Genomic DNA, 54,808 nt, shown 5'->3' on the forward strand with positions numbered 1-54,808 from the left:
ACGCTGAGAGCGGGCAGCCGTCTCGGCGAGCAGGTCGAGGAGGCTGCGCGCCCCCGAGGTCGTACGTGCGTTGTGCCGTCGCGCCGCGACCATCGTCACCCGGGAGCGGTCCCCGGCGAGGGGACGTACGGTGATGTGCCCGCCCGTCTCGCGCGGGTCGCCGACGACGCTGTAGTCGGGCAGCAGGGTCAGCCCGAGGCCCTCGCCGACCATCATCTTGCCCATCTCGGCGCCGTCGGTGGCGTGCCAGTGGTGGGGGAGGTCGCGACCGAAGACGCGGTGGGCGAAGCGATACATCAGGTAGCCCGAGCGCATGCCGACGAACGGCTCCTCGCGGAGCTCCTCGACGGTGATCTCGTCGCGGGACGCGAGCGGGTGGCCGGCGGGCAGCACCACGATCGGCCGTCCGTGGAGAAGCACGGTGCCCTCGACCGTCGGCGGCAGGTCGTCGCCGTCGAGCAGGTTGACCAGGCCGATGTCGATGGTGCCCTCGGCGAGGGCGAGGTAGATGTCCTCCTGCACCATGGTGCGCACCTCGACGCTCGTCCGCGGGTGCTCGTCGGCGAATCTCCGCAACGTCGGTAGCAGCACGGTCGAGGTGCCGGCGTGAACCGTGCCGACCCGCACCGAGCTGACCCCGGCACTCTGGTCGCCGGCGGCCAGGCGGAGGCGATCGACGGCCTCCAGGACGTCGGACATGGAGTGCAGCAGCTCCTGGCCCTCGCGGCTGATCCGGGCCCCGGCGCGGCGTCGGTCGAGCAGGGTCACGCCGAGCTCGCGCTCGAGCTTGGTGATCGCCTCGCTCAGGGCGGGCTGGGAGATGTGGAGCTGCTCGCTCGCGCGGCGCAGCGAGCCGTACTGGGTCACGGCTGCGATGTACTCCAGCTGCTCGATCCTCACGCTGTCCTCTCGTCGGTCGGTGATCGGTCATCCCGAGCGGGTGATCGGTGATCGCTGGCGTCCAGCCTCTCTCACGCTGTCCATTCTCAAGTAACTTGGTCGATTAAAGACAGAAACATCCACGACGCAAGACTGAGAGGGCGCGATGACAACCGAAGCTGTACGTAACGCCGCGGAGTTCGGCGCGGCACCCACCACACCGGAGGGCTGGGTCGACCGTGCCCGCGAGGTGGCCACCAGGCTCTCCGTGGACGCGGTCGCCCGCGACCGGGCCAACCAGGTCCCGACGTACGAGGTGAACCTGCTCAAGGAGAGCGGCCTGGTCACCCTGCTCGGCCCCGCCGAGCACGGCGGTGCCGGCCAGGACTGGACGACCGCGCTGCGCGTGGTCCGGGCGGTCGCGGCGGGCGACGGGTCGATCGGGCAGCTGCTCGGCTACCACTACCTGTGGGCCTGGGCGGCGCGGCTGGTCGGCACCCCGGAGCAGATCGCCGCCGTCGAGCAGCTCTACACCGAGAACAACTTCTTCTTCGGCGGCGCGGTCAACCCGCGCGACGACGACCTGGTGATCAGGGTCGAGGGCGACGAGCTCGTCTTCACCGGCCGCAAGTCGTTCTCGACCGGCGGGCGGATCTCCGACCTGACCGTCCTCGAGGGGGTCATCGAAGGCACCGAGAAGCATGTCTTCGCGATCGTCCCGACCCAGCAGGAGGCGATCGTCTTCGCCGGCGACTGGGACAACCTGGGCCAGCGGCTCACCGAGTCCGGCGCCGTCGAGATCAATGGCGTGCGCGTCCCCTGGGAGTCGGCGGCCGGCTATGTGAAGCAGGAGGACGGGACGTACGAGTTCGTCCCGCGGGTCTACAACACGCTCAACGTGCCGATCATCCAGCTCATCTTCACCAACTTCTACCTCGGGATCGCGGAGGGCGCCCTGACGACCGCGGCGACCTACACCCGCGACACGACCCGCGCCTGGCCCTACGCCGGAGACGTCAAGGAGAAGGGGAGCGAGGAGTTCTACATCCAGGAGACGTACGGCGATCTGACCTCGAAGCTGTGGGCGGCCCAGGCGCTGGCCGAGCGGGCGGCCGGCCTGATCGAGGCCATCAATGCGCACGCCGACGAGGTCACCGAGCAGGAGCGCGGCGAGGCGGCGGTCGTGATCGCCGCGGCCAAGCAGGTCGCGATCGACGCCGGCCTGGAGATCGGCACCAAGGTCTACGACCTGACCGGTGCCCGGGCGACCTCCAACAAGGTCGGCCTGGACATCTTCTGGCGCAACATCCGCACCCATTCGCTGCACGACCCGGTTGCGCACAAGCGGGCCGAGGTGGGCCGCTACGCGCTGCTCGGCGAGATCCCCGCGCCGACCTGGTACACGTGAGCCGCCTGCGGTGATCAGCAGGGCCTCTCGCCCCGTCGCCGTCTGATAGGCGGCACCTATCACGGGATCGGGTCTTCCGGTGGTCCACATCGGGAGATCCGGTCCCGTCGCACGTTTAATCAGATAAGTTTAGTAGACATTAGCGATCCAAGGAGACCAGCATGACTTCACCGGCAACCGAGCCCCTGAAGTTCGCCTACTGGGTGCCCAACGTCAGCGGCGGCCTCGTGGTGAGCAAGATCGAGCAGCGCACCGACTGGAGCTACGACTACAACAAGAAGCTCGCGCAGCTGGCCGAGAACAACGGCTTCGAGTACGCCCTGTCCCAGGTGCGCTACATGGCCTCCTACGGTGCGGCCTACCAGCACGAGTCCACCTCGTTCTCCCTCGCGCTGCTGCTGGCCACCGAGCGGCTCAAGGTGATCGCCGCGGTCCACCCGGGGCTGTGGCAGCCCGGCGTACTCGCCAAGTTCCTGGCCACTGCCGACCACCTCTCCGGCGGCCGCGCGGCCGTCAACGTGGTCAGCGGCTGGTTCAAGAACGAGTTCACCCAGCTCGGCGAGCCGTGGCTCGAGCACGGCGAGCGCTACCGCCGCTCGGAGGAGTTCATCCGCTACCTCCGCGAGATCTGGACGAGTGAGGCCGCCGAGCTCAACGGCGACTTCTACCGGCTGCACGACTTCGACCTGAAGCCGAAGCCGCTGGCCAGCGAGGGCCGTCCGCACCCGGAGATCTTCCAGGGCGGCAACTCCTCCGACGCCAAGGCGATGGCCGGCCGCGTCTCGGACTGGTACTTCGCCAACGGCAACACCCCCGAGGGCCTCGCCGCGCAGATCGCCGACGTCAACGCGGTCGCCGGCCCGCTGGGGCGGCGGGTCCGGTTCGGGATCAACGGCTTCATCGTGGCCCGCGACACCGAGAAGGAGGCGCGCGACACTCTCCGGGAGATCATCGACAAGGCCGACCGCGAGGCCGTCGAGGGCTTCGGCTCGGCGGTCAAGCAGGCCGGGCAGTCCACCGGCGACAAGACCGGGATGTGGCAGGACTCGACCTTCGAGGACCTGGTGCAGTACAACGACGGCTTCCGGACCGGGCTGATCGGCACGCCGGAGCAGGTCGCCGAGCGGATCGTCGAGCTCAAGCGGGCCGGCGCCGACCTGATCCTCGGCGGCTTCCTGCACTACCTCGAGGACGTGGAGTACTTCGGTCAGCGCGTCCTGCCGATCGTGCGCGAGCTCGAGGCGCAGCAGCTGGAGCCTGTGGCTTGAGCACGACGGAGATCGCCCGGCTCGACGCCGAGACCGCGCCGCTGGTGGCGCGGCGGCTGGCCGACGAGCTCGCGCTCGGCGACGGCGGACGCGACCGGGTCAGGGCGCTGCCCTACGACCAGGTCAAGGCGTACGCCGCCGCCGGGCTCGGCGCGCTCACCGTCCCGCTCGAGTTCGGCGGTCCGGCGCTCCCGGCGACGACCGTGGCGGAGGTGTTCCGGCTGGTCTCGTGGGGTGATCCCAACGTCGGCCAGGTGCCGCACAGCCACTTCGTCTTCCTCAACCAGCTCCGGCTGAACGGCACCCGCGAGCAGCAGCAGCGGATCTACAGCGAGGTGCGGGCCGGGGCGCTGGTCGCCAACGCGCAGTCGGAGTTCGGGACCAAGCACGTGCGCGACATCCGGACGACCCTCACGCCTGCCCGGGACGAGGGCGAGTGGCTGCTGAACGGCGAGAAGTTCTACTGCACCGGCTCGCTCTTCGCCGACTATCTCGCCGTGCTCGCGCGGCGTGACGTCGACGGGCCGCTGCAGGTGGCCTGGGTCCGCACCGAGACTCCCGGCGTCGAGATCGTCGACGACTGGGACGCCGTCGGGCAGCGTACGACCGGGTCCGGCACGGTGCGCCTCACCGACGTCGCCGTGGCCGAGGAGTGGGTGACGCCGTTCTCGGTCACGTTCGACGTGCCGACGACCTACGGCGCCTTCGCCCAGCTGCTGCACGCGGCCGTCGACGCCGGGATCGCCCGGCGCGCGCTGGACGAGGCCTCCGAGTTCGTACGCACGAAGTCCCGCCCCTACGCCGACGCCGTCGCGCTCGCCGGCGCCGAGACGGCGGCGCAGGACCCGCTGGTCGTCCAGGCCTTCGGCGAGATGGAGCTGGCCGTACGCAGCGCCGAGGCGCTCCTCGCCGAGGCGGCGCGACGCGTGGACGAGGCCGACGCGGACCTCACCGAGCCGTCGGCCGCGGAGGCGAGCCTGGCCGTGGCGGCCGCCCGCGCGTCGACCGCGAAGGTGTCGGTCGACGTCACCAGCCGGCTGCTCGAGGTCTCTGGCACCCGGGCGGCTCTGACGTCGACCAACCTCGACCGCCACTGGCGCAACGCGCGCACCCACACGCTCCACGATCCGGCCGCCTGGAAGGTCCAGCACCTCGGGCGCTGGGCCGTCGACGGCACCCGGCCGCCGCGCCACGGACAGATCTGACATCCCCTACATCCCACTCGAAAGGCAGCAGCAATGAGCGAGCGTCAGCGAACGACCATAGATATCACTACGACACCGCGCCCGTACGATGGCGCTTGCGCGACGGGGGTGGTGTCGTGAGCACCCTCAAGTTCCACTGGTTCCTCCCGACCAACGGCGGCGACGGCCGTCACGTGATCGGCGGCGGTCACGGCGTCAGCGCGCTGGCGTCGGGCCGTCCGGCGACGGTGCCCTACCTCGGCCAGATCGCCCGCAGCGCCGAGCAGCTCGGCTTCGAGGCGGCACTGACGCCGACCGGTGCGTGGTGCGAGGACGCCTGGGTGACGACCGCGATGCTCAGCTCCCTCTCGGAGCGGCTGAAGTTCCTGGTCGCCTTCCGGCCCGACTCGGTCTCGCCCTACCTGGCCGCACAGATGGCCGGCACCTTCCAGAACCTGTCCGGGCAGCGGCTGCTCCTCAACGTCGTCACCGGAGGTGAGGACCACGAGCAGCGGATGTACGGCGACTTCCTGGCCAAGGACGAGCGGTACGAGCGGTGCGGGGAGTTCCTGCACATCGTCCGCCGGCTGTGGGCGGGGGAGACGGTGACCTTCTCCGGGAAGCATCTCTCGGTGGAGAACGCCCGGCTCGAGCAGCGGCCGACGCCGGTCCCGGACGTCTACTTCGGCGGCTCTTCGCCTGCGGCCCTGGATGTCGCCGCCGAGCACGCCGACGTCTACCTGACCTGGGGTGAGCCGCCGGCCGCGGTCGCGGAGAAGATCGGACGGGTGCAGAAGCTGGCCGCCGACCGCGGCCGCGAACTCCGCTTCGGGATCCGGCTGCACTCGATCGCCCGCGAGACCTCGTCTGCCGCGTGGGCCGAGGCGGACCGGCTGCTGGAGAACATCTCGGACGAGGACATCGCGCGGGTCCAGGCGGGCCTCTCCCGCAGCGTCTCGGAGGGTCAGCGGCGGATGCTGGAGCTCAACCAGGGCTCGCGCGACGGGCTCGAGGTCTACCCCAACCTGTGGGCGGGCGTCGGGCTGGTCCGTGGTGGTGCCGGAACCGCACTGGTCGGCTCCTACACCGAGATCGCCGACCTGATCGAGGCCTACCACTCCGTCGGGATCTCTGAGTTCGTGCTCTCCGGATACCCGCACCTGGAGGAGTCCTACTGGTTCGGCGAGGGCGTCCTGCCCGAGCTCGCCCGCCGGGGACTGTGGTCCCACCCCGCTCCTGTCGCCGGCCGAGGGGCAGCGGTGCCGTTCGGTGCCGCGGCGCAGTAGGGGGTCGGCATGTCTGCAGCGACAGCCAACCCGAAGCGGGTGGCGCTGGCGGCCTCGGTCGGCGCCACCATCGAGTGGTACGACTTCTTCCTCTACGGCACCGCCGCCGGCCTCGTCTTCGACAAGCTCTACTTCAACGGGCTCAGCGGCACCGCGGCGACCTTCGCCTCCTTCGGCACCTTCGCCGTGGGGTTCCTGGCCCGCCCCGTCGGAGGCCTGATCTTCGGCCACTTCGGCGACCGGATCGGCCGTAAGACCATGCTGATCTGGACGCTCGTGATCATGGGAGTGGGCACCTCGCTGGTCGGGCTGCTCCCGACGTACGACTCCATCGGGGTGCTCGCTCCGATCGCGCTCGTGGTGCTCCGGATCCTGCAGGGGATCGGCGTGGGCGGAGAGTACGGCGGCGCGGTGCTGCTGGCCACCGAGTACGCACCGGCCGGGCGCCGCGGGCTCTACGGCAGCTTCGCGCACATCGGCGTCCCGGGTGGGCTGGTGCTCGCCTCCGGGGCGTTCGCGGTGGCGTCGCAGCTGCCCGACGCGGCCTTCTTGGCGTGGGGATGGCGGGTCTGCTTCCTGATCTCGATCGTGCTGCTCGCCATCGGTGCCTGGATCCGGCTCTCGATCATGGAGACGCCTTCGTTTCAGGAGGTGCAGGCCGAGAAGAAGGTCTCCAAGCTGCCGGTCGGGGAGCTCTTCCGGCGTCAGCCGCGCACGCTGCTGCTCGGGATGGGGACGCGGTTCGTGGAGGGGTTCACCTACAACCTCTACTCGGTCTTCCTGCTCTCCTACGCGGTGGCTGATGCGGGGCTGAGCCGGTCGGTGGTGCTCAACGCGATCATGGCCGGCGCACTGCTGGGGGTGGTCATGACCGTCCTCTCCGGTGCGCTGAGCGACCGGTTCGGACGGCGGCCGGTCTACACGGTCGGGGCCGTTCTGGGGCTGGTGATCGCCTTCCCGGTCGCGGCCGCGGTGCAGTCCGGCGCGGTGGTGCCGTCGGTGGCGGCCTTCGTCGGCGGCCTGGGTCTGGTCTACGGCACCGTCTACGGTCCGCTGGCGGCGTTCTGGAGCGAGCTGTTCGACACCCGCTACCGGTTCTCCGCGCTGAATGCGCTCTACCAGATCTCAGGAGTGGTGGCCTCCGGGCTGACGCCGCTGATCGCGGCCGCCCTGGTGGCGCTCTCCGACGACCGCTCGCTGTGGTGGGTGGCCGGCTACAACGTCGTGGTCGCCGTGGTCAGTCTGACCTGCATGTGGCTGCTGCCGGAGACCCGTGGCGAGAGGCTGCGGGACACGGCGGTGGACGAGGCGCGGGCAGTGCCTGCGAGAGAGGTGGTGGCGTGATGACGAGTCCGCTGCGTACGAATCAGGATCTCGACCCGGCCGCGTTGCGGCAGGCCTTCGGAGTCTTCCCCAGCGGGGTGGTGGCCGTCGCCGCGGTGGTCGACGGCCGTCCCGTCGGCCTGGCCGCGTCGTCGTTCACCTCGGTGTCCCTGGACCCGCCCCTGGTCTCCTTCTCCGTGGCTCGGACCTCGAAGACGTGGCCCGACCTACGGCGCTCCTCGCACCTGGGCGTCACCGTCCTCGCCGAGCACCACGGCGAGGTCTGCCGCCAGCTCGCCGGCCCCGTCGACTCCCGCTTCGACGGCCTCGTGGTCAGCTCGTCCCTCGACGGAGCCCTCACCCTCGACGAGGGCCTCGCGCAGTTCGACTGCACGATCTACCGCGAGGTCGAGGCCGGCGACCACATCGTCGTACTCCTCCAGCTCCACGCCGCCGACCACGGTGCCGGCCAACCCCTCGTCTTCCACCGCTCCAACTTCGGAAAGCTGGCCAGCTGACCCAACCCGCCGAGGCGTCAGCTACGTCGGCCGAGACGGCACTTACGTCGGCCGATTGGGCACTTCGGTGCCGTCTCGGCCGACCGGGGTGACGCCTCGGCACTAGGGGCGACCACGGGGATGGGAGACTGCTGCTGTGCGTGTCATCGTCGTCGGAGCAGGGATCGCCGGGCTGACCGCGGCCCGCGATCTGTCCCTGAAGGGCCACCGGGTCACCGTGCTGGAGGCATCCGACCGGGTCGGCGGAAAGATCCGCGGGGAGTCCGTGGCCGGGCAGACGGTCGACGTCGGCGCCGAGGCGATGCTCAACCGCCGGCCGGAAGGCGTGTCCCTGGCTCGTGAGGTCGGCCTCGACGTGGTCCACCCGACCGAGGCGAAGTCGTCGATCTGGTCCCGCGGCGCGCTGCGGCCGATCCCGCGGTCGATCATGGGCGTGCCCCTCGACCTGGCCGCGCTGGAGTCCTCGGGTCTTCTCTCGGAGGATACCCTGGAGGTCGTACGCCGCGAACCCACGCTCCCGCCTGCGAAGACGGACGAGGACATCTCGGTCGGTGACTTCATCGCGGCCCGTTTCGGGGACGAGACGGCCGACCGGCTGGCGGAGCCGTTGCTCGCGGGGGTCTACGCCGGCCATGCCCGCGCGATCTCGGTGAAGGCGGCTGCGCCGCAGCTGTTCATGCTGGCCGAGAAGGGGTCGCTGCTGGAGGCCGCGGCCGCGCTCCCGAACTCGACGGTCCCGGTCTTCGCCGGGATCGACGGCGGGATGTCCCGGTTGCCCGCGACCCTCGCCGAGGGCCTCGACATCCGGCTCGACACCCAGGTCGACACCGTCACCCGGACTCCGCAGGGCTTCCTGATCGAGACCGGCGACGAGGTGGAGGCCGCCGATGCCGTGGTGGTCGCGACCCCCGCTCCGGTCGCCGCCAAGCTGCTCCGCTCGACCGCCCCGGCGGTCGCGCGCGAGCTGTCCGGGATCGAGACCGCGAGCGTCGCCGTGATCACCTTCGCCTTCCCCGAGCTCCCGGCGGAGCTGGCCGGCAGGTCCGGATTCCTCGTCCCGCCCGTCGAAGACTGCGCGATCAAGGCCTCCACCTTCTCTTTCGCCAAGTGGGCCTGGGTGGGGGAGCGCGGCAACTACCTGCGTACGTCCATCGGACGCCACGGCGAGCCACCCTCGGACGACGACGACCGGCTCGTCGCCGACTCGCTGGCGGCCCTGGAGCAGATCGCCGGCATCACCGCGAAGCCGTCCGACGTGCACGTCCAGCGTTGGACCGACGCGCTCCCGCAGTATCCCGTCGGCCACCTCGACCGGGTCGCCCGGATCCGGCAAGGACTCCGCGGCGTCCCCGGACTTGCCCTCGCCGGGGCCTCCTACGACGGCGTCGGCATCCCGGCCACGATCGCCTCGGCGCACCGCGCCGCTGCGGACGTCAGCTGAACCTCAGGCCGGCACCCACCGCAGCGTCGAGACACAGACGTCCAGAGCCAGCTTCCACGCCAGGAACTTCTCGTCGGTCGCGGCCATGTCCATCGGCCGGGCGATCGTCGCGGTCAGCTGGAGCCCCCGGCGTCGCTTCGAGCCGGGGACGGGCGTCATGTAGACGATCGTCGTCGCAACCACCGGCTCGTCGCCCTGGGCGGTCTTGGTCGACTCGCGCTCGTACCTGATGAACCGCTTGTCGCCGAACAACGGCTTGGCGCCGTGGTCGCGGATGATCGCGGCGACGTGGGTGTCGAGGGTCCCTCCGTTGTGGGCGTGGAACGTCGTCGCGACGATCGCGCCGGGGATGATGGCGAGGCTGTCGGTCTCGGCGGTGGCGGCGAAGTAGGCCTTGACCTGATGCTGCTTCATGAGCGCGTACGCCTGATCGAGCTGCACCCGCATGGAGGCGTGGAGCTCGGGCCTGTTGATGCTCATGAAGCGCTTCTTCAACGCCGCGTCCATCGCGGCCCGGTCTGCCTCGCCCGGGGAGTGTCGTTCCCAGCCGGGCAGGAGCCTCAGCTCGAACTCCGGCTCCTTGGTGCCGCCGAGCAGCTCGCGTAGCGAGGACTGCGGGGCGGGTGCTGCCTCAGACAAAGGACGAGTCCTCCCAGACGTCGAACGGGTCGCTCAGCATGCCGGGGACCGGCTCTGCCGAGAACGGGGTGCCATCGGGGCGTACGACCTCGAGCTCGGCGAGGAAGAGCGGCATGTCCGCGATGGTGAGACCGAAGATCTCGGGTGCGCCTGCCTCGACCACGACCATCACGCTGATCTCCTGCGTCGAGAAGACGAAGATGCCGGTGAGGAACTCGACGGTCTCACCGTCGATCTCTCCGGTCCTGGACGCGAGGCATCTCAGTCCGGGACCGAGAGCGGCCCCGGCGTACTCATCGACGTCGAAGCCCTGCTGCCGCCACTCCTCGGGCGAGGTCGGCTCGCCGCCCCCGAGTACGACCCGCACCCGGCTGACGACGGGCGCGGGCAGCGGCCAGTGGAGCATCGCGGCCAGCGTCCCGGGGTGGAGGTCGCCGGCGAGGTGGTGGGCGAGCAGGGCACGCGCGCCGGGGTCGACCTCGTCGGTCCACTCGCCGTCCCAGGTGTCGCGGAGCGAGGCGAGCACGTCCTCGACCCACGTCTCCGCACCCGAGGTGTCGAGCTCGCCCGCGTTCGGGACCCAGATCCATCGCTCCGATGGCTGGGCGATCTCAGCTTCCCATGTCTCCGGCATCATCCCTCCGAGGGCTGTGCGCTCTGCTGGTCATTGGTGCGCCGCTCGTTCAGCGCCTGGCTCGTCGAGGTGGTGCCGTACCACTCGCCTGCCCACTTCCCCAGGCCGCTGAGCCCGTCGAAGCCAGCCCCGACCTTCTGGCCCCAGGTCCCTGTGCGTATCCCCCCGTAGATGGCCATCCCGGTAGCGATGTCGGAGCCACTCATGATGCCCACGGGAATGTCCTTGGGGGGCTTGAACGGGTTGGCCATCCAAGCGGCCCTGGTCCGGGGGACCTCCCTGAAGCCGGTGGAGATGGAGAGTGCGGTCTTGAACTTGGCGCCGAACGTGACGTTCACGGGAGGTGGGTTCAGCGGCGCCGCTCGTTTCAGAGCAAAGTTTCCGTAGCCTCGTCCGGCCGCGCCGGCGGTTTTCCCGCCGGAGGCGGCACCCTTCCCCATCGCTGTCCAGGCCTTCCCGATCTGACCGAGCTTTCCGAAGGGGAGCACCGCGAGAACCGCCAAGAGCACGTCCGTCACCTCGCATTTGCCGGCTGACGCCTGGACGATCTTGCCGATCAGCACCAAGGCGCCGAGGGCGAATCCGATGACGGCGACGATGCCCCCGAGGAAGAGCCCGGCGATCATGAAGACCATGGCGATGGCCTCGAGAATGTTGATGAGGAAGCCGAAGATCTCCCAGAAGCCGTCCTTGATGCTGCCGGCCATCTCGTTGCCGATGCCGTTGACCGCGAGGTCATAGGCGTCTTCCCAGGTGTCGTACTGGGCGTCCCAGCTCTCCGCGTCGTCTTGCCATTCGTCGTACGCGGCCTTCTTCGCCTGCCCCTCGGCGTCGTCCTCCTCGCGGTCTCCCGGAAGCCCCTCGTAGGTGGTCCACTTGTCCGTGCAGGACTCGACCAGCGGCCCCATCTTGGCCTGGACCTCGCCGAGACTCTTGCCGTACGCCGCGATCAGCGGTCCGACGGGCGTGTACAGCTCGCTGGCCTCCCGCAACGTCTCGTAGGAGGAACCGATCTTGTCCTGAAGCTCAGCGACGGCCTTTCCCTGCATCTGGCCGTCGGCCAGCTCTCCGGTGGCGATCTGCTCGAGCACGGTGGCCGCCTCGGACATCTGCTCGCCGAGCTCTTCGATCTTGTTGCCGCGAGCGACGATCACCGCCGAGTCGCCGGTGACGGGTTGGATCTCCCGCCCCTTGGGTGACTGATCCATGACTCACTCCATCTATTTCTGCTGGAACAGGAGAGCCGTCTCGCTGTCCCAGTTCTGGAAGCCCTCGACGACGCCCTTGATGTGGTCCCGCACGTCGGACAGCTCGTCCTTGAGATCGTTGCGCTTCATGTCCCAGCGCTGTTCGAAGTCGTCGGCCTGACCGCGTAGCTCGCCGCGCCGGAACGGGTTCCCGATGGCGCCTTCGAGCGCGTCGGCATTGCCGACCGCGTGGTCGAACTCATCGATGATCGAATCCAGCTTCTTGACCGTCTGATCAAGAGTCTCGATCTTGATGGAGACGTCTGGCATGTCGCTACGCCTTTCCGGTACGCGCAGGGCTCGCCGAGGACTCGCGAAAGCGCTCTCAGTCGCAGGCGAATGGGGGGATCCAGGTGGCGCACAACCCGAGACAACCTGGCGACGGACACCTGGGTGGAACGTTACAACACGGCCCGGCGCCGAGGGTTAACAAACTCCTAAGCGAATGTAGAAAACTCCTGATGATCTCACCGCAGGAACGCGACGATCCCGTCGAGAGCCTTCCGGGCCGCCGGGGCAACCCCGGGAAGCGACATGAACCCGTGGAACGCGGTGTCGTAGTCCACGAGCGAGACCGGCGTCCCGGCCGCACGGAGGACCTCCGCGTACCGCGTGCCGTGGTCGCGGATCGGGTCGTGCAGCGCGGTGATGATGTGGGCAGGCGGCAGGTCGGCGTGCGACGCAGCACGCAGGGGAGAGGCCTGCCAGGACTCGTCCCCGTAGCGCTCGCCCATGTAGAGGTGGCCGAAGGTGCTCATCTGCGTCGAGGTGAGCACCGGCCCGTTGGCGTTGGCCGCCTCGGAGGGGAACTTCTCGTACATCTCCACCGCCGGGTAGATCAGCACCTGAGCCCGCACCGACGGCCCACCCGCATCACGAGCCATCAAGGACACCACTGCTGCCAGGTTGCCGCCGGCGCTGTCGCCCATCACCGCGATCCGCGACGGGTCCCCACCCAGATCGGCGGCGTTCTTGGAGACCCATTCCAAGGCGGCCCAGGCATCCTCGACGGCAGCCGGGAACGGATGCTCCGGCGCCAGCCGGTAGGACGGCGCGACCACGATCGAGCCGGTCTCCGCGGCCACGTGCGACGACACCCAGGCGCTCTGCTCGTGCGTCCCAAGACACCAGCCGCCGCCGTGGTAGTTGATGACCACCGGTGCGCCCTCGCTGACGCCCGGAGGCGTGTAGATCGCGAACCGGCGCCCGTCGACGTACGTCTCCTTGATCTCGACCTCCGCGGGACGGCCGAAGAGGAACGCGGTGACCGGCCCGGTGCGGAGCCCCTCGCGCTGGGCGCGCAGGGCGATCATCTCCTCGGCGTTCAGCGGTGTCTTGACCAGGCGCTCCTGGAGGAAGGCGAAGATGCGGGTACGCAGCGGCAGCATGCCCACACCCTAGAGGCCGGAGGATGGAGCCCGGCGCGGATCGGCGACCGGCGGTAGCGCAAAATAGGGGGCATGACCGACCCGCAGGCCGACATCAAGTCCAACGCAGCCAAGATCAACGAGCTCAACGACACGATCCGCTACACGATGTGGTCGGTCTTCTCCCTCGAGGAGACCCTCGGCGACGCCGACCGCAAGGCCGAGGCGGTCGAGGTCGAGGAGCTCTTCGCCGCATTCGCGGGCGAGGACATCGTGGTGCGTGGCACCTATGACGTGGCCGGCCTGCGCGCCGACGCCGACGTGATGTTCTGGCTGCACGCCGACTCCTCCGACAAGCTGCAGTCGGCCTACCACCGCCTGCGCCGCACCGCCTTCGGTGGCCGGCTCGTGCCGGTCTGGTCGCAGATGGCGCTGCACCGCCCGGCCGAGTTCAACCGGAGCCATCTGCCCGCGTTCCTCGCCGACGAGCGCACTCACGACTACGTCGCGGTCTACCCGTTCATCCGCTCCTACGAGTGGTATCTCCTCGACGACAAGGAGCGCCGCCGCCTGCTCGCCGAGCACGGCCAGATGGCCCGCGACTACCCGGACGTCCGGGCCAACACCGTCCCGTCCTTCGCCCTCGGTGACTACGAGTGGATGCTGGCCTTCGAGGCCGACGACCTCTCCCGCATCGTCGACCTGATGCGTCACCTGCGCGGCTCCGAGACCCGCCGTCACGTACGCGAGGAGGTGCCGTTCTACACCGGTGCCCGCGTCGAGATCGGCGACCTCCTGGAGCGCCTTCCCTGACGCATCCGTGACGGGTCGGAAGATCTCGGAAATTCCCTGTCCGGCCTCGTGAGTCTCCACTAACCTCATCTGTCGCGGTGGCTCCTGCTCGGGTTCGTGTGCCGATCCCGTCATGGGCTTATGACATGTCCGCAGGACGACGGGGAGGGCTGAGACGTGGGGATGACCATCCCTGGGGAGCTGGATTTCGTACTCGACCTGCTCGGGTACGAGTGGCCGAACGTCAACGAAGACGCGGTCCGCGATGCCGCACAGCTGCTGCGAGGTCTGGAGTCAGACCTGCGCGGCACGCTCGATGAGCTGGAGATCCGGATCAACGAACTCGGTGACGGGGCCACGGCACAGTCGGTGAACGCGCTGATCAGGGCGTGGACCGATAACCGGACGGCCAACATGGACGGGTTGCTCGACGCACTGCCCGGGGTCGCAACGGGTATCGATGTCGCCGCTGATGCGATCGTTGCGCTGAAGATGAAGGTCGTTGCCGAGCTGACGATCACGGCGGCACAGATCGCTGCAGCCGCCGCGACCGCTGTGGTCACTGGAGGCCTGAGTGTGGTCGGCAACGCAGCGATCATCGCCGCTCGGAAGAAGGCGCTCGACATCGCCACCGACATAGCGATGGAAGGGGTGATGGGTGAGGTCGCAAGCATGGTGACCGAGCCACTGACAGGAACGATCACCGAGCTCGCGATGTCGATCGCGGAGGCTCCGATCGTGACCGACGGCGAGGCGACTGCGGCGACCAAGCTCAGCTACGACCTGATGGAGCAGATCGCAACGGCGCTCAGCGACTGTGGCGCCGACCAGTACGACCTTTGCGCCACGTTCGCAGCTGAAGTGTCCGCCCTGCCCTTCTTCGATTCCTAGGAGAACGTCCATGGCCAGAAAGATGGATGACGTCGTCGAGGAGCTCCGGGAAGCGGCGACCAAGGCTCTCAGCGACGTCGGACAGTCCTTGAAGAAGAACGCTGACGACGTCGCCGACGGGATTCGGAAGCACGCGGAGGCGCGTCGCGACCTGGACAGCGACATGGCGAGATCCGGCTCCGACAAGCCCGGCCGGACCGACAGCCTGCCCTCGGACAAGGGCGGTACGGACAAGGACGGAAGTCGTGACCAGCAGGGTTGTGGTGACCCGGTCGATGTGGCCACGGGCGCGGTCTTCCTGCAGCAGACCGACCTGACGCTGCCGGGTGACCTCCCGTTGGTCCTGAGTCGGAAGCACTCGAGCGACTGGACCTACGGTCATTGGTTCGGCCTCTCGTGGTCCTCGACGTTCGACGAGCGGATCGATGTCCACACCGATCTGGTCGGACGACGTTCAGCGGTCGTGGTGGCCGCCGACACCAGGGCGCATGTCTTCAAGAACCTCACGGTCGGCGAGGACGCCCGGCCGGTCGCTGGCGGGCCGCTCCGGCTGCAGGCCACCGAGGATGGTGGCTATCGCGTGCTGGACACGGCGACCGGGGAGACCCGTCATTTCGGCGCCGCCGTGGGCGGGACTGCCTGGCTGTCGTCGATCTCGAACCCGTCCGGCGACTGGATCCGGTTCACCCGTGACGAGCAGGGCGCACCCGCGGAGGTGACCCACAGTGCGGGGTATCGGGTTCAGGTGGTGACCACCGGAAACCGGGTCACCGGGTTGTCTGTGACCCGTCCTGACGGTGCCGACGCCGTACAGGTGACGGGCTACCGCTACGACGACCATGGCGATCTGGTCGGAGTCGTCAACGGCTCCGGCGAGGAGCTGGAGTTCGCCTATACCCAGCACCGTGTGACCCGCTGGGTCGACCGCAACGGCACCCTCTACGACTACGTCTACGACACCCAGGGCCGCTGTGTCAGCCAGGGTGGCTCCGACGGCGTCATGCGGAACACGTTCGAGTACGGCGAGCCCAACGCCAGCGGCCTGCGTGAGACCAGGGTCACCGACTCCCGTGAACTCACCACGACGTTCAAGATCAACTCCCGCTTCCAGGTCGTCGCCAGAATCGACCCGCTCGGTGGTGCCGCCAGCTCGGAGTGGAGCGGGCAGAACCAGCTGCTCGCGCGCACCGACCCGCTCGGCCGCCGCACGACGTTCGCCTACGACGCAGCCGGCAACCTCATGGAGGTCACTCGACCGGACGGTAGCCAGATCACGATGGAGTGGGTCGACACCGTAGCGGGGCCGCGACCGGCCAGCTACGTGCTTCCCGACGGGTCCGTGACGACGTTGAGCTACGACGAGGCCGGGCGGCGCACCTCGTCCACCGACGCCAACGGTGCGACCACCGAGTTCGGCTACGACGAGCACGGTCACCTGGCCTCGGTCACCGACCCACTCGGTCGAGTCCGCACCATCGAGACCGATGCCGCCGGTCTGCCGCGGCGGGTCGTCGGGCCGGACGGGCGCTGGGCCGAGTTCGAGCGGGACCACTTCGGCCGAGTCGTCGCCAGCACCGACGCCCTGGGCGCCCGCACCGCCTACTCCTGGACCGTCGACGGTCAGCTCGCTTCTCGGGTCCTGCCGGACGGTTCGAGGGAGGCCTGGACGTACGACGGCGAGGGCAACCCGGTCTCTTACACCGATCCTGCTGGTCGTACCACCATGACCAGATTCACCCACTTCGACATGCCCGCCGAGGTGATGACGCCCGACGGCGCGACCACGCGCTACGCCTATGACCCCGAGCTGCGGCTCACCAGCGTCACCAGTCCTCAGGGTGCGACATGGAGCTACGACTACGACGAGGTTGGACGTCTTGCAGCCGAGACCGACTACAACGGCCGGACGCTGACCTACGCTTACGACGCCGCCGGCCAGATGGTCGAGCAGGTCAACGGCGCAGGTCAGCGGCTGGCCTACGACTACGACGCTCTCGGCAACGTGGTCACCGAGCAGGCCGGCGACCAGACCACGACGATGGCGTACGACCCGCTCGGTCGTCTCCTGCGCGCGACCTCTCCAGGCGTCGATCTGGTCATCGAGCGTGATCCGCTCGGCGGGGTGCTGGCGGAGTCGGTCAACGGTCGGCGCGTGGCCAAGACGTACGACGCCCTCGGTCGACCGACCCGTCGCTTGACGCCCGCGGGCGTCGAGACCGAGTGGTCATACGGCCTCGGCCTCGCCCCAGAGCGGATGACCGTCGCCGGCCAGGAGATCGCCTTCGAGCACGACCTGTCCGGCCGCGAGACCCGCCGCACCACCGGCGATCTAGTCCTGGAGCAGACCTGGGACCTCCTCGGTCAGCCCCTGACCCAGCGCCTCCAGCGGGAGACCACTTCGACGCCGGGTGATGTGCTCCAGGAGCGCACCTACGCGTACGAGTCCGCCGGTCGTCTGATCGGAGTCGAGGACCGCCTCACCGGCGCCCGCCGCTTCGAGCTCGACCTCGCCGATCGGATCACCTCGGTCGCCCTCGACGACTCCGTGTCCGAGGTGTACTCCTACGACCCGCTCGGCAACATCACCCGCTCCGCCGCCGGCGGCGGCGACACCGAGCGTCGCGACTACGAAGGCACCCTCCTCACTCGCGCCGGCCGCAGCCGCTACGCCTACGACGCCCAAGGCCGACTGGTTCGCCAAACTCGAACCCGGCTCTCCGAGAGACCGGACACGTGGCTCTACGAGTGGGACGCCAACGACCGCCTCACTGCCGTGCGCACTCCCGACGGCACCCGTTGGACCTACCTCTACGACGCCCTCGGCCGCCGCGTCGCCAAGCGCCGCCACGCTGAGTCCGGCGAGGTGGTCGAGGAGACCCTCTTCGCCTGGGACGGCCCCGTCCTCATCGAGCAGACCGATGAAAGCGGCGACACCCTCTCATGGGTGCACCAGGGTTACCGGCCCCTCGCTCAGGTTGAGCTCACCCAGGACGAGGTCGACGCCCGCTTCTATTCGATCGTGACCGATCTAGCCGGAGCACCTTCTGAGCTGGTGACCCCCGACGGAGAACTCGCCTGGCATGCCCGCCGGACGGTCTGGGGTGTGTCTCCCGAGTCGTCGGCGACCCCGCTCCGCTTCGCCGGCCAGTACGCCGACGACGAGACGGGCCTCTTCTACAACCACCAGCGCTACTACGACCCGGCGACGGCGCGCTATCTCAGCCAGGACCCGCTGGGGCTCGCGCCCGCGCTCAACCCGAACACCTACGTCCACAACCCGACGACCTGGAACGACCCGCTCGGCCTCTCGCCGTGCCGCGACGACATCAGGGACCGGCTCCAGGCATATGTCGATGAAGCGGTCAGAAAGTTCGACGCAGGGGAGATCACTCTCACGCCGGCGCAGCGACACCTGGCCGACCAGGAAGGCAACGAGTTCTTCGAAGCCATATTCCGCGGCGAGCGGATCGACAACTGGGTGAAACAGCAGGTCGAGGCCGACCCCAACATCAACGTGGGCGTCACTCCACGGTTCAGATACGGCCCGGACTTCTACTCGATCGACGGTGGCCCGAACGCTTGGTGGGACATCACCACGCGAGGAGAGATGAGAGCCCACGAGCGCGACTACAACGCCGACTGGGGACAGGGCCACGGACTCTTCACGAACTAGTGGGACGCGCGCGGGAGCGTCGTCGGCTGGCAGTCGGCCCTCTCAGCAATGTCCTAAGGTAGTGGCGCGTCTCCGACACACACGACTAGGAACGAGTTCAACGTGAGCAAGAAGGATGTCACGCAGCGTTGGAGGGATCAGCCAGGGCTGGCGGCGGCCGCTGCGCGCTGGCTGTCGGACACGGCAGCGCCGCTGCCGGAAGGCATCGGGACGTTCGACGGGCGCGTCGATCTACGTGGCCTGCCGACGTTTCCTGCGGGTGACGTGCGCGAGCTGCGGGGCGTGCGCTGGAGCGGTATCGACCTGACGTACGCAGATCTTTCGGGTCTATGGTTCTTCGACGTCGTGATCGAGGACTGCATCCTCGATCAGGCGAGCCTGAAGAACTCCCGCTTGCTGGGAGTCGAGGGCAGTCGGACGAGCCTCGTCGGTGCTGATCTGCAACAGGCCACCGTGGGCGGAGCGACGGCCGACTCGTGGCCGACGTGGATCGACGTGGACTTCAGCAAGGCCAAGCTCGGTCGTCGGATGTGGTCCGGGGTCACGATCACCAGGTGTACCTTCACCGACACCAAGATGAAGGGCACCGAGTTCTATCGTTGCTCGATCAGCGACACGATGTTCGCCACCGACCTGAGCGAGGTGATCTTCGACGGCAAGCGCTCGGGCCTGGCGCGCGACCTGCCGTTCCCCGAGCAGGAGTCGGTCGTGATGCGGCGGGTGGACCTCTCGCGGAGCAAGCTGATGTTCACCGGCTTCCGCACGTGCACGATGGAGGGCGTGTCGTGGCCAGAGGATCCGAAGGTTCGGGTGATCTTGGAGCCGGCGGACGTGGTCGAGAAGGCAGCCGGATGGCTGGAGGCCCAAGACGGCCGCGGCAACAGCGGCGCCGCGAAGGGGCTCCGTCGGCTGTTGGACGAGGTGAACGTGCTGCTACCCGACGGGACACCGTTCGTCGTCGTCAATCTTGCCGAGTGGGAGCAACCGGCGTACGCCGTCGACATGGAGGCCGCGCTCTTCGGCGAGGGCCAGAGGGATCATTGACCCGGCTCGAGGGCGTAGGGCTCGGAGCGGTCGGACAGTCTGAGCTGATCCGATCAGCATCTGATCGAGGAAACGCGTGGAGATGGACGAACTGATCGCGCGGGGATTCTGGGGTCCGAGGCAGGAGTCACCGGTTCAGATCGCTGACAAGCTGGTCGCGTTCCTCGCGGCTCTGGACGACGTGGTCGGTGAGGCCCTTCGGTGGTCGTCGCCCCATCTCGCGGACGCGCTGATCGCAGATCCTGCGTACGCCCTGCAGATGATGGAGGAGGCGTTCCGTCGCAACGTCGACGCACCGCATCTCGGGGTGACCCAGGCGTACGATGCGCGCGGAGAGAGGACCGAGGACTCCTCGATCACGATGAGTGTGGGCGGGTATTCCGAGGCCCCGAACGTACGTAACGCCTTTGTGCTCACATGGCGCGGAGAGGACGCGGGGGTGTTCGCGGACCCCATCTTGCGCCAGCTCATCTCCGTGTGGGAGCCGGACTGGGCCGCTGTGGGCCCGAGGTCCTTCATGCGCGCTCTCTCCGAAGTGCAGCCGGTCGGAACGCCTGAACCGAAGATCGGATGCCTGACCTACCTCTCCGTGGGGAGGACGCAGGCGCTACCGGGTGGCATCGACAAGTACGTCGAGAGGCTCGATGACGGCGGTGTCGTCCTCGGGTCGGGTGAGGGTGACGGCTTCCTGTCCGTGGACGAGGCCACCGAGCTCGCCAAGATGCTTCGGCTCAGCGCTGCGTTCTCACCGACGTCCACCTCGCGCCGCAGGTTATGAGCCAGGACGACGGCCGCGGACCTTCGCCAGCGCGCTCATCCCGTGGTAGATCACGACCGCGGCGATGGTGCCCAGCGCGATGCCGGTGAAGGTGAGGTCGCCGAAGGTCAGGGTGAGGTTGCCGATCCCGATGACCAGGGCGACGGCGGCGGTGAACTGGTTGACCGGGTCGGCGAAGTCGACCCGGTTGTCCAGCCAGATCCGGATGCCGATCAGGCCGATCAGGCCATAGAGCGCGACGGTGATCCCGCCGAGCACGCCGGCAGGGATGGTGTTCAGGAGCGCCCCGAACTTCGGAGACAGCGACAGCAGGATCGCCACCACGCCGGCGATCCAGTAGGCGGCGGTCGAGAAGACCCGGGTCGCGGTCATGACGCCGATGTTCTCGCCGTACGTCGTGGTCGCCGAGCCGCCGAAGCCACCGGCGATGGTGGTGGCGAGGCCGTCGGCGAACAGGGCCCGGCCCGTCTCGCGGTTGATGGTGTCGTCACCGGCGAGGTGGGCGACGCTGCGTACGTGGCCGACGTTCTCGGCGACGAGGACGAGCACGACCGGCAGGAACATGGGCACCACTGACCAGGACACGGTCGGGCTGGAGAAGTCAGGCAGCCCGAACCACGCGGCCTCCTGGAACGCCGAGGTGTCGATCTGGCCCATGACCAGCGCAGCGAGGTAGCCCACGACGACACCGACCAGGATGGAGAGCCGAGCGATCAGGCCGCGGAAGGCGACGGCGACGACCAGCACGGTCGCCAGGGTGATCGCGGCGACCAGCACGGCGCCGTTGTCGGGGTTGGCCGGGTCACCACCGACCACGTTGTTGGTCGCGGCCGAGGCCAGGTTGAGACCGATCAGCGCGACGATCGCCCCGGTCACCACCGGCGGCATCAGCGCCTCGATCCAGCCGGTGCCGGTGACCATCACGATCACGCCGACCAGCGCCAGCAGCGCACCGGTGACAAGGATGCCGAAGAGCGCCGATCCCATCCCGCCGCCGCCCATCGCGGCCCCGATCGGCGCGATGAAGGCGAACGAGGAGCCGAGGTAGCTGGGCAGCCGGTTGCGCGTGATCAGCAGGAACAGCAGGGTGCCGAGGCCGGAGAAGAACAGCGTCGTGGTCGGCGGGAAGCCGGTCAGCAACGGCACCAGGAACGTGGCGCCGAACATCGCGACCACGTGCTGGCCGCCGAAGCCGATCGTCCGGGGCCAGCTCAACCGCTCCCCGGGCTTGACGATCGCCCCTTCGCGTACGTTCTTGCCGTCATCGTGCAGATCCCAGCCGAGTCGCATCTCGCACCCTCTTCAGCTCTCGTACGGCGCGATTCGCCGCCCGCCGAACGATAGGGCCGATTCGCGCGGGGACGGAAGCCAGGCGCTCCGTAGGGTTGGACACATGACGATCCGAATCGGAGTCCAGATCCAGCCCCAGCACGCCGACTACGCCCAGATCCGCGAGGCCGCCCGCCGCGCGGAGGAGATCGGCGTCGACATCCTCTTCAACTGGGACCACTTCTACCCGCTCTACGGCGAGCCCGACGGCAAGCACTTCGAGGCCTGGACCATGCTCGCGGCATGGGCCGAGCAGACCACGCGCGCCGAGATCGGCTGCCTGGTGACCTGCAACTCCTACCGCAACCCTGAGCTGCTCGCCGACATGGCCCGCACCGTCGACCACATCTCCGATGGCCGGCTGGTCTTCGGGATCGGCTCGGGCTGGTTCGAGAGGGACTACACCGAGTACGGCTACGACTTCGGCACCGCCGGGTCGCGCCTCGACGCGCTCGGCGAGGCGCTCCCGCGCATCGAGAAGCGCTGGTCCGAGCTCAACCCCGCACCCGTCCGGAAGATCCCGGTCATGATCGGTGGCGGCGGGGAGAAGAAGACCTTGAAGTACGTCGCGAAGCATGCCGACATCTGGCACTCCTTCTCCGACGTGGAGACCCTGGAGCGCAAGCGCGGTGTGCTCGCCGGCCACTGCGAGGCGATCGGCCGCGACGTGAACGAGATCGAGATCTCGACCGCGGCCAACAGCGCCGAGGCCGCGAAGCCGCTCTACGACGCCGGTGCCCGGCTCTTCACCTACGGAGTCGGCGGTCCCGACTACGACCTCAAGCCGCTGGAGGACCTCGTCGCCTGGCGTGACAGCCAGTCGAGTGCAACTTAAGCCTCGCCTCGGCTGTCTACAGGTCATGTGGCGATATGGGTGGGTGCTGCTCCTCGCGGCGGCGAGCGCATGTGGGAACGACCAGGTGCTCGACCCTGCCGCGGGGAGCGGCACCGTCCGCTCCACGGGCACCGTGACGGTGCTCGACGACGGCGGTGGGCCGCAGCTGTGCCTCGGGGCTGTCGCGGAGTCGATGCCGCCACAGTGCGAGGGGCTCGAGGTGACCGGCTGGGACTGGGCCGACCATCCCGAGCACGAGGAGGCCGGAGGCACCCGCTGGGGCGAATTCCAGGTCACCGGCACCCTCGATGACACGACGTTCGCCGTGACCGACGCGGTGCCGGCCGACGACGTGTCGGCTCCGCCGGAGGAGGTGGTCGACTTCAGCAGCCCGTGCCCCGAGCCCGAGGGTGGCTGGAAGGTGATCGATCCCGAGCGGACCACGTTCGAGACCCAGGAGGCGACCGTCTCCGCCGCCCACCGGCTGCCGGGCTACAGCGACCTGTGGCTCGACCAGACCCGCGTGGCGCGTCCGATGAACGACCCGCGCAAGCTCATCCTCAACGTACGCGTCACCGGTGACCCCGCCGCGGCCGAGAAGGAGCTGCGCAAGACCTGGGGTGGGATGCTCTGCGTCTCGCGCGCGACCGTGTCGCAGGAGGAGCTCGGTGACATCCAGGAGGAGCTCGCGGACCAGCCGCACTACGTCGGCAGCGGTCTGTCCCGTGGTGCCGTCCACCTGCGTGTGCTGCTCGACGACGGCAGTCTCCAGCAGCGCCTCGACAAGACGTACGGCAAGGGCACGGTCATTCTCGAGAGCGCCCTTTTCGAGCGGGTCGGGTGAGGCGTCAGGCGACGACCGTCCCCGTCGTCGCCTTCAGGTCCGCGTACGCCTTCGAGAGCTGCTGCGTCATCGGTCCGCGCTCGATCGGCCGGCCGTCGAGGGAGACCACCGGGGTGAGCCCGCCCATCGTGCCGGTGACGAAGGCCTCGTCGGCCGTGTGGGCATCGGTGAGCGAGAAGTCGCCGACGTCCACCGGCAGGCCCAGCTCGGCGGCGAGGTCGAGGACGGTGGCGCGGGTGATCCCCTCGGGGCACGCACGGGTCGTCGAGGTGCGCAGCACGCCGTCGCGTACGTGGAAGAAGTGGGTGGCGTTGGTCTCGGCGATGAAGCCGGCGTCGTCCAGCATCAGCGCGTCGTCGGCGCCCGCGTTGGTGGCCTCGACCTTGGCCAGGATCGAGGGGATCAGGTTGTTGTGATGGATCTTCGGGTCGAGCATGTCGGCGCGCGGGCGGCGCTGGGCCGCGGTGATCAGCGTGATCCCCGAGTCGTCGTAGACCGGTGACTTGAACTCGGCCAGCACGATCATCGTCGGACCCGACTGGTTGAGCCGCGGGTCCATGCCGGAGGTCACCTTGACGCCGCGCGAGAGCGTCAGCCGGATGTGGACGTCGTCGTGCATCTCGTTGGCCGCCAGGCACTCGCGGATCGCCTCGGTCATGAACGCGTCGGAGGGGATGTCCGAGAAGGCGAGAGCCCGCGCCGAGCGCCGCAGCCGCTGCAGGTGCTCGTCGAGCTTGAAGATGCGTCCGCGGGTGAGCCGCAGCCCCTCCCAGACGCCGTCGCCGCCTTGGGCGAGCGAGTCGAACGGCGAGATCCGCGCCTCCAGGCGGTGGCTGAGCTCACCGTTGATCCAGACCTGGAGGTGGTCGTTGCGGGGGTCATAGGTCTGCAGCATCAGTCGCCGTTCTTGATATCGGGGGCCATGACATAGGGGGCGAGGCGATCGTAGTAGGGCAGGCAGCGCTCCAGCAGCGGCTCCAGGCGCGCGGGCAGCGGGTCGGCGGCGCCGGGGGAGGAGGCGGCGAATCCGGTCGAGGCCCACACCCCGGAATACCAGTGCGGGGCCCACACCCCGTCGGAGTTGCGGCGGCCGGCCGGCCACGACAGCATCGCCTCGTCGAAGCCGATCCCCAGCGCCTCGCACAGCCCGACGAGAGCCGCCCGCGGCGAAGCCAGGATCGAGGCGGCATCGACCACCGGCCCGCCGAACTCCTCGAAGAGCGCCACCTGCTGCGGCAGCCCGAGGTCCTCGAGCGTCGGCTCCTCGCGGACCTTGGCGTACGAGGTCAGCACCCGCTCCGGGTCCCGGACCAGGAACGCGTGCGAGAGTCCGGCGAAGGCGCCGTGGTCCATCTCCGGGAGCAGGTGATGGGTCATGTGCTTCTGGTACTGCACCGCCGACCTGACCGGCCCGGACGTGATCTCCTCGGCCACGACCCGCCAGTCGTTCGGCTGGGAGGCGAGGACGTCATCACGGCCCGGGTGATCGAGGCCTGTGGCCGCGAGGTAGGCGGCGTACAGCGGCTCGTCGAGGACCGTGCAGTCCGGCCGGTTCTCGAACGAGCGCATCAACGCCGTGGATAGGTTTCTCGGTCCTGACCACATCGCGATCCGCACAGTCACGGCGCAACGCTAGCCGGGTCAGGCCTGGTCGGCAGGCTCCAGCGAGATCGAGATCGAGTTGATGCAGAACCGGTCGCCGGTCGGGGTGCCGTAGCCGTCGGGGAAGACGTGGCCGAGGTGGGAGCCGCAGTTGGCGCAGCGGACCTCCACCCGGTCCATCCCGTGCGACTTGTCCTCGATGTACTCGATCGTGTCGCTGATCGGCTGGTAGAACGACGGCCAGCCGCAGCCGGAGTGGAACTTGGTGTCCGACTCGAACAGCTTGGCCTTGCAGGCCTTGCACGAGTAGACGCCCTTGGTCTCGGTGTCGGTGTATTCACCCGTGAACGCCCGCTCGGTGCCCGCCTGGCGCAGCACCGCGTACTCCTCCGGCGACAGCTCTGCGCGCCACTCCTCGTCGGACTTCTCCACGTTGTAACCCATGGCTCAAATGGTACGTCTGGGGTGGGAGCACAACTCCATTGCCAAAGTCGAGTCATCTACTATACTTAAACCCACGACGCTTCTGGAGGAGGCCACCTTGACCGCACTAGCCATGCAGCCCCTGCTGGACGCCATCCGCACCTACGCCGACGACGACCTGGTCGCGCGGGTGCAGGCGCCCGAGTCCGGGCGCGAGTTCCACCTGCTCCACCGCGACGACAAGGTCGAGGTCTGGCTGATCGCCTGGTCGCCGGGCGCCAGCACCGGCTTCCACGACCACGGCACCGCGACCACCGCCTTCACCGTGCTCGCCGGCAGCCTGGTCGAGCACAACTGGCTCGGTGGCCTGCAGATCGCCGATGTCGGCCCCGGCGACGCCCGGGCGCACGACGCCGGCCACGTCCATGACGTACGCAACGTCGGCTCGCACCCGGCGATCAGCCTGCACGCGTACGCACCGAGGCTGGACGCGATGCACCACTACCACTTTCGCGGCGACCGGATCAGCCTGATCGGCGCCGAGCCCGGACGCCCCTGACCCTCAGAAGCCGGTGATGCAGTAGGGCAGCGGGCCGCCGTCGGCCATCGCCGCCCAGGTTTCGATCGCCTCGGGCGAGCCCGTGATCCGGCCGGCGGCAGCCAGGGTGCGTACGTCGACACCGCCGAGGTAGAGGGCGCCGAGGGTGTCCGCGGCGAGCTCCACCGTCGGGGCGGCGTCGGTCCGGGTGACCTCGGCCTTGCCGTCCGCGACCGCGACCCGCCAGGCACCGGCAGCGTGTCCGAGCTGGTCGTCGACACCGAGGACGACCTCGCCGGCGGCGTACCAGGGTCGTGCCTGCAGTGCCACCGGCACGTCGAGCACGCGCAGCCACAGCATGTCGTCGAGCTCGGCGCTCTTGACCGCGAACGGCTCGGCGAGCGCCCAGTAGAGCGGGTCCTGCAGCGGCGCCCGGCGCCAGCCGACCCGCTCGACGAGGTCGATGTCGGCGAGGAACCGCCACAGCCGCAGGTAGGCCGCAGGGGTCAGCGCCGCCAGGTCGACGACCCGCGCCATCCGCAGACCGGCGTCGTTGCGCTCGTCGGCGGTCTTGTAGATCGCGTAGCCGTCGGGCGTGCCGGCGGCGTCCAGGTGCAGCACGGTGCGCTGCTTCGACTCGCCCTTCGAGTCGCCGCCGAAGTCGTAGGCGCTGGAGAGCCACGGCTCGTAGAACTGCGGCCGGGTGACCGATCCGCGGGTGCGCTCCTGGAATGTGCCGTAGATCTCGGCGACCGTCTTCCAGGCGTCGGCCGGCTCGACCAGCGTCACCGAGCCGTCGTCTTCAGGCACCTCGGGGCGGTAGCGGAACTTCGCGGTGACGTCGACCTCGACCTGGCGCAGATGGGTGGCCGTGCCGAACCCGAAGCGGCCGTAGATCGACCCCTCCGAGACGGTCAGCGCCGCCAGCGGCACGCCGGCCGCGACCGCGTCGGCCAGCGAGACCGTCATCAGCTTGCGCAGCAGGCCCTGGCGCCGGTGGGTCGGGGAGACGGTCACGTCGCTGATCAGCAGCGTCGGCAGGCTGACGCCGCCGCCCACGTTGACCGGTGAGGTCCAGGACGAGAACGTCGCGACCGGGATCGTGGCCGAGGAGAACTCCGAGTTCTCCGTCCACGCCCCCAGCAGCGTCACCGAGTCGGAGCGGGTGTGGTCGCGCCAGACCTGGATGCCGTCGTCGTTGCCTCGGGACTGGTGGAAGCCACGCCGCGTGCCTTCGTACCACCCCTTCAACAGGGCCTCGTCCCCGTCGAAGGGGTCGAGGCTGCGGAAGACGAGGCCGGGGTGCTCGAGCGCGCTCATGGTCAGAACGTACGCCGCCGAGCACCCCGATCTCGACTGGTTATTCCTCCGCCGGGCCGGTGGCCGGCACAGTGGCCGGCACTGTCGCGACCACCTGCTTGCGGCGTCGGGAGAGGAGCCAGACGGGCGCGATGAGGAGCAGGAGTACCGGAGTCCACGGGATGATGGCGCCGAGCGCGACCGCGAGGATACGGGCCGAGTCGCCCAGCGCTTCCCAGCCGGCGCTCAGCCCGGCCAGGAAGCCGGGGTCGTCGTCGGAGGAGCCGCCGGGACCGGCACGGTCGATGTTGACCGTGATGGTCGACAGCGACGTCTGGTTCTCGAGGGCCGCCTGCTGGGCGAGCAGCGAGTTGAGGTCGGCCTCGCGACGGGCGAGCTCGGACTCGATCGCGATGACATCACCGATCCTCTCGGCGCGGGAGAGGAGCGTACGGATCCTCTCGATGCTCGTCCGGGCGTTCTTCACCCGCACCTCGGTGTCGACGACCTCGGTGGTGACGTCGGTGGTCGTGGTGTTGGAGTCGACCAGGGTGGCAGTGTCCTCGAGGTCTGCCATCGCGTCGTCGAACGACTTCGACGGGATCCGGAGGACCATCCGGGCATGGCTCGGTCCGTCGTCGTCGCTGTCGCTGGTCTCCTGCTCGGTGACCTGGCCGGCGTACCTGTCGGAGATCTGCTGCACCTGCGTACGCGTCTTGCCGACGTCCTTCGCGTCGAGCGAGACCGAGCCGGTGGAGATGATCGATGGTTGCGTGACGGCCTGCTTCGGTGCCGCCGCGTCCGCATCCTGCGCGGCCATCTCCGGGCCGGCCGCCTTTCCGGCGGATGAATCGGCCAGCGACTCGACCGAGCCGGAGTCGGCGGAGGACCCGCCCGATCCGTCCGACCCGCCGCATGCGCCGAGGGCGAAGATGCTGACAATCACAAGGGCCGCACCCGAGATAGGCCTGACCTTTGCTGTTTTCATGCCCTCAGTACGCCCGGGGGCATGAAAACGGTGCGGGAGACGGCTAGTTCCTTTGTGCCATTTCTTTCGGGGCATCTCCGGATCAGCTCGTCGCCGCAGCCGCCACGAGATCGAGGGTCTGGGCCACGATTTCCGCCCGCATGTCGGCCAGCGGTTCGCCGCCGGCGTCCCCGTCGAGGACGGGTACGTGGATGTGACCCTGCTTGGTGTCGGCCTGGAGCGCGTCGCGGAGGGCGGTGGTGCGGTAGGCCGACTCGTTGGACAGGTAGTCACCGCCGCCACCGGCGACCGCCGTGGAGCCCGGTGTCGGGTCCTCCCGGGTGACCGGCGCGGTCGATCCGGCCGGGATCTCGGTGATGATCCGGTTGATGTTCACCGGGAAGGTGCCGGGCACGGCCGCCTTCATCGCCTCGACCGGCAGCGTGGTCCGGGTCCACTGCGGCTGCGGGTCGGCATGAGGTACGTCCTCGGGAATCGGGATCGTCTCGTTGACGCTGACGCGGTCGTTGTCGGGGAAGGTGCCGCGATGGGCGCCGTTCCAGACCTCCAGGTCGAAACGGCCCGCGCGGCCCTGGCTGATGGTGATGGCGGTGTCCACGTCGCGCTTGCCGGGGACCAGGTGCGGCAGGAACGCGCGCTCGACGCTGCCCTGCGCGAACGGCTCCCACAGCACCGGGAACACCACGGTCTGGATCTCGACGGGACCCTTCGCCGTCTGGACGACGCGCCCGTCCATCGCCAGCGCCGTCGCCCCGGACGGGTTCGACTGGCGGATGTTGCGATCGAGGGTGAACGGGTCGAAACCGGAGGCCAGCACCTGCCGTGACCGGCCGGCCTCGCCGCGGGCGAAGGCGGTCGACTCGATCCCGCGCGAGCTCCGGTCGAAGGCCGCCAGCACCTTTGCCCGGGCGTCCTCGGACCAGGTCCGGTACGCAGGAGCGACTCGCGCGATCTCCAGCTCGGCCGCGAGCCGGGCCCAGTAGAGCGGCCGGTCGTCGCTGCGAGGCAGGTCGCCACCTGCGTCGCCTCGGCCCTGCACGCGGTCGACCGCGCGCTGCCACAGCGCCTGGCCGGCGAGCCGTGCCGCAGCGGTGGCGGCCCTGCTGCTGCCGGCCTCGCAGACGACCGTCCTCACCGCGCCGGCGACGTCGTCGAACCCGGAGCGGGCCAGGATGTCGCTCACCGTCGGGTCGGTGAGCCGGGTGTGCTCCACCCGGGTGTCGGGCGAGGCGACGGTCCCGCAGGCCGGGTTGGTGCTCGCGGTCGCGGGAGCGCCGGTGAGGCCGAGGGTGATGGCGGCGGCCAGTGCCGCCGTGGCGGCGGTCAGTGCCGTGGTTCGAGTCGACATGTGGGGGTCCTCCGAGATCGTGGCGGTCGCCGTACGTTGGAGCGGATCATGCCGGTCTCGAGACGTACTGGCCAGTGAGTTGCCGATGTCGTCCGGGCGATTTCACTGGGTGAGGGGCGTGGAGCGGGCTAGGTTGGCGCCATGGCGAAGACACCGGCGGCACACGTGCAGGCAGGCGAGCGCGAGGTGCGGATCTCCAGCCCCGACCGGGTGATCTACGAGGCGACCGACCGCACCCCCGAGGTCACCAAGCTGATGGTCGCGGAGTTCTTCGCGACCGTCGGCGACCCGCTGATGCGAGCGCTGCGGGATCGCCCGACGGCTCTGGAGCGCTGGCCCGACGGCTGGCGCGAGGGCATGAAGCTGGCCACCGGTCCGACCGACAAGGAGGGTGACGGCTTCTACCAGAAGCGCACGCCCAAGGGTGCCCCCGACTACCTCGAGGAGGTCGAGATCACCTTCCCGAGCGGGCGTAAGGCGCGAGAGATCTGCCCCACCGAGCCTGCTGTCCCGGTCTGGTGCGCCCAGATGGGTGCGCTCACCTTCCACCCCTGGCCCGTTCGCAGCGCTGACGTCGATCACCCCGACGAGCTGCGCATCGACCTCGACCCCCAGCCGGGCACCGACTTCGCCGACGCCGTGCGGGTCGCCGGGGTCGCCCGGGAGACCCTCGAGGAACTCGGCCTGCGCGGTTTCGCGAAGACCAGCGGCAACCGCGGCGTACACATCTACGTACGCATCCGGCCGGAGTGGACCTTCGAGGACCTGCGTCACGCCGCGATCGGGTTCGGCCGTGAGCTGGAGCGTCGCGACGGGGGAGTGACCACCGCGTGGTGGAAGGAGGAGCGCGGGGAGCGCATCTTCGTCGACTTCAACCAGAACAACCGAGATCGGACCATCGCGAGCGCCTACTCGCTGCGTCCCAAGCCCGGCGCCCCGGTCTCCACGCCGCTCACCTGGGACGAGCTGGCCGACCTGAAGGACCCGCGCGAGCTCAACCTCTTCACCGTCCCCGACTTCCTCGCCGACGGCGACCGCTGGGCGGAGATCGACGACGAGGCGTACGACCTCACGCCGCTGCTCGAGCTCTGGGAGAAGCTGCCCGGCGGCGAGCTCAACTTCCCGCCGGACTACCCGAAGATGCCGGGAGAGCCGCCGCGGGTGCAGCCGAGCAAGAAGGTTGCGTCCCACTGGGACGAGGAGGGCAACCGGATCGAGTGATCGGACTCTCGCCGACTCGTTGACAGGCTCATCACAGGTTCGGCACAGCCCGAAGACATGAATGACCGGTGAACTCCCGGGGTCGCATAAGTGACTCTCCCGGGAGGAAGAACTGAATGGGTTGGTTGAGCCGACGCCGAGGCGTCACCCACGATGAGATGGAAGCCGAGGATGCTCCGACGCAGCCCACCGGCTATGCGGAGACCGCGAGCCGGTTGCACGCCTTCAACCGCTACGAGATCAAGTACCTGATCGACGAGTTGAAGGTCGCCCAGCTGCGTGAGGAGCTCGAGGCCCGGATGGAGGCCGACCCGTACTCGCCACTGGGCGGCTATCCGGTGACGTCGGTCTACTACGACACCCCGGATCTGCGGTTCTACTGGGAGAAGATCGAGGGGCTCCGGTTCCGCCGCAAGCTCCGGATGCGGCTCTATGGGCAGCCGGCGGACTGCGTCGAGGACACCCCGGTCCACGTCGAGATCAAGCAGCGCGTGAACCGGGTGACCCAGAAGCGCCGCCTCTCGCTGCCCTACCAACAGGCGCGGCGCTGGCTCGACCAGCGCGAGGAGCTCGAACTCGACGTCAGCGGCACCTCGCGAGGCTTCGTCAACGAGGTGACCTCGCTGGTCGGCAACCTCGACCTGCGTCCCATCGTCACCACCGGCTACCAGCGTGAGGCGTTCATCGGGCGCGAGGCCGACCTCGGCCTGCGCGTCACCATCGACCACCGCGTGCACGGCCGCGACCGCGACTTCCACTTCGCCTCCAGCGCGGAGAACCGGTTCCTCATCCCGCCGAAGCTGGCGATCGTCGAGCTCAAGGCCAACGAGCGGGTGCCCTACTGGGCGACCGACCTGACCGCGCGGCTCGACATGTCGGTGGTCCGGATCTCGAAGTACTGCCAGTCCGTCGAGGCCTTCTCGCTCGCCCCGAGCTCACGCTACGGCGCGTCCGAGAACGTCCCCGCCCCGTCCAACGACCTCATCACCTCTCGCTGATCCTTTCGGCGATCACCGCACAGGAAGCTCTCATGAATCTCGATTTCCAAGATCTCAGCTCCACGTTCACCGTCTTCGACATCGTGGCGTCGCTGACGCTGTCGTTCGTGCTGTCGGCGATCATTGGCTACGTCTACCGAGCCACCCACAAGAACGTCTCCTACAGCCAGTCGTACGTCCAGACGCTGGTGCTCGCGGGCATGGTCGTCTCGCTCATCATGCTCGTCGTCGGTTCCAACATCGCCCGGGCGTTCGCGCTGGTGGGGGCGCTGTCGGTGATCCGGTTCCGCAACGCCGTGAAGGAGACCCGCGACGTCGGCTTCATCTTCCTGGTGATGGCGATCGGGATGACGACCGGCACCCGGTTCTACCTGCTTGCGATCGCGGCCACGGTGATGATCTGCCTCGTGCTCGTCCTGATGAACAAGTTCAACTGGTTCAAGCTCGACGTGCAGCGTCAGGTCGTCAAGGTCCAGGTGCCACCCGAGCCGGAGTACACCGCGGTCGTCGAGGACCTGATGATCCAGCACTGCTCCGACTTCGAGCTGGTCTCGACCGAGTCCGTACGCGCCGGGGCGCTGATCGAGCTCTACTACACCGCGCAGCTGAAGAAGGGCAGCAGCTCGCGTGAGCTGCTGCAGGCACTCTCCGCGGTCAACAGCGGCCAGCGCGTCACCGTGCTGACGGGCTACGACCAGACCGATCTGTGATGGCCGAACCCAACAACATCGCGCCGCAGCCGGTGCCGCGCAAGCGCCTCCGGCACCGGCTGCCGCGTTCCTGGCGCCAGCACTGGAAGCTCGTCGCCGTCCTGGGTGTCTTCTCCCTCGCGCTGCTGGTCACGCTCAAGGATGTGGGCATCAAGCCCTACATCACCGGCGACGTCGAGATCGCCGCCGCCGACATCACCGAGGACCTCGCCGGCACCGTCGACCTCTTCGATACCTCGGTCGACCACGAGGTCTCCATCGACATCACCGATGTCGAGTACGACGACATGGTCGAGAGCTACCAGAAGGACGGCGAGAAGAAGTGGGTCACCGCCACGGTGACCATCGACGGGACCGTCATCAACGACGTCGCGGTGCGGCTCAAGGGAAACTCGACCCTGATGGGCCTGCGCGGCGCCAGTGGAGGCGGTGGCGAGGGTCGTCCCGGCCGGGGCGGAATGCAGCCTCCCGAAGGGATGGAGCTCCCGGACGGCATGGAGCTCCCCGAAGGCATGGAGCTGCCCGAGGGTATGCAGATGCCGGAGGGGATGGAGCCGCCTGAGGGTATGGAGATGCCCGAAGGCGGGATGGTCGGAGGGCCGGGCGGTGGCGGGATGGGCGCGATGTCCCAGGCCTCTGCCGACGACCCGACCTCGCTCCCGCTGCTGCTCAGCTTCAACGAGAACGTCGAGGGCCGTGCCTACCAGGGCATGACCGAGATCTCCGTACGCCCCGGCAGCCCGGTCATCAATGAGGCGATGGCCCTCTCGCTGACCAAGGCGGCCGACCTGCCGACCCAGGACTACGGGTATGCGGTCTACTCGGTCAACGGCAGCGACACGACGACCCGTCTGCTGCTCGCCCACCCGGACGAGAACATGGCGAACAACTTGTTCGACTCGCCCGGCTACCTCTACAAGGCCGACGCCTCCTCCCAGCTGGCCTACGTCGACGACGACCAGTCGTCCTACAGCGACCAGTTCAAGCAGGTCAACGCCAGTGACGACGGCACCCTGCAGCCGATCATCGACTTCCTGAAGTGGATGGACGAGGCCGACGACGAGGAGTTCGCCGCCGACCTCGACGAGTGGGTCGACGTGGACTCGCTGGCGAGCTACCTGGCGATGCAGAACTTGATCGTCAACGGAGACGACATGGGCGGTCCGGGCCAGAACTACTACCTCTGGTACGACCTGGAGTCCGAGAAGCTATCGGTGATCTCCTGGGACCTCAACCTCGCCATGCAGGGTGACGCCACGCTCGGCCCCGACGACGAGACCGGCATGGGCGCAGGCATGGGTGGTGGCATGTTCGGGGGCGGGAATCGTGCGGGCGAGGACCAGGGCGGTGCGCAGGAAGGCATGGCCCCGGAACGTACGCAGCAGGCCGGTGGCATCCGCGGTGGGAACGCGCTCAAGGAGCGGTTCCTGGCGTCCGAGGATCTGAAGACCGTCTACACCGAGGCGTACTGGGAACTTTTCGACAAGGTGTACGCGGACGGCACGGCCGCCGACATTCTCGCCGGGCTCGCGGAGTCGGTGCCGACCAGCGACTCGCTGAGCGCCGAGGATCTCGAGACAGCGATCAACACGATGTCGGAATGGGTGAACCAGCGCACCAGCACCTTGAAGAAGGCACGGAAGGAGTGAGTGGATAGCAGAAGTGCCCGCTCAGCGCGGATCCCCCGATCGCACGAGCAGGCACTTCCTCGTCGCTGGATCCCCCCGGAACAGCGAACCCCAAGATACTAGGGGAGCGCGAGCCACAACTGCCACGTGAAGCCGGTAACAGAGCGGTAACCTTTGGTGTGTTACCTGTCACTTCTGAGGTTTTCGGTTGTCACGCGGACGAAACGGCTCACATGCCGGTGATTCCTTCGCCCTCGCCGGCCTGCTCGTCGAAGTTCTCGTGTTCGATCAGGTGCAGCACCGGGACGTGGAGGTGGCGGCGGGCCTGGTGGGTCCAGTCGACGTGGAAGAACTCGGCGACCACGTGCGGACGGGTCATGATGATCGCCTCGCGACCGTCGACCGCAGCGACCTTGGCGCGCAGCGCCTTGACCGGGTCCTGGACGAGCTCGCCGTGGGCGGACGCGCCGGAGGTCTTCAGGACCTTCAGGGTCTGCTCGAGCGCCTTCTCGGCCTCCTCCTTGGCCTCCTCGCGCACCGCGTCGAGGTCGATCTCGTTCATCATCATCGCCGAGCCGAGGTATTCGGCCGCGCTGAGCGTGCCCATCGCCGACTCGATCCGGGCAGCAGCGTCCTCCAAGGGCAGCAGCACGTGGTAGACCGGGTCCTCGACTCCCTCGTGGAGGGAGTGGACTCGGGTCGCGTCGTCGAGGGTGATTGCCTGCTCGACCAGGAGAACGACGTCGTAGCTCATGGCTCCGACACTAGCCGGATTTAGACGCACCTCCGAGCACTTCGGACAGCTCGTACGCCACGGGTTCCTCGAGCTGCTCGTAGCCGCACGACTCCGGGTCGCGGTCGGGGCGCCAGCGCTTGAACTGAGCGGTGTGCCGGAACCGGCGTCCCTCCATGTGGTCGTAGCCCACCTCGAGCACCCGCTCCGGGCGCAGCGGGGTGAAGGACAGGTCCTTCCCCTGCGACCAACGGCTCTGGGTGCCGGGGACCCGGTCGGGGTTGGCGGTGAGGAACTCCTGCCAGCGGCCCCAGGGATGGTCCTCGATCGGGACAACCAGCTCCTGCAACTCCTGCCACAGCTCGGCGCGTCGCGCGGCGGTGAAGGACGCCGAGACTCCGATGTGCTGCAGCTCCGGCTGACCGTCCTCCCCGGGGGCGTACAGACCCAGCAGCAGGCTCCCGAGCAGCGGATTCTCCGGCGTGGAGGTCTTGTGCTCGCGGTAGCCGGCGACGACCACGTCAGCCGTACGCGAGTGCTTGATCTTCAGCATCGTCCGCTTGTCGGGGACATAAGGGGCATCGAGCGGCTTCGCCATCACTCCGTCCAGCCCGGCGCCCTCGAACCGGGTGAACCAGTCCTGGGCGACTTCGGGGTCCGTCGTCGTGGTGCACATGTGGACGTTGTCCGAGCTCACCTCTGCGAAGACTGCCTCCAGTGCCACCCGCCGTTCCGTCAGCGGCTCGTCGAGGAACGACCTCTCGCCCAGCGCGAGCAGATCGAAGGCCGCGTACGCAGCAGGCGTCTCCTCCGCCAACAGGTTGATCCGCGACGCCGCCGGGTGGATGCGCTGCTGCAGCACCTCGAACTCCAGCCGGTCCCCGATCGCCACGAAGATCTCCCCGTCGAGCACGATCTTCTCCGGCAGCACCTTCCGCAGCGCCTCGGCCACCTCGGGGAAGTAGCGGGTCAGCGGCTTGGTGTTGCGCGAGGCCAGCTCCACCTCGTCCCCGTCCTTGAACACGATGCACCGGAACCCGTCCCACTTCGGCTCGAACGCGTAGCCACCGTCCGTCGGCACGCCCTTCGCGGGCTTCGCGAGCATCGGCAGGATCGGCGGCATCACAGGAAGGTCCACGTCGCTCAGCCTAAGGGCGCCGCGCGAATTTCGGATGAGGCAGAAGAAGTTGTCGATCCATCCGTCGGGGCCGTCCGGTCAGGTCGTCGCGGCGGCGTAGCGCTGCAGGAAAAGCGCCTCGGTCAGTGCCATGGTGGAGATCTCGCGCGGGTCCACGCTCTCGTTGGGCGCATGGATCAACGCCTGCGGCTCCTCCACGCCCATCAGGATGATCTCGGCGTCGGGGTAGGTGTCGGTGAACACGTTGCACAGCGGTATCGAGCCGCCCTGCCCGAGGGTCGCCATCGGCTTGTCGTAGGCCTCCATCATCGCCTTGCCCATCGCCTGGTAGGCCGGCCCGTCGATCGTTGCCCGGAACGGCGAGCCGGTGGCCTCCACCTCGATGGTGACGTGGACACCCCAGGGCGCGGCCCGGTGAAGGTGTGCCTCGAGCGCCTCCTTCGCGACGTCCGGCGCGAGCCCGGGTGGGATGCGGAGGTTCAGCCGAGCCGCGGCCTTGGGCACGATCGCCGCCGCCGAGCCGACCACGGGTGGGCAGTCGATGCCGAGCACCGTGACCGCCGGCCGCGCCCACAGCATGTCCGACACCGAGCCGTCCCCGAGCAGCTGGACTCCGTCCAGCAGTCCGGCGTCGCTGCGGAACTGCTCGGGCGGGTACGGCTGGCCCTCCCAGCGGCGGGTGCTGTCGAGCCCCTCGATGGTGGTGTTGCCGGCCGAGTCCCGCAGGCCGGCCAGCATCGCGATCAGGGCTGCGAGGGCGTCCGGGGCCGCACCGCCGAACATGCCGGAGTGCACCTCCGAGGTCAGGGCCTCGACGGTGACGACCACGTTGACCATGCCACGCAGGCTGACGGTTGCCGCCGGCTGGCCGACGGCCGCGTTACCGGTGTCGCAGACCAGGATCGTGTCGGCGCGGAGCAGATCCGCGTTGTCGACCACGAACGCCTCCAGGCCCCCCGTGCCCTGCTCCTCGGACCCCTCCACGACCAGCTTGAGGTTCACCGGCACGTCATCGCCCAAGGCGCGGAGTGCCAGGAGGTGCATGAGGATGTTGCCCTTGCAGTCAGCCGTCCCGCGGCCGTACCAGCGCCCGTCCTTCTCGACCAGCTCGAACGGCGGTGTCTGCCAGGCGACGTCGTCGAGCGGCGGCTGCACGTCGTAATGGGCGTACAGCAGCACCGTGGGCGCATCGGGTCGTGGGCACGGTCGAGAGCCCAGGACGGCGTTGCTGCCGTCCGGGGTCTCCGCCAGCCGGGCATCGTCGAATCCGAGGGCTGCGAAGTGGTCGAGCACCCACTGCGCGGCACGGCTGCACTCCTCGGGTGGGAACTGGCGCGGGTCGGCGACCGACTTGATGGCGACCAGCTCGGCCAGCTCCTCCCGCGCCTGGGGCATGAGGTCAGCGATGCGGCCCCTCAGATCCATGTCTCACTCACCCCGCCACGTCATCGGTCTCGAGGTCGTCGACGAACTCGTTGAAGTCGTCCAGCTCGTCGGGGCAGTAGATCTCGATGATCAGCTTCTGGCCCTGGAAGACCCGGCTGTCGGCGACCACCGGGCGCGCCCCGGGGCCGGTCGCCCCGTTCGAGAGCTGCGACAGCAGGATGGCGCGACTCAGTGCGTCGTTCGGGTCCTCGCAGGTCGCCCCACCGTCCTCACCCAGGACCCGCACGATCTGGTCCCTGTCCGGGGTGCGAGCGCCCGCGTCCTCGAGGGCCGCGATCAGCTCGTCGGCCTTCTCCTCGGCGTTGCGGGTCTCCCGGGCTGAGTTGAACGCGATCAGTCCGACGACGACGAGGACGCCGAGGACGACCAGGGCGGTGATGTAGATCCAGCTGCGTTCGCGCTTGCTCTGCGTTTCCATCGGGGTGCTCATGACGGGGTCACCTCCTGCGGCTCAGGCTGCTTCCAGGACGGCTTGCGGAACCGGTAGAACAGGAACGGCACGAGGAGCCCGAGCCCGAGTGCGCCGCCGCCGACGATGGCGAAGTAGAGACCGGAGCTTCCGGACGCGAACTGCGACGGCGGGATGAAGCCGACGAGGAGGGCGGCCAGGGATGCCGCGAAGCCGATGCCGCACATCCCCACGAGCATGGGTGCGCGGTAGCCGCGCGGATGGTCGGGATGCTTACGGCGTAGCTGGATCGCGGCCACGAACATCAGCAGGTACATGATCAGGTAGACCTGCGTGGTGATGACGGAGAAGATCCAGTAAGCGCTGGACACGTCCGGGATCAACGCGTACGCCAGGCCGATCACGGTGGTGATCAGCCCCTGGACGACCAGGATGTTCTGCTGGACACCGTTCTTGTTGAGCTGCTGCAGGAAGGGTGGAAGGTAGCCCTCCTGGCGCGAGATCAGCAGCAGGCCCTTCGATGGCCCGGCCAGCCAGGTCAGCATGCCGCCGAGGGAGGCGGTGACCAGCATGATGCCCACGATCGGGGTCAGCCACTGCCAGCCGAAGTTCGCGAAGACCGCGTCGAAAGCCTGCATCACGCCGGCAGTGAGGGACAGCTCCTCAGCAGGTACGACCCAGCTGATCGCCAGCGCCGGGAGGATGAAGATCGCCAGGACCAGGCCCATGGCCAGGAACATCGACTTCGGGAACTCCTTGCCCGGGTCCTTCAGGGAGGACACGTGGACCGCGTTCATCTCCATGCCCGAGTAGGAGAGGAAGTTGTTGACGATGAGCACGAGGCTCGCGAGCCCGGCCCACACCGGGAAGATGTTCTCGGAGGTCATCGGCGCCGCGGACTCGTTGCCCTGCCCGAGGAAGACGATGCCGAGAAGGACCAGTACGACGCCGGGGATCAGGGTTCCGATGATCAGGCCGCCGCTGGCGAGACCCGCGACTCCCTTGGTGCCTCGTGCGGAGATCCAGACACCGGACCAGTACACGACGATGATCACGCACGCGGTCCACACCCCGCTGCTGGCCAGCTCCGGATTGAACACGTACGCGAGGGTGCTCGCCACGAACCCCAGCAGACTCGGGTAGTAGAAGATCGTCATGGCGAACTGGCACCAGACCGCCAGAAAGCCCATCGGCTTGGAGATTCCCTCCGAGACCCACTTGTAGATGCCGCCTTCCCATCCCGACGCCAGCTCCGCGGAGACCAGTGAGGTCGGCAGCAGGAACACGATGGCCGGGAGCAGGTACAAGAACACGCAGGCCAGGCCGTAGACCGCCATCGTCGGCGCTGCCCGCAGGCTGGCGACCGAGCTCGTGGTCATCATCGCCAGCGCCACCCACGAGATCCAGGCGGTGGGCGGGATCTTGGCGCGCGTCGCCAGGTCCGCTGCTGCGTCCCCCGCGCTCACGTCGACCACCGCAACGGGGCGGGGGTTATGCACCATCCGAACATCCTCATCACTCCTTGCGAAAGCGACGCCAGTTGATGGCTCAGGGTAGGAACGACACTCGCGCGGGCGGATCATCCTCAACGGATGATTCGTGCCTGGCCCCCTGTGGTTATCGTCCGTGCCAGGAGGACACGATGACCATGACGCAGTCACCAGTGCCGATCACGGACGAGGACTACACGGCTCGGATGAGCCGTGCGGTGGCCGACGCGACTGATGTGGGGCTGGACGGGCTCCTCGTCACGCCCGGTCCTGACCTGATCTGGCTCACCGGCTATCAGCCCACGGCCATCACCGAGAGGTTGACGGTGCTCGTCCTCACTCCCGGTCAGCAGCCGACGCTGCTGGTGCCGACCCTGGAGCGGCCGGATGCCGAGAGTGCCGTGGGTGCACCGGGCCTCCAGATCGTCGACTGGGCGGACGGTGAGGATCCGTTCGCGCGCGCCAGCACCTTGATTCCCTCGCACGCGACGATGGGAATCGCCGACTCCGCCTGGGCGATGCACCTGCTCGGGCTGCAGAGCGCGTTGCCCGCATCCTCCTACCGGTCGCTGACGCAGGCCCTCCCCATGCTGCGGGCGGTCAAGGACGCCAACGAGCTCGCCCGGCTGGCAGCCGCCGGGGCCGCCGCGGACGCGGTCTACGAGCAGATCCTCGGAGTCCGGTTCGCCGGCCGGAAGGAGACGGAGGTGGCTGCCGACCTGGCCCGCCTGCTGCGGGAGTCCGGTCACGAGCAGGTCGATTTCACGGTGGTCGGCTCGGGTCCGAACGGCGCCAACCCTCACCACGAGGCCGGCGACCGCACCGTCGAGGTCGGCGATGCGGTCGTCCTCGACTTCGGTGGGCTGATGTACGGCTACGGCTCGGACACCAGCCGTACGGTGTGCGTGGGCGAACCTTCCGCTCTGATCCGCGAGGTCCACGAAGTTGTCCGCGCAGCGCAGCAGGCAGGCTTCGAAGCGGTCCGCCCAGGCGTCGCCTGCCAGGAGATCGACCGGGCCGCTCGACAGGTGATCACCGACGCCGGGTACGGCGAGCGGTTCATCCACCGCACCGGCCACGGCATCGGCACCACGACCCATGAACCGCCGTACATGATCGAGGGCGAAGAGCAGCCGCTGGTGCCGGGGATGTGCTTCTCGGTCGAGCCCGGCATCTACCTCCCCGGAGAGTTCGGGGTCCGCATCGAGGACATCGTCACGGTCACCGAGGAGGGCGGCAGACGTCTGAACAACACCGAGCGTGACCTGAAGGTCGTCGGCTGAGGCTCAGGATCTTCGTTGACGAGTGCGATCGCGGCGTAGCACCCCATCGTGTCGTTGGGACGTACGGCGCTACTCGGTCGGCAGGAGCACCGTGGACAGCATCACGCGCTGCTTCCCGGTCGTCTCGCCGACGTATGGGGCGATGAGATCGTTGAATCCTTGCTGGATCCGCACGAGGTCCTCCTCGTCGACGTAGAGCGCGCCCGTGCCGAACCCGAGGTGGCTGCGGGTCACCTCGCCGAGAGCGAGTGAACCCTCGAACGTACGAAGCAGCTCGCCGATGAAGGCGAGGAAGCCCGCTTGGATCTGCTCGTCGGAGAGCGTCGCCAGCTCGGCTTTCTCGACGTGAGCCATCCGCTCGCCCAGCGTGTAGGTGCGCTCGACCGTGCCGCGCACTCGCCGCTCCGACGCCACGGCGAGGAAGCCGGCCTCGACGAGCGTGGCGATGTGTCGATACAGCGTTGCCTGGGGGACATCTGTCAGCAGGTCCCGGAGCTGGGCGGTGGTCAGATCGCGACCCCCCACCGCCTGCAGGACCCGCAGTCGTACGGGGTGGGCAACGACCTCAGAGATATTGCCTTGCGGAGGCATCTGACTCCCATTATTCTCATTCTTAGAATGTTCCTGATCTGAGTATATTCTAGGAGATGAGATGACCATCCTCAATGTCCGGGACAGCGTGCTGACGCTGACCTTTCCGGGCTGGGAGCGGCTGATGGCCGGCCGCGCGGACTACTCCGTCGCGGTCGGCGCCGTCGAGTCGGTGGAGGTGCTGTCGGGATGGAGTTCTGAGGTTCTGGGCTGGCGCACGGGTCTGGTCATCTCGGGGTTCCGCAAGCTGGGCACCTTTCGGCATCCCGATGGCACCCGCAGGCTGGTCTCGATGACGCGTGGGCTGCCCCTGCTGCGGATCCGGTTGCGCGACAGGGAAGTCGGTGCCGGCTTCGACGAGCTGCTGGTCAGCACTCCGGAGGCCGCTGGGCTGGCCGCAGAGCTCGACACTCTGGCTCGGTCATGAGTGCCGCTGTGGCCCCGGGTGTCGCGGCGAAGGGGAGCGGGGTGCTGTCCGGCCCCACGCTGCGGGCCGAAGGTCTGGCCAAGTCCTTCGGGCCGGTGCCGGCGCTGACCAGGGTCGACCTGGTCGCCCGGCCGGGGCGGGTGACCGGCTTCATCGGGCAGAACGGCGCGGGCAAGAGCACGACCTTGCGCATCCTCACCGGACTCGCCCGTGCGGATCAGGGCACCTCGACGATCGATGGGGTGCCCTACGGCGCGTTGAGCTCTCCGTCCCGGGTTCTGGGCGTCGTCGGCGATCTGGCCGGGGCCCATCCGGGGATGACCGCTCGCGGGCACCTGCAGACTCAGGCCGCACTGATCGGTGTGCCCGGCGCTCGGATCGAGCAAGTGCTCGAGGAGACCGGCCTGAGCTCGGTGTCGCGCCGACGAGTCCGCGGCTTCTCGACCGGGATGCGCCAGCGGCTGGCGTTGGCGACGGCTCTGTTGGGCCGACCGTCCGGGCTGATCCTCGATGAGCCGACCAACGGCCTGGACCCCTCGGGCATCGTGTGGCTGCGCCGTCTGCTGCGAGCCTTCGCCGATGCCGGCGGGACGGTGCTGGTGTCCAGTCATGTGCTCACCGAACTGCAACAGGTCATCGACGATCTGGTGCTCGTCGAGGGCGGCCGCACGCGCTGGTCCGGTTCCCTGAGCGACTTCACCGGTGAACACGCCTCACTCGAGGAGGCCTACCTGAGCATGATCGAGGAGGAGATGGAATGCGACAGCTGAAGGACGCGATCCGAGGTGAGGTGGTCCGGCTGACCAGGACCCGGCTGCCCCTGTGGACGCTGGCGGCCGCGGTGGCGTGCGGTGGCCTGCTCACCAGTCTCGTCGCCCTGACCGGTCCGGAGAACACCACCCCGCCGATGCCTGGGCTGGACACGGTCGACGGCGTCTCCGGCGTCTTGGGCCTTCTCGGCGTCGCCCTCTTTGTACCTGCGCTGATCGGTACCGTGGCGATCACCGGCGAATACCGGCATCGCACCGTAGCCACCACCTTCCTCGCGGTCCCGAATCGAGGCCGGGTGCTGGTGGCCAAGCTGATCGCCTACGGGGGCCTCGGCCTGGCGTACGGGCTGGTCCTGGCGTTCTCCGCGGTCGCCGGGATCTATGCAGGGACCTTCGCGTACGGGATCGAGCCGGGGCTCGGGCTCGGTGTCATTCTCGGCACCGCAGCGAGGTACGGCGCCGCCGCAGCCATCTACATGCTGCTGGGTGTCGGCATCGGAGCTGTCGCGCGGCACCAGCTGCTCGCGATCGGGATCACCTTGGGGTACTTCTATCTCGTGGACAACCTGATGATGATTCTCCCGGGAGCCAACATCGTCTATCCGTTCCTTCCGGGTGGAGCCACGTCCGCGCTCACCGGGTCGACCGCGCTCTTGGAGATGATCGCGGCCGAGGCCGGTGTGAATGGCCCCGTCGTCCAGGCGCCGCTGGTAGGTGCGCTCGTGCTTCTCGGCTACGCCCTGGCCTCCTCGGCCCTGGCTGCGGCCGTGTCCCTGCGCCGCGACGTCGCCTGATCGCCGGAGGCGGACGCTCCGCCGCCCGGCGTTCAGGCGTGGGCGCCCTGGATCTCCTTGGCTGCGGCCTTGATGTCCTCTGCCTCGACCTTCGCGACGGTGGACTCGACGATGGTCTCCGCCCGCTCGAGGGCCTTGCGGATCTTGACCTCGCCGGGGTCCGAGACCAGGGCGAGCAGGCCGGAGTGTCCTGGCGTGATCGCATTCTCGAGCTTCTGCTCGAGCTCGTGGTTGTGGTGGCGCTGCCGCAGCTTTCCGACGAAGGCTCCGGCGCCGCCGGCCACGGCCGCGCTGCCGAGGATCGACGGCGGGAAGATCACGCCGAGCGCGACGCCGCCGACGACGCCCCACTTGAGTCCTGACTTCGTGCTGTGGTCGGTTGCCTTCTGGATCTCCAGCTTGCCCTCGGCCGATCGCCTGACCACGATGACGCCCTCGATCTCGACGGTGCGGCCGTTCTCGGCCGACTTGAGGGCCTCATACGCCTCCCACGCCATGTCGGTGTCGCTGAAGTCCGCGATGATGAGGGTGTAGGCGCCGTCCGACACGGAGGCCGCGCTCACCTCGACATCGGGCGTGTTGGTCTCGTCTGACATGACATCCGCTCCTTGGTGGTTGAGCTTCCACTCTCGAACGGTCATGGCTCGGCGGCATCACCCGTAGCGGGTGGCGTGGGCGCGCTGCTCGGAGGATCCGATGATCACTGGCTCTGACGCGACCGGCGCCAGAACCCCCACGCCCACGTGAGAAGCAGGGCTCCAAGGAACGACCCGACCAACCCGGTCGGGTGGAGATCCAGGCCGTTGCCGGTCGCGAGGCTGAGCCCCAGGCCACCGACGAAGGAGCCCAGCAGGCCCGTCACCGCCGCCGTGGTCCAATCGATCTCCTTCATCGACCGACCGAGAACGAGCTGTGCCAGGCCGCCTGCCACGATGCCGAACAGGATGATCGCGATGATGAGCATATTGGCAACCTACCGCATCCAAACGCTCTCTATCCGGCGTTGAAGACACTGCTCGACGGGTCAGGCAGGGCGGGTCAGGCGGTGCGGGTCTGGAGCCACATGCGGTAGCGGCGCAGGGCGCGGCGTTGGAGGAAGGTCTCCTTGGCAAGGGCGAGCTTGGGGTCCATGCCGGGGCGGGTGCGGCGGCCGGCGCCGAGACGGCGCAGCTGCTGGCGTACGCGGGCCATGCTCGCGGCCGAGGCGACGGCCTTGTCCTCGATCCGGACCGGCGCCAGGTCGACGCGTGCCTCGGCGTCGTGGCGCCACGTGTTCGGCAGGTCGGGGTCGACCGCCAGGGCGCTGCCCATGCCGACCAGGTCGACGCCGCCGGCGAGGACCTCCTCGGCGACGGGACGCCGGACGATGCCACCGGTGAGCATCAGAGGCAGCGGGCTGGTCCGGGCCAGTTCCTCGGCGAGGGTCAGGAAGTACGCTTCGCGGGCCTGGGTGCGCTCGTCCTTGGTCTGCCCGGTCATGGCCGGGGCCTCGTAGCTGCCGCCGGAGAGCTCCACGATGTCGACGCCGAGCGGCGCCAGCATCTCGATGACCGCCTTGGCGTCCTCGGCGTCGAATCCGCCGCGCTGGAAGTCGGCGGAGTTGAGCTTGACCGCGACGGCGAAGCCTGGGGAGACCACGGCGCGTACGGCCCGAACGATGTCGAGCAGGAGGCGGGCCCGGTTGGCCAGGTCGACGCCCCACCGGTCGGTGCGCTGGTTGGCCAGGGGTGAGAGGAACTGGGAGAGCAGGTAGCCGTGGGCGGCATGGATCTCGACGCCGTCGAACCCGGCCTCCTCGGCCCGGTGGGCGGTCTCGGCGAACCGCGCAACGGTCTCCTCGATCTGCGTCGTGGTCATCTCGACGGGCTGGGCGAACCGCTTGGTGTTCTTGCCGAGGTCTACGCGTACGGCCGAGGGACCCCAGGCGACGCCGGGCATGTTCGCGCCCACCTGGCGCCCGGGGTGGTTGATCTGCATCCACACCTGCGAACCCCCGCTCTTCGCGGCAGTCGCCCACTCCCGGAACGGGGCCAGCGGCGACTCCGCGTCGAGAACGACACCCCCGGGTCCGGTGAGCGCCTCCGCGTGGACCATCACGTTGCCGGTGATGATCAGACCGACCCCGCCCCGGCTCCAGCGGCGGTAGAGCCGGACGAGAGAGGCGTCCGGGAGTTGACCGGCCGCGGCCATGTTCTCCTCCATGGCGGCCTTGGCCAGCCGGTTCGGGAGCACGGAGCCGTTGGGAAGGGCGAACTGCTCGAATACGGATGACATGAACTGCTCCTGAGTGCGGTATGTTTACGGTGCTCACATGAGCGTAGAAAGGAATGTAAGCAGTGTCAACTTCTGAGAAGAGTGGCTACCATCACGGCGATCTCCGGGCCTCGCTCCTGACGGCTGCGATGCGGATGCTCGAGGACGGCGAGCCGTTCTCGCTGCGCGCGCTCGCGCGCGAGGCGGGGGTCTCGCCGACGGCGCCCTATCGCCACTTCAAGGACCGTGACGCCCTGGAGTCCGCGCTGGCGGCCCAGGGGCTGCGCGACCTGAAGGTCGATCTGACTCAGGGCCGTGAGCTCCCGGCCTCTGCTGCTGATCTGGGCGAGCTCGCCGTCGCGTACGTCGAGTTCGCTCTGCGTCGTCCGGCGCTGTTCCGGGTGATGTTCGGCAACGCGTGCGATACGGGGAGTGCGGAGCGGGTCGAGGCTGCTGCCGAGATCCACGACCTGCTTGCAGTGGCCATGACGCGGGTCTTCCCGGATGTCGATGCCGATGCGCTCGCTTCGGCCGGCTGGGCGCTGGCGCACGGGATGGCCTACCTCTACATGGACGGCAAGCTCCAGGCGGAGTCGACCGAGGAGATCGGGGAGCGGGTGCGGGCTGCGTTTGCCGCGATCCTCGCCGCGCGCGCCGACTAGCGGGGAGTGGCGGCCGCCACTCCGGCCAGTGTTGACGGTGCTTACATTGCTGCGTAGGCTCTTCATGTAAGCATTGCTAACATTGAGGAGATCCTGATGGCTGCCACCGAACAACAGCCCGAACAACAGCCCGGACAGCAGACCGGACAGCAGACCGGACAGCAGACCGTGACCGCGCAGCTGGGCGAGCGCACGGTCGAGGTGCCCCGCGGTGGGCTCTACGACCGCTACCGGATGAACCCCGATCTCGACGAGATCGCCCGCGACCCACGGGTCAGCGGCGTCGACTTCTTCCGTCGCCTCTCCAAGACCCAGGTCGACTCTCCGATCGGCCCTACGTACACGCCGAACTTCTACTACCGGATGTCCTCGGCCCGGCTGACCATGCTGGCCCGCTCCTCGGCGATCCGAGCCCGCCTGCCCGAGGAGCTCGAGCCGCTGGAGCTCGTCCCGGGCATCGGCCTCGCCTCGGTCGTCTTCTTCCGCTACGACGTCGCCGACATCGACTTCTACACCGAGGCCGCGGTGGGTGTCGCGGTCCGGCCCGCGCGGCACGGGCGGCTCGGATTCCTCGACCTCGTGACCAACCTGAAGAACGACCACCTGCACTCGTACGTCTTCTCCCTGCCGGTCAACACCGACATCGCGCAGGTGCGTGGTCACGACGGCTACGGCTTCCCGAAGTGGGTAACCGAGCTCGACGTGGACATCGACACCTCGACCAGCACCGCCCGGGTCGCCAACGCGACCGGTGGGGTCGATGTCGCCTTCTCCGCGCCCACGCCGGCGCAGACCACCTTCCGCTCGGGTGAGCGGGTCTCGTCGCTGACGTCCTACACCGAGCTCGGCGGCCGCTGGCAGTCGACGCTCAACCAGACCAACATCCTCGCCGCCGGCAGCGCGACCCTGCCGCGCGGTGTCGAGCTCCAGCTCGGCGAGGGCCGCATGTCCGACGACATCCGGGCCCTCGAGCCGATGCGTACGCTCCGCCTCGACGTCGCCACCGAGGCCCAGGCCGCCCTCCACATGCCCGTGCCGATCTCGGTCCGGGCCACCGCCTAGCGCTCACCACACGGAGATCCGACATGTCCATCGATCACGCTGCCGCCCCGGTCCGCGGGGCCGGCCTTCCCGCCACCATCACGCCCGCGCTGCTGAACCGGCTCGCGAGCCAGGTCACCGCGGCTCCGGGAGCCGCCACGGTCACCACCACCGCTCCCTACACGGGCGAGCCCTTCGCCGAGCTTCCGTCTTCTACCACCCAGGATGTGGAGGCGGCCTTCGAGCGGGCCCGCGCCGCGCAGGTCGGCTGGGCCGCCACCCCGATCAGCGAGCGCAAGCGGATCTTCCTCCGCTTCCATGACCTCGTCCTGGAGCGGCAGGAGCAGGGCCTGGACCTGATGCAGGCCGAGAACGGCAAGACCCGCCGCGATGCGTTCCTGGAGATCATGGACATCGCGATCACGGCCCGCTACTACGCGCGCAGCGTGGAGAGGCTCCTCGACCCGAAGCGCCGCAAGGGTGCGCTTCCGCTGCTCACCCACACCACCGAGCTGCACCACCCGAAGGGCGTGGTCACGGTCATCTCGCCGTGGAACTACCCGCTCTCGATGGCGGCCGGCGATGCGATCCCCGCCCTGCTGGCCGGCAACGCCGTGGTCCAGAAGCCCGACACCCAGACCGCCGTCACCGCACTGTGGGCCCTGGACCTGCTGAAGGAGGCCGGCCTGCCGGCCGATGTGTGGCAGATGGTCATCGGGCGCGGCAGTGTCCTGGGTGACCCGCTCCTGGCCAACGGCGACTACGTGATGTTCACCGGCTCCACCGCCAGCGGCCGCCACATCGCCCAGAAGGCGGGCGAGCGCCTCATCGGTGCCTCCCTCGAACTCGGTGGCAAGAACCCGATGATCGTCCTGGCCGACGCCGACATCGACCGGACCGTCGAGGGCGCCATCGCCGCGAGCTTCCCCTCTGCCGGCCAGCTGTGCGTCTCGATCGAGCGGATGTACGTCCCCGACGAGATCTACGACGAGTTCGTCTCCCGGTTCGTGGCCAGGACGAAGGAGCTGCGGATCGGTGCGGCATACGACTTCAGCATCGATGTCGGCAGCCTGACGACCACCTCGCAGCTCGAGACGGTCTCCACCCATGTCGAGGACGCCGTCGCGAAGGGCGCGACGCTGCTCGCCGGCGGGACGCCGCGCCCCGACCTCGGGCCGCTGTTCTACGAGCCGACGATCCTCGCCGACGTCACCCCGGAGATGACCCTGTTCGAGCACGAGACCTTCGGCCCAGTCGTCTCGATCTACCGCTACACCGAGATCGACGACGCGGTCAGGATGGCCAACTCCACGGCGTACGGCCTCAACGCCAGCGTCTGGACTCGCGACGGCGCACGTGGGCGGGCCGTCGCGGCTCGTATCCACGCCGGCACGGTCAACGTCAACGAGGCCTTCGCCGCAGCCTGGGGCAGCATCGACGCCCCGATGGGCGGGATGGGCGACTCCGGCCTCGGCCGCAGGCACGGCGCCGACGGACTGCTGAAGTACACCGAGGCCCAGACCGTCGCCCACCAGCGACTCCAGGGATTCACCCCGCCGAGAGCGATCAACCACGATCAGTGGTCCCGGATCCTTACGCTCGCACTGAAGACCCTACGAAGGACCGGCGTCCGGTGAGCCGGGCCCGCACGAAGGAGACCAGGGCATGACCAAGCGCATCCTGAACGTCGTCACCAACGTCGGTCACTACGACGACCCGTCCCATCCGACCGGCCTGTGGCTCTCCGAGCTCACCCACGCCTGGGAGGTCTTCGAGGAGCACGGCTTCGAGCAGACCCTCGTCAGCCCGGCCGGGGGAGCGGTGCCGTTGGAGCCGCGGGCGCTGAAGTTCCCCAGCTACGACAAGACTGCCAAGGCCTGGCGCGCTTCGTCGGAGCGGATGGGCCTGCTGGAGAACACCCTGGCCCCCGAGGATGTCGACTCCGCCGACTACGACGCCATCTACTTCACCGGCGGCCATGCGGTCATGTACGACTTCCCAGACAGCGAGGGACTCCAACGCATCACCCGAGAGATCTTCGAGCGCGGCGGCATCGTCTCCTCCGTCTGCCACGGCTACTGCGGCCTGCTCAACACCCGTCTCTCCGACGGGTCCTACCTCATCGCCGGCCGCAAGATGACCGGCTTCGCCTGGCAGGAGGAGGTTCTCGCCCGGGTCGACAAGCTCGTGCCCTACAACGCCGAGGAGGAGGCCAAGAAGCGCGGCGCGCTCTACGAAAAGGCCAAGCTCCCGTTCGTCTCGTACGCGGTCGTCGACGGAAATCTCGTCACCGGCCAGAACCCGGGGTCGGCCAAGGAGACGGCCCAGAAGGTCGCCGAGCTGCTCTGACTCGCAGCGTCAGTGCGCGGGGCAGGGGCGCTGCCGTCTACAGTTGTCCCGTGCGTTTCGGCGTACGTTCCCCGGTTGGTCTGCCGGCAGGGCCCGCCTGACTTTGAATCAGGACTAGCGACGTAGGTTCGACTCCTACCCGGGGAGCAGGTAGTCATTCCTGATGCTCCTCGCCCGACAGGTGTCCGGGCGCGTCAGCTGACTTCGTCCGCGGGCTCGATCTCGCAGGGGCGCCAGGTCTTGTCGAACCACGCCTCCAGAGGTCCGTAGAGCCGCAGCATGGCGAACCACGACTTGCCCGGCACGGTCTGGATCCAGTTCGCCTTGCGGCCGTCGGGCGCCGTCGGTCCGAACCACAGATCGACGCTGCCGTCGTCGTTCGTCGCGACGGTGTTCGACAGGCTCATCAGGGCCGGGTACGGGTTGTCGGTCTCCAGCAGCGAGCGGGTCTGGGTGTCGTAGAGGTCGACGGACCAGAAGTTCTTCGCCGGGATGCCCGCTGGCAGGGTGAGTCGGTAGGTCCGGCCGCCGTCGAGCCAGGCGCCCGTCGAGTCCATCGCGGTGTAGGCGTACGCCGATCCCGCGCCCACCTGGGCGTGCGCCATCGCCGGCGTGATCACGGTCGCGAAGTAGTGGAACTGGGCGCGGGCGTCCAGCAGCCGGGCGTGGTTGCGCTCGAACTCGTAGCTGCCGCCGACGAACGCGGCCAGCCAGTTGCTGTCGGGGTAGTAGTACGCGTCGGGGTCGCGTGGCTTGTAGACCAGTGCTCGGGCGATCGCGGCCGCGAGCGGCGCGGCCTGGGTGAGGATCCCGCGCATCCGCTCGTCGGGCTCGAACGGTTGACCGTGCACGATCCCGATCGAGGCGCACTGACCCGCGCGCTCCGGATCCAGCGCGTCGGCCGGCTCCTCCTGCACGAGCGTGTCGATCTCCTCGAAGAACGAGAAGTCGTTCGCGTGGATGGTGTTCTGGGTCAGATCGGCCATGTTCAGGTAGCTCATCGCCGGCGGGTCGTCGGCCTGCGCGAGCGGATAGACCCGAACCTTCTTGATGTCGGGAACGCCGCCGAGAGCGCGGACGACCAGCCAGTTCGAGTACGTCGGCGTGCGGAAGACGTAGTAGGCGTCCGGCTCCTCGCCGTCGTATCCCGGGGGGAGGAAGAGGTACTTGCCGCCCGCACCCTTGTCGGGCCCGGCGATGCCGAGGTCGGCGACGTAGCGAAACCAGAAGTCGTCGAGCACGCACAGGGAGTTCGGCGGGTTCTCGACGACCAGCGGGCCGTCGCGCAGGTCGAGGAACATCGAGCCGTACGTCGTCTCGGTGTTCGGCGTCAGGAAGAACGAGCCCGAGTTCGCGCGAGGGTCGGTGAAGCCGAGCATGGTGTTGCCGTCGAGGCCGACGCTGCGGAACCCGCTGCGCATCGCCACGAGGGAGGCGCCTGGGACGGTGTTGAGGTAGACCTCGATCGCCCGGGTGAGATCGAGCAGGTCGTAGATCGTGTCGACAGACCCCGGAAGCGGCACCCCGTCGAAGAATTCGATGTCGCCCAGCGGTGAGGGCACCACGTCGGGCACCGCGATGTTCCGCCGCGCGATCTCCAGCATGCTCTCGTCGCCCACTGTTCCACCTCTCACCTCGGTCTGTCCGGTCCCGCGACGAGCCTGCGTGGCGCCCGAGTCGACCGCCTCACCCGTTCCGGACCATGTGATTCCGAAGCATCTCTGAGGGACGCCGACGGCGAGGGTGAGTGCGACTCACGCGGGGTGGCGGCGGAGAAAGAAGCGGAGGATGTCGTTGAACGCCTCAGGAGCCTCGAGGTTGCTGACGTGACCGCAGCCGGGGATGACGGCGAGGTCTGCCGCCGGGATGAGGCGCTGGAAGTCGTGGGCGACGGACAGGGGCGAGCGGGCGTCCAGGGCGCCCCAGATGAGCTGGGTGGGCACCTGGATCGTCCCGAGCATGTCGGTCAGATCGGCGCGGGCCATGGCGGTCAGGGCGGTCAGCATGCTGTGGCGGCGTACGTCGGCTGCCATCGCCTCCAGCAGGGGCACGAACTCCGCCGGCGGCGGGCCGGCGAAGAGGCCGGGGAGGGTCGGGTCGAAGCTGTCTGCCGGCTGGTCGAGCAGGCCCGCGAGGCGGACGTCGGCCTCGGCCGGTCCGAGCGAACCACGCCACCCGGCGTAGCCGTCCGCCAGGACAAGACTGCGGACGACATCGGGATGGCGTCGGTACAGCTCGAGGATGACGGTCACTCCCCAGGAGAGCCCCACGAGCGTGCACGGAGCGACGTCGAGAGCGCGGAGAAGCCCGGCCAGGGAGTCGGCGTAGTCGCTGAGCGCGAAACCCTCGGGCACGTCGCCGGAGCCACCGGCGCCCGGTTCGTCCCATGCGATGACGGTGAACTCGTCCGAGAGCGCGTCGAGCTGTGGGCTCCAGGCGCGGCCGTCCTCGGCGCCGCCGTGGACGAACACGACCGCAGGACCGCTCCCGGCCCGTCGGAAGGCGATGCGCAACCCGTCGACCTCGACGACATCCATGAACCGACCGTAGCGCGCGGCGATGTCGCCGGCGGCACTCGAAACCCGGGTACAGGTAGGGGATCCCCCGATGTCCTCGCGGCTCAGAGATTCGTAGCGTCGGGACCATGGCGACTCTCGCGAGCCAGAAGGGGCCGGTGGCGCCCGCGGCGCGGGCCGCAAGCCCTGCCGTCATCGCTGTCGCGGTGCTGATGGCATTGGGCTGTCTGGCGTTCGCTGCGGCGAACGTGACCTTCGAGCTCACCGATCGCTTCGCCGAGGGCCGCTACGCCGAGTACGCCACTGGCCTCTCGGTCATGAACTGGACCGTCACGGGCCTGAAGGTGCTGGGCGCCGCGGTGGCGCTGTTGTCGGTGGCTGCGCGCCCGGCCCGGTTCGTGACGCCATGGGCCCTGTCGGTGCTTCTCTGGGGTGCGTTCGCGACACTCGCGCTCGACGCGGTCGGCAGCACGGCGGAGGCCGGCGCGATCCTCGTCGGAGCGAGCGGCGACCCGGCCGACCTCGGCTCGCGTTCCGTGGCGTACCTCCTCGGATCGGTCGTCTCGGCCGCCGGATTCGGGGTGCTCGCCGTGTCCTACCTGCGGCGGTACGCCGTCTCGAGGGTCACCATTCTCCTGGGTGTGCTCGGCGGCCCGGTCCTTCTCGGGCTGCTGTTCCTGGGCCTTCCCGGACTGCTCGTCGTCCTCGGGGTCATGCCGCCCAGCTGACCCCGGGGTTCGTCATTGATGGCCACGCGCCGTTCATCTTCGTGTAAGGTCACCGGGCTTCCTGCATACGCCCGCGTGTCGCGTTGCTGATTGCGGGGACGCGCAGGGTGGTATGGATACTGGCCTGTATCAAGGTCGTGGGGGAGCAGGGTGTAAAGTCGCCCAAACTAATCGACAAACACTTGGAGGAAGCGTGGGCATGGGACCGGTCATCGGTTACGTACCTGGCGTGTTCGATCTCTTCCACATCGGTCACCTCAACATGCTGCGCCAGGCGCGAGAGCGCTGCGACACGTTGATCGCGGGTGTGGTCTCCGACGAGGTCTGCGAGACGACCAAGGGGATCATCCCGACCGTCCCGCTCGTCGAGAGGCTGGAGATCGTCGAGGCGATCGGGATCGTGGACGCGGTCTACGCCGAGCGCACCACCGACAAGGTCGACTCCTGGCGCGAGGTCGGGTTCACCCACCTCTTCAAGGGCGATGACTGGAAGGGCACCGAGAAGGGCGACGCGCTCGAGAAGAAGATGGCGTCGGTCGGTGTCGAGGTCGTCTACTTCCCCTACACGCTCCAGACCAGCAGCACCGCTCTGCGGAAGGCCATCGCGCGAGAGGATGCCCAGGTCTCGTGACCGGCAGTGCCCCCACTCCTGGCGGACAGTTCGAGATCTCCGACGAAGGGGTCCTCGTCCGGGACTCCTCGACGCCGGTCCTGATTCTCTCCGTCGACGGCCAGTACGTCTGGTCCCTTACGCCTGAGCGCGACGGCCACCCGGTCGACGGGGGCACCATGGTGCCGTGGCCCACCGTGCTCACCCGGTTCCTGGACGGCACCGCGACGATCACCATCGCCGACTACGAGGGCGAGGTGCTCTTCGAGGACAAGGTCGTCCTCGGCTCCGGTGAGGGCAGCATCTCGATCGTCGACGGCGGCGGCAACCCGCTCAGCGTCGACAAGGTCGGCCACCTCACCCGCTCCTTCGAGGCCACCGACGAGAAGATCCGCGAGGAGATCCTCGACGGCACCCAGCGCGTCCTCGCCGACCTCCGCGACGTGGTCGGCGTCGAGGCCTACCTCAACTACGGCGCGCTCCTCGGCGCGATCCGCGAGGGCCGGATGCTCGGCCACGACTCCGACACCGACGTCTGCTACCTCTCCAAGCACACCGTCCCCGCCGAGATCATCTCCGAGTCGTACGCCATCGAGCGCACCATGCGCGAACGCGGCTGGAGCGTCCTGCGGATGTCCGGCGGCGACATCAAGGTGCTGCACCAGGTCTCGGACGGCCGCAAGGTGCACATCGACATCTTCGTGGCGTTCTACGTGCCCGACAAGGACGGCGAGCCGGTCTTCTACCAGCTCGGCAACCGCTCCGGACGCCTGCGCCGCGAGGCGATCGTGCCGGTCTCGACGATCAACCTGCACGGCTACGACTTCCCGGCTCCCGCCGAGCCCGAGGAGATGCTGGCCTTCATCTACGGCCCGAAGTGGCGCACCCCGGACCCGTCGTTCAAGTACGCCGACCCGCCGGCCGGCGTACGCCGTCTGGACGGCTGGCTGCGTGGCTTCCGCACCGACATGGGGCACTGGACCGAGTTCCACAACACCCACGGGAGCGAGCTCGAGAGCAAGCAGTCGGCCTTCGGCGCGTGGGTCCAGAGGCAGCTGCCCGAGGACGCGAAGGTGGTCGACATCGGCGCCGGCGCGATCGGGCGTGACGCTCGCTTCTTCGCCCGCAAGGGACACCAGGTGCACTCGGTGGACTTCTCCCGCGCCGCGGTGGCCGCCGTACGCCGCCGGGCCGAGCGCCACAAGCTTCCCCTGGTCTCCGAGCAGCTCATCCTCGGCGAGCTCCGTTCGACGCTGGCGCTGGGTGCGCGACTGGCCCGCGACCCGCACCATCTCTATGCCCGAGACCTGATCGGCTGCCTCGACGGCGCGGCCCGGAGCCAGCTCTGGACCCTGGCGAAGATGGCGCTGAGGCCCAGCGGCGGCAAGCTCTACCTCGAGTTCGCGGTCATCGGTGAGAACCTTCCCGAGCCG

The 54,808-nt window shown here is 68.6% G+C and carries 54 protein-coding genes and 1 tRNA gene (2 of these 55 running past the window's edge); 31 read left to right on the top strand and 24 right to left on the bottom strand.

Features of this window, described 5'->3' with window-relative positions; genetic code table 11:
• Positions 1–900, bottom strand: the 5' portion of a protein-coding gene (locus ACIO3S_RS20335) for a LysR family transcriptional regulator (protein WP_160027104.1). 30 nt of this gene lie to the left of the window's left edge; only the first 900 of its 930 coding nucleotides appear in the window; it begins with the start codon at positions 898–900; the stop codon falls past the left edge of the window.
• Positions 901–1,045: 145 nt separating this feature from the next.
• On the opposite strand from ACIO3S_RS20335, the gene ACIO3S_RS20340 reads away from it, so the two are divergent.
• From ACIO3S_RS20340 to hemG, 7 genes are all read left to right on the top strand, one after another.
• On the top strand, positions 1,046–2,287 hold the full coding sequence (locus tag ACIO3S_RS20340) for an acyl-CoA dehydrogenase family protein (RefSeq protein ID WP_350715217.1): 1,242 nt from the start codon (positions 1,046–1,048) through the stop codon (positions 2,285–2,287).
• A 161-nt stretch (positions 2,288–2,448) separates the two neighbouring features.
• Positions 2,449–3,555: a dimethylsulfone monooxygenase SfnG gene (sfnG, locus tag ACIO3S_RS20345; RefSeq protein WP_400467437.1), complete on the top strand. Its 1,107-nt coding sequence runs from the start codon at positions 2,449–2,451 to the stop codon at positions 3,553–3,555.
• On the top strand, positions 3,552–4,760 hold the full coding sequence (locus ACIO3S_RS20350; protein ID WP_400467439.1) for an SfnB family sulfur acquisition oxidoreductase: 1,209 nt from the start codon (positions 3,552–3,554) through the stop codon (positions 4,758–4,760). The genes sfnG and ACIO3S_RS20350 overlap by 4 nt, the downstream gene beginning before the upstream one ends.
• Positions 4,761–4,876: 116 nt before the next feature.
• Positions 4,877–6,025: an LLM class flavin-dependent oxidoreductase gene (locus ACIO3S_RS20355; protein ID WP_400467441.1), complete on the top strand. Its 1,149-nt coding sequence runs from the start codon at positions 4,877–4,879 to the stop codon at positions 6,023–6,025.
• A 9-nt stretch (positions 6,026–6,034) separates the two neighbouring features.
• The gene (locus ACIO3S_RS20360; RefSeq protein ID WP_350715224.1) at positions 6,035–7,369 is read left to right on the top strand and encodes an MFS transporter; all 1,335 of its coding nucleotides are present in this window, start codon (positions 6,035–6,037) and stop codon (positions 7,367–7,369) included.
• On the top strand, positions 7,369–7,866 hold the full coding sequence (locus ACIO3S_RS20365) for a flavin reductase family protein (RefSeq protein ID WP_160027116.1): 498 nt from the start codon (positions 7,369–7,371) through the stop codon (positions 7,864–7,866). Before ACIO3S_RS20360 ends, ACIO3S_RS20365 begins: the two co-directional genes overlap by 1 nt.
• Positions 7,867–8,002: 136 nt before the next feature.
• Positions 8,003–9,307 carry a protoporphyrinogen oxidase gene (gene hemG / locus ACIO3S_RS20370; RefSeq protein ID WP_400467443.1) on the top strand — a complete coding sequence of 435 codons (1,305 nt, stop codon included), beginning with the start codon at positions 8,003–8,005 and terminating at the stop codon, positions 9,305–9,307.
• A gap of 3 nt (positions 9,308–9,310) precedes the next feature.
• Here the strand turns inward: hemG and ACIO3S_RS20375 are convergent, their stop codons facing one another.
• From ACIO3S_RS20375 to ACIO3S_RS20395, 5 genes are all read right to left on the bottom strand, one after another.
• Entirely contained in the window at positions 9,311–9,946 is a 636-nt protein-coding gene (locus ACIO3S_RS20375) for a protein TPRXL (protein WP_350715230.1), read from the bottom strand.
• Positions 9,939–10,580 carry a hypothetical protein gene (locus ACIO3S_RS20380; RefSeq protein ID WP_400467445.1) on the bottom strand — a complete coding sequence of 214 codons (642 nt, stop codon included), beginning with the start codon at positions 10,578–10,580 and terminating at the stop codon, positions 9,939–9,941. The genes ACIO3S_RS20375 and ACIO3S_RS20380 overlap by 8 nt, the downstream gene beginning before the upstream one ends.
• Positions 10,580–11,788 (bottom strand): hypothetical protein, encoded by a 1,209-nt coding sequence (locus ACIO3S_RS20385; protein ID WP_400467447.1) that lies wholly within the window; start codon positions 11,786–11,788, stop codon positions 10,580–10,582. The genes ACIO3S_RS20380 and ACIO3S_RS20385 overlap by 1 nt, the downstream gene beginning before the upstream one ends.
• Before the next feature lie 12 nt (positions 11,789–11,800).
• Positions 11,801–12,097: a flagellar protein FlgN gene (locus tag ACIO3S_RS20390; protein WP_400467449.1), complete on the bottom strand. Its 297-nt coding sequence runs from the start codon at positions 12,095–12,097 to the stop codon at positions 11,801–11,803.
• A gap of 197 nt (positions 12,098–12,294) precedes the next feature.
• Positions 12,295–13,215 (bottom strand): alpha/beta hydrolase, encoded by a 921-nt coding sequence (locus ACIO3S_RS20395; protein WP_400467451.1) that lies wholly within the window; start codon positions 13,213–13,215, stop codon positions 12,295–12,297.
• 72 nt (positions 13,216–13,287) lie between these two features.
• Here ACIO3S_RS20395 and hemQ point away from each other — a divergent pair, with 72 nt between their 5' ends.
• From hemQ to ACIO3S_RS20420, 5 genes are all read left to right on the top strand, one after another.
• Positions 13,288–14,007: a hydrogen peroxide-dependent heme synthase gene (hemQ, locus tag ACIO3S_RS20400; protein ID WP_160027130.1), complete on the top strand. Its 720-nt coding sequence runs from the start codon at positions 13,288–13,290 to the stop codon at positions 14,005–14,007.
• 156 nt (positions 14,008–14,163) lie between these two features.
• Complete coding sequence (locus ACIO3S_RS20405) at positions 14,164–14,877, top strand: WXG100 family type VII secretion target (protein WP_400467453.1); 714 nt, start codon at positions 14,164–14,166, stop codon at positions 14,875–14,877.
• A 10-nt stretch (positions 14,878–14,887) separates the two neighbouring features.
• Positions 14,888–18,550 carry an RHS repeat-associated core domain-containing protein gene (locus ACIO3S_RS20410; protein WP_400467455.1) on the top strand — a complete coding sequence of 1,221 codons (3,663 nt, stop codon included), beginning with the start codon at positions 14,888–14,890 and terminating at the stop codon, positions 18,548–18,550.
• Positions 18,551–18,652: 102 nt separating this feature from the next.
• The gene (locus tag ACIO3S_RS20415; protein ID WP_400467457.1) at positions 18,653–19,594 is read left to right on the top strand and encodes a pentapeptide repeat-containing protein; all 942 of its coding nucleotides are present in this window, start codon (positions 18,653–18,655) and stop codon (positions 19,592–19,594) included.
• Positions 19,595–19,676: 82 nt separating this feature from the next.
• Positions 19,677–20,372, top strand: coding sequence for an Imm52 family immunity protein (locus ACIO3S_RS20420; RefSeq protein ID WP_400467459.1), 696 nt, complete (start codon positions 19,677–19,679; stop codon positions 20,370–20,372).
• Here the strand turns inward: ACIO3S_RS20420 and ACIO3S_RS20425 are convergent.
• Positions 20,367–21,662 (bottom strand): uracil-xanthine permease family protein, encoded by a 1,296-nt coding sequence (locus ACIO3S_RS20425; protein ID WP_400467461.1) that lies wholly within the window; start codon positions 21,660–21,662, stop codon positions 20,367–20,369. The two genes, ACIO3S_RS20420 and ACIO3S_RS20425, sit on opposite strands and share 6 nt — an antisense overlap.
• A gap of 103 nt (positions 21,663–21,765) precedes the next feature.
• On the opposite strand from ACIO3S_RS20425, the gene ACIO3S_RS20430 reads away from it, so the two are divergent.
• Both ACIO3S_RS20430 and ACIO3S_RS20435 read left to right on the top strand, forming a co-directional pair.
• Positions 21,766–22,536: an LLM class F420-dependent oxidoreductase gene (locus tag ACIO3S_RS20430; protein WP_400467463.1), complete on the top strand. Its 771-nt coding sequence runs from the start codon at positions 21,766–21,768 to the stop codon at positions 22,534–22,536.
• 25 nt (positions 22,537–22,561) lie between these two features.
• Positions 22,562–23,380, top strand: coding sequence for a hypothetical protein (locus ACIO3S_RS20435; RefSeq protein ID WP_400467465.1), 819 nt, complete (start codon positions 22,562–22,564; stop codon positions 23,378–23,380).
• A 4-nt stretch (positions 23,381–23,384) separates the two neighbouring features.
• Here the strand turns inward: ACIO3S_RS20435 and ACIO3S_RS20440 are convergent, their stop codons facing one another.
• The 3 genes from ACIO3S_RS20440 to msrB are packed head-to-tail and all read right to left on the bottom strand — an operon-like array spanning position 23,385 to position 25,426.
• A complete protein-coding gene (locus tag ACIO3S_RS20440) occupies positions 23,385–24,275 on the bottom strand; it encodes an aminotransferase class IV (protein WP_400467467.1) in 891 nt (296 codons plus the stop codon).
• Entirely contained in the window at positions 24,275–24,985 is a 711-nt protein-coding gene (locus tag ACIO3S_RS20445) for an HAD family hydrolase (RefSeq protein ID WP_400467551.1), read from the bottom strand. Before ACIO3S_RS20445 ends, ACIO3S_RS20440 begins: the two co-directional genes overlap by 1 nt.
• Before the next feature lie 36 nt (positions 24,986–25,021).
• Entirely contained in the window at positions 25,022–25,426 is a 405-nt protein-coding gene (gene msrB, locus ACIO3S_RS20450; protein ID WP_357335336.1) for a peptide-methionine (R)-S-oxide reductase MsrB, read from the bottom strand.
• Between the two features lie 97 nt (positions 25,427–25,523).
• Here msrB and ACIO3S_RS20455 point away from each other — a divergent pair, with 97 nt between their 5' ends.
• Positions 25,524–25,964: a cysteine dioxygenase gene (locus ACIO3S_RS20455; protein WP_400467469.1), complete on the top strand. Its 441-nt coding sequence runs from the start codon at positions 25,524–25,526 to the stop codon at positions 25,962–25,964.
• Positions 25,965–25,967: 3 nt separating this feature from the next.
• Here ACIO3S_RS20455 and ACIO3S_RS20460 read toward each other — a convergent pair whose 3' ends face one another.
• The 3 genes from ACIO3S_RS20460 to ACIO3S_RS20470 form a co-directional block, all read right to left on the bottom strand.
• Positions 25,968–27,263 (bottom strand): GNAT family N-acetyltransferase, encoded by a 1,296-nt coding sequence (locus ACIO3S_RS20460; RefSeq protein WP_400467471.1) that lies wholly within the window; start codon positions 27,261–27,263, stop codon positions 25,968–25,970.
• A gap of 40 nt (positions 27,264–27,303) precedes the next feature.
• The gene (locus ACIO3S_RS20465) at positions 27,304–28,188 is read right to left on the bottom strand and encodes a DUF4349 domain-containing protein (protein WP_400467473.1); all 885 of its coding nucleotides are present in this window, start codon (positions 28,186–28,188) and stop codon (positions 27,304–27,306) included.
• Between the two features lie 124 nt (positions 28,189–28,312).
• Positions 28,313–29,578 carry a hypothetical protein gene (locus tag ACIO3S_RS20470; RefSeq protein ID WP_400467475.1) on the bottom strand — a complete coding sequence of 422 codons (1,266 nt, stop codon included), beginning with the start codon at positions 29,576–29,578 and terminating at the stop codon, positions 28,313–28,315.
• Positions 29,579–29,719: 141 nt separating this feature from the next.
• Here ACIO3S_RS20470 and ACIO3S_RS20475 point away from each other — a divergent pair, with 141 nt between their 5' ends.
• The 4 genes from ACIO3S_RS20475 to ACIO3S_RS20490 all read left to right on the top strand — a co-directional run bounded on the left by ACIO3S_RS20475 (position 29,720) and on the right by ACIO3S_RS20490 (position 34,156).
• Entirely contained in the window at positions 29,720–30,799 is a 1,080-nt protein-coding gene (locus ACIO3S_RS20475) for a DNA polymerase domain-containing protein (RefSeq protein ID WP_400467477.1), read from the top strand.
• 116 nt (positions 30,800–30,915) lie between these two features.
• Positions 30,916–31,797 carry a polyphosphate polymerase domain-containing protein gene (locus ACIO3S_RS20480; protein ID WP_400467479.1) on the top strand — a complete coding sequence of 294 codons (882 nt, stop codon included), beginning with the start codon at positions 30,916–30,918 and terminating at the stop codon, positions 31,795–31,797.
• Between the two features lie 32 nt (positions 31,798–31,829).
• Positions 31,830–32,507 carry a DUF4956 domain-containing protein gene (locus ACIO3S_RS20485; protein ID WP_400467481.1) on the top strand — a complete coding sequence of 226 codons (678 nt, stop codon included), beginning with the start codon at positions 31,830–31,832 and terminating at the stop codon, positions 32,505–32,507.
• The gene (locus ACIO3S_RS20490) at positions 32,507–34,156 is read left to right on the top strand and encodes a CotH kinase family protein (RefSeq protein WP_400467482.1); all 1,650 of its coding nucleotides are present in this window, start codon (positions 32,507–32,509) and stop codon (positions 34,154–34,156) included. The genes ACIO3S_RS20485 and ACIO3S_RS20490 overlap by 1 nt, the downstream gene beginning before the upstream one ends.
• A 208-nt stretch (positions 34,157–34,364) precedes the next feature.
• Here the strand turns inward: ACIO3S_RS20490 and ACIO3S_RS20495 are convergent, their stop codons facing one another.
• From ACIO3S_RS20495 to ACIO3S_RS20515, 5 genes are all read right to left on the bottom strand, one after another.
• Positions 34,365–34,889, bottom strand: coding sequence for a hypothetical protein (locus ACIO3S_RS20495; RefSeq protein WP_160027160.1), 525 nt, complete (start codon positions 34,887–34,889; stop codon positions 34,365–34,367).
• Positions 34,890–34,899: 10 nt separating this feature from the next.
• Positions 34,900–36,006, bottom strand: coding sequence for an ATP-dependent DNA ligase (locus ACIO3S_RS20500; protein WP_400467484.1), 1,107 nt, complete (start codon positions 36,004–36,006; stop codon positions 34,900–34,902).
• A 78-nt stretch (positions 36,007–36,084) separates the two neighbouring features.
• A complete protein-coding gene (locus ACIO3S_RS20505; RefSeq protein ID WP_400467485.1) occupies positions 36,085–37,431 on the bottom strand; it encodes a dipeptidase in 1,347 nt (448 codons plus the stop codon).
• Positions 37,432–37,438: 7 nt separating this feature from the next.
• Positions 37,439–37,882, bottom strand: a complete 444-nt coding sequence (locus ACIO3S_RS20510; RefSeq protein ID WP_400467486.1) for a hypothetical protein — start codon at positions 37,880–37,882, stop codon at positions 37,439–37,441.
• Positions 37,879–39,363, bottom strand: coding sequence for an APC family permease (locus tag ACIO3S_RS20515; protein WP_400467488.1), 1,485 nt, complete (start codon positions 39,361–39,363; stop codon positions 37,879–37,881). Before ACIO3S_RS20515 ends, ACIO3S_RS20510 begins: the two co-directional genes overlap by 4 nt.
• 140 nt (positions 39,364–39,503) lie before the next feature.
• On the opposite strand from ACIO3S_RS20515, the gene ACIO3S_RS20520 reads away from it, so the two are divergent.
• Positions 39,504–40,634, top strand: coding sequence for an aminopeptidase P family protein (locus ACIO3S_RS20520; protein ID WP_400467490.1), 1,131 nt, complete (start codon positions 39,504–39,506; stop codon positions 40,632–40,634).
• A 69-nt stretch (positions 40,635–40,703) separates the two neighbouring features.
• On the opposite strand, the gene ACIO3S_RS20525 is transcribed toward ACIO3S_RS20520, so the two are convergent.
• The gene (locus ACIO3S_RS20525) at positions 40,704–41,225 is read right to left on the bottom strand and encodes a helix-turn-helix domain-containing protein (protein ID WP_400467492.1); all 522 of its coding nucleotides are present in this window, start codon (positions 41,223–41,225) and stop codon (positions 40,704–40,706) included.
• 61 nt (positions 41,226–41,286) lie between these two features.
• Between ACIO3S_RS20525 and ACIO3S_RS20530 the strand changes: the two genes are divergently transcribed.
• The 3 genes from ACIO3S_RS20530 to ACIO3S_RS20540 are packed head-to-tail and all read left to right on the top strand — an operon-like array spanning position 41,287 to position 43,216.
• Positions 41,287–41,652, top strand: coding sequence for a hypothetical protein (locus ACIO3S_RS20530; RefSeq protein WP_400467494.1), 366 nt, complete (start codon positions 41,287–41,289; stop codon positions 41,650–41,652).
• Complete coding sequence (locus tag ACIO3S_RS20535; RefSeq protein WP_400467496.1) at positions 41,649–42,422, top strand: ABC transporter ATP-binding protein; 774 nt, start codon at positions 41,649–41,651, stop codon at positions 42,420–42,422. Before ACIO3S_RS20530 ends, ACIO3S_RS20535 begins: the two co-directional genes overlap by 4 nt.
• On the top strand, positions 42,410–43,216 hold the full coding sequence (locus tag ACIO3S_RS20540; RefSeq protein WP_400467498.1) for an ABC transporter permease: 807 nt from the start codon (positions 42,410–42,412) through the stop codon (positions 43,214–43,216). Before ACIO3S_RS20535 ends, ACIO3S_RS20540 begins: the two co-directional genes overlap by 13 nt.
• 32 nt (positions 43,217–43,248) lie before the next feature.
• Here ACIO3S_RS20540 and ACIO3S_RS20545 read toward each other — a convergent pair whose 3' ends face one another.
• The 3 genes from ACIO3S_RS20545 to ACIO3S_RS20555 all read right to left on the bottom strand — a co-directional run bounded on the left by ACIO3S_RS20545 (position 43,249) and on the right by ACIO3S_RS20555 (position 45,490).
• Entirely contained in the window at positions 43,249–43,812 is a 564-nt protein-coding gene (locus ACIO3S_RS20545; protein ID WP_400467500.1) for a DUF1269 domain-containing protein, read from the bottom strand.
• A 104-nt stretch (positions 43,813–43,916) separates the two neighbouring features.
• Positions 43,917–44,180 carry a GlsB/YeaQ/YmgE family stress response membrane protein gene (locus ACIO3S_RS20550; protein ID WP_400467502.1) on the bottom strand — a complete coding sequence of 88 codons (264 nt, stop codon included), beginning with the start codon at positions 44,178–44,180 and terminating at the stop codon, positions 43,917–43,919.
• Between the two features lie 74 nt (positions 44,181–44,254).
• The gene (locus tag ACIO3S_RS20555; protein WP_400467504.1) at positions 44,255–45,490 is read right to left on the bottom strand and encodes an NADH:flavin oxidoreductase/NADH oxidase family protein; all 1,236 of its coding nucleotides are present in this window, start codon (positions 45,488–45,490) and stop codon (positions 44,255–44,257) included.
• 62 nt (positions 45,491–45,552) lie between these two features.
• Between ACIO3S_RS20555 and ACIO3S_RS20560 the strand changes: the two genes are divergently transcribed.
• From ACIO3S_RS20560 to ACIO3S_RS20580, 5 genes are all read left to right on the top strand, one after another.
• Positions 45,553–46,131, top strand: a complete 579-nt coding sequence (locus ACIO3S_RS20560) for a TetR/AcrR family transcriptional regulator (protein WP_400467506.1) — start codon at positions 45,553–45,555, stop codon at positions 46,129–46,131.
• A 96-nt stretch (positions 46,132–46,227) separates the two neighbouring features.
• Positions 46,228–47,193, top strand: a complete 966-nt coding sequence (locus ACIO3S_RS20565) for an acetoacetate decarboxylase family protein (protein ID WP_400467508.1) — start codon at positions 46,228–46,230, stop codon at positions 47,191–47,193.
• Positions 47,194–47,216: 23 nt separating this feature from the next.
• Complete coding sequence (locus tag ACIO3S_RS20570) at positions 47,217–48,809, top strand: succinic semialdehyde dehydrogenase (protein WP_400467510.1); 1,593 nt, start codon at positions 47,217–47,219, stop codon at positions 48,807–48,809.
• Between the two features lie 28 nt (positions 48,810–48,837).
• The gene (locus ACIO3S_RS20575; protein ID WP_400467512.1) at positions 48,838–49,521 is read left to right on the top strand and encodes a type 1 glutamine amidotransferase domain-containing protein; all 684 of its coding nucleotides are present in this window, start codon (positions 48,838–48,840) and stop codon (positions 49,519–49,521) included.
• Between the two features lie 68 nt (positions 49,522–49,589).
• A tRNA-Gln gene (locus ACIO3S_RS20580) sits at positions 49,590–49,668 on the top strand.
• Between the two features lie 47 nt (positions 49,669–49,715).
• On the opposite strand, the gene ACIO3S_RS20585 is transcribed toward ACIO3S_RS20580, so the two are convergent.
• Together ACIO3S_RS20585 and ACIO3S_RS20590 are read right to left on the bottom strand one after the other, a co-directional pair.
• Positions 49,716–51,140, bottom strand: a complete 1,425-nt coding sequence (locus tag ACIO3S_RS20585; RefSeq protein ID WP_400467514.1) for a DUF1254 domain-containing protein — start codon at positions 51,138–51,140, stop codon at positions 49,716–49,718.
• A 135-nt stretch (positions 51,141–51,275) separates the two neighbouring features.
• On the bottom strand, positions 51,276–52,058 hold the full coding sequence (locus ACIO3S_RS20590) for an alpha/beta fold hydrolase (RefSeq protein ID WP_400467516.1): 783 nt from the start codon (positions 52,056–52,058) through the stop codon (positions 51,276–51,278).
• 107 nt (positions 52,059–52,165) lie between these two features.
• On the opposite strand from ACIO3S_RS20590, the gene ACIO3S_RS20595 reads away from it, so the two are divergent.
• The 3 genes from ACIO3S_RS20595 to ACIO3S_RS20605 all read left to right on the top strand — a co-directional run.
• On the top strand, positions 52,166–52,765 hold the full coding sequence (locus ACIO3S_RS20595) for a hypothetical protein (RefSeq protein ID WP_400467518.1): 600 nt from the start codon (positions 52,166–52,168) through the stop codon (positions 52,763–52,765).
• A 199-nt stretch (positions 52,766–52,964) separates the two neighbouring features.
• Positions 52,965–53,396: an adenylyltransferase/cytidyltransferase family protein gene (locus ACIO3S_RS20600; RefSeq protein ID WP_141806140.1), complete on the top strand. Its 432-nt coding sequence runs from the start codon at positions 52,965–52,967 to the stop codon at positions 53,394–53,396.
• Positions 53,393–54,808, top strand: partial view of a class I SAM-dependent methyltransferase gene (locus ACIO3S_RS20605; protein WP_400467520.1) — the 5' portion only. Its footprint extends 183 nt past the window's final position; the window shows 1,416 of its 1,599 coding nt (coding positions 1–1,416); it begins with the start codon at positions 53,393–53,395; its stop codon lies off the right edge, out of view. The genes ACIO3S_RS20600 and ACIO3S_RS20605 overlap by 4 nt, the downstream gene beginning before the upstream one ends.

The sequence above is a fragment of the Nocardioides sp. NPDC087217 genome (assembly GCF_044744805.1).
GTDB lineage: Bacteria > Actinomycetota > Actinomycetes > Propionibacteriales > Nocardioidaceae > Nocardioides.

Bases quoted from the DNA above. Each gene is read 5' to 3' on its own strand.
- ACIO3S_RS20470 (WP_400467475.1), bottom strand. From the start codon at position 29,578: ATGTCGACTCGAACCACGGCACTGACCGCCGCCACGGCGGCACTGGCC.
- ACIO3S_RS20380 (WP_400467445.1), bottom strand. From the start codon at position 10,580: ATGCCGGAGACATGGGAAGCTGAGATCGCCCAGCCATCGGAGCGATGG.
- ACIO3S_RS20590 (WP_400467516.1), bottom strand. From the start codon at position 52,058: ATGGATGTCGTCGAGGTCGACGGGTTGCGCATCGCCTTCCGACGGGCC.
- ACIO3S_RS20410 (WP_400467455.1), top strand. From the start codon at position 14,888: ATGGCCAGAAAGATGGATGACGTCGTCGAGGAGCTCCGGGAAGCGGCG.
- ACIO3S_RS20515 (WP_400467488.1), bottom strand. From the start codon at position 39,363: ATGGTGCATAACCCCCGCCCCGTTGCGGTGGTCGACGTGAGCGCGGGG.
- ACIO3S_RS20485 (WP_400467481.1), top strand. From the start codon at position 31,830: ATGAATCTCGATTTCCAAGATCTCAGCTCCACGTTCACCGTCTTCGAC.
- ACIO3S_RS20340 (WP_350715217.1), top strand. From the start codon at position 1,046: ATGACAACCGAAGCTGTACGTAACGCCGCGGAGTTCGGCGCGGCACCC.
- ACIO3S_RS20365 (WP_160027116.1), top strand. From the start codon at position 7,369: ATGACGAGTCCGCTGCGTACGAATCAGGATCTCGACCCGGCCGCGTTG.
- ACIO3S_RS20520 (WP_400467490.1), top strand. From the start codon at position 39,504: ATGACCATGACGCAGTCACCAGTGCCGATCACGGACGAGGACTACACG.
- ACIO3S_RS20435 (WP_400467465.1), top strand. From the start codon at position 22,562: ATGTGGCGATATGGGTGGGTGCTGCTCCTCGCGGCGGCGAGCGCATGT.
- ACIO3S_RS20475 (WP_400467477.1), top strand. From the start codon at position 29,720: ATGGCGAAGACACCGGCGGCACACGTGCAGGCAGGCGAGCGCGAGGTG.
- ACIO3S_RS20565 (WP_400467508.1), top strand. From the start codon at position 46,228: ATGGCTGCCACCGAACAACAGCCCGAACAACAGCCCGGACAGCAGACC.
- ACIO3S_RS20395 (WP_400467451.1), bottom strand. From the start codon at position 13,215: ATGCTGCCGCTGCGTACCCGCATCTTCGCCTTCCTCCAGGAGCGCCTG.
- ACIO3S_RS20490 (WP_400467482.1), top strand. From the start codon at position 32,507: ATGGCCGAACCCAACAACATCGCGCCGCAGCCGGTGCCGCGCAAGCGC.
- ACIO3S_RS20545 (WP_400467500.1), bottom strand. From the start codon at position 43,812: ATGTCAGACGAGACCAACACGCCCGATGTCGAGGTGAGCGCGGCCTCC.
- ACIO3S_RS20595 (WP_400467518.1), top strand. From the start codon at position 52,166: ATGGCGACTCTCGCGAGCCAGAAGGGGCCGGTGGCGCCCGCGGCGCGG.
- ACIO3S_RS20440 (WP_400467467.1), bottom strand. From the start codon at position 24,275: ATGCTGCAGACCTATGACCCCCGCAACGACCACCTCCAGGTCTGGATC.
- ACIO3S_RS20530 (WP_400467494.1), top strand. From the start codon at position 41,287: ATGACCATCCTCAATGTCCGGGACAGCGTGCTGACGCTGACCTTTCCG.
- ACIO3S_RS20425 (WP_400467461.1), bottom strand. From the start codon at position 21,662: ATGCGACTCGGCTGGGATCTGCACGATGACGGCAAGAACGTACGCGAA.
- ACIO3S_RS20570 (WP_400467510.1), top strand. From the start codon at position 47,217: ATGTCCATCGATCACGCTGCCGCCCCGGTCCGCGGGGCCGGCCTTCCC.
- ACIO3S_RS20525 (WP_400467492.1), bottom strand. From the start codon at position 41,225: ATGCCTCCGCAAGGCAATATCTCTGAGGTCGTTGCCCACCCCGTACGA.
- ACIO3S_RS20555 (WP_400467504.1), bottom strand. From the start codon at position 45,490: ATGTCATCCGTATTCGAGCAGTTCGCCCTTCCCAACGGCTCCGTGCTC.
- msrB (WP_357335336.1), bottom strand. From the start codon at position 25,426: ATGGGTTACAACGTGGAGAAGTCCGACGAGGAGTGGCGCGCAGAGCTG.
- hemQ (WP_160027130.1), top strand. From the start codon at position 13,288: ATGACCGACCCGCAGGCCGACATCAAGTCCAACGCAGCCAAGATCAAC.
- ACIO3S_RS20420 (WP_400467459.1), top strand. From the start codon at position 19,677: ATGGACGAACTGATCGCGCGGGGATTCTGGGGTCCGAGGCAGGAGTCA.
- ACIO3S_RS20430 (WP_400467463.1), top strand. From the start codon at position 21,766: ATGACGATCCGAATCGGAGTCCAGATCCAGCCCCAGCACGCCGACTAC.
- ACIO3S_RS20575 (WP_400467512.1), top strand. From the start codon at position 48,838: ATGACCAAGCGCATCCTGAACGTCGTCACCAACGTCGGTCACTACGAC.
- ACIO3S_RS20460 (WP_400467471.1), bottom strand. From the start codon at position 27,263: ATGAGCGCGCTCGAGCACCCCGGCCTCGTCTTCCGCAGCCTCGACCCC.
- ACIO3S_RS20360 (WP_350715224.1), top strand. From the start codon at position 6,035: ATGTCTGCAGCGACAGCCAACCCGAAGCGGGTGGCGCTGGCGGCCTCG.
- sfnG (WP_400467437.1), top strand. From the start codon at position 2,449: ATGACTTCACCGGCAACCGAGCCCCTGAAGTTCGCCTACTGGGTGCCC.
- ACIO3S_RS20550 (WP_400467502.1), bottom strand. From the start codon at position 44,180: ATGCTCATCATCGCGATCATCCTGTTCGGCATCGTGGCAGGCGGCCTG.
- ACIO3S_RS20535 (WP_400467496.1), top strand. From the start codon at position 41,649: ATGAGTGCCGCTGTGGCCCCGGGTGTCGCGGCGAAGGGGAGCGGGGTG.
- ACIO3S_RS20495 (WP_160027160.1), bottom strand. From the start codon at position 34,889: ATGAGCTACGACGTCGTTCTCCTGGTCGAGCAGGCAATCACCCTCGAC.
- ACIO3S_RS20510 (WP_400467486.1), bottom strand. From the start codon at position 37,882: ATGAGCACCCCGATGGAAACGCAGAGCAAGCGCGAACGCAGCTGGATC.
- ACIO3S_RS20505 (WP_400467485.1), bottom strand. From the start codon at position 37,431: ATGGATCTGAGGGGCCGCATCGCTGACCTCATGCCCCAGGCGCGGGAG.
- ACIO3S_RS20480 (WP_400467479.1), top strand. From the start codon at position 30,916: ATGGGTTGGTTGAGCCGACGCCGAGGCGTCACCCACGATGAGATGGAA.
- ACIO3S_RS20445 (WP_400467551.1), bottom strand. From the start codon at position 24,985: ATGTGGTCAGGACCGAGAAACCTATCCACGGCGTTGATGCGCTCGTTC.
- ACIO3S_RS20385 (WP_400467447.1), bottom strand. From the start codon at position 11,788: ATGGATCAGTCACCCAAGGGGCGGGAGATCCAACCCGTCACCGGCGAC.
- ACIO3S_RS20600 (WP_141806140.1), top strand. From the start codon at position 52,965: ATGGGACCGGTCATCGGTTACGTACCTGGCGTGTTCGATCTCTTCCAC.
- ACIO3S_RS20540 (WP_400467498.1), top strand. From the start codon at position 42,410: ATGCGACAGCTGAAGGACGCGATCCGAGGTGAGGTGGTCCGGCTGACC.
- ACIO3S_RS20390 (WP_400467449.1), bottom strand. From the start codon at position 12,097: ATGCCAGACGTCTCCATCAAGATCGAGACTCTTGATCAGACGGTCAAG.